Source organism: Bdellovibrio bacteriovorus (assembly GCF_001592755.1).
Classification (GTDB): Bacteria; Bdellovibrionota; Bdellovibrionia; order Bdellovibrionales; family Bdellovibrionaceae; genus Bdellovibrio; species Bdellovibrio bacteriovorus_E.
Genome location: NZ_LUKF01000020.1, coordinates 1 through 57671 on the forward strand (window position 1 = coordinate 1; position 57671 = coordinate 57671).

At 46.2% G+C, this 57671-nt stretch carries 52 protein-coding genes (1 of these 52 running past the window's edge); 36 read left to right on the top strand and 16 right to left on the bottom strand.

Annotation, left to right across the window (positions count from 1 at the left end):
- Positions 1-526: 526 nt before the first annotated feature.
- Positions 527-1447, top strand: coding sequence for an HNH endonuclease signature motif containing protein (locus AZI85_RS16455; protein ID WP_063245079.1), 921 nt, complete (start codon positions 527-529; stop codon positions 1445-1447).
- 204 nt (positions 1448-1651) lie between these two features.
- Here AZI85_RS16455 and mazG read toward each other — a convergent pair whose 3' ends face one another.
- The gene (gene mazG, locus AZI85_RS16460; protein WP_063245080.1) at positions 1652-2476 is read right to left on the bottom strand and encodes a nucleoside triphosphate pyrophosphohydrolase; all 825 of its coding nucleotides are present in this window, start codon (positions 2474-2476) and stop codon (positions 1652-1654) included.
- Positions 2477-2575: 99 nt separating this feature from the next.
- Between mazG and AZI85_RS16465 the strand changes: the two genes are divergently transcribed.
- The 13 genes from AZI85_RS16465 (at position 2576) to AZI85_RS16525 (ending at position 18057) form a co-directional block, all read left to right on the top strand.
- The gene (locus AZI85_RS16465; RefSeq protein ID WP_063245081.1) at positions 2576-4984 is read left to right on the top strand and encodes an HD family phosphohydrolase; all 2409 of its coding nucleotides are present in this window, start codon (positions 2576-2578) and stop codon (positions 4982-4984) included.
- A complete protein-coding gene (gene ybeY, locus AZI85_RS16470) occupies positions 4965-5414 on the top strand; it encodes an rRNA maturation RNase YbeY (RefSeq protein ID WP_063245082.1) in 450 nt (149 codons plus the stop codon). The genes AZI85_RS16465 and ybeY overlap by 20 nt, the downstream gene beginning before the upstream one ends.
- Positions 5415-5719: 305 nt before the next feature.
- Positions 5720-6838: a peptide chain release factor 2 gene (prfB, locus tag AZI85_RS16475; protein ID WP_081111057.1), complete on the top strand. Its 1119-nt coding sequence runs from the start codon at positions 5720-5722 to the stop codon at positions 6836-6838.
- Positions 6835-8070 carry an ABC transporter permease gene (locus AZI85_RS16480; RefSeq protein WP_253721041.1) on the top strand — a complete coding sequence of 412 codons (1236 nt, stop codon included), beginning with the start codon at positions 6835-6837 and terminating at the stop codon, positions 8068-8070. The genes prfB and AZI85_RS16480 overlap by 4 nt, the downstream gene beginning before the upstream one ends.
- Positions 8063-8743, top strand: coding sequence for an ABC transporter ATP-binding protein (locus AZI85_RS16485; protein WP_063245084.1), 681 nt, complete (start codon positions 8063-8065; stop codon positions 8741-8743). Before AZI85_RS16480 ends, AZI85_RS16485 begins: the two co-directional genes overlap by 8 nt.
- Before the next feature lie 253 nt (positions 8744-8996).
- Positions 8997-11390, top strand: a complete 2394-nt coding sequence (gene bamA / locus AZI85_RS16490) for an outer membrane protein assembly factor BamA (protein WP_063245085.1) — start codon at positions 8997-8999, stop codon at positions 11388-11390.
- A 153-nt stretch (positions 11391-11543) separates the two neighbouring features.
- On the top strand, positions 11544-12044 hold the full coding sequence (locus tag AZI85_RS16495) for an OmpH family outer membrane protein (RefSeq protein WP_063208432.1): 501 nt from the start codon (positions 11544-11546) through the stop codon (positions 12042-12044).
- A 59-nt stretch (positions 12045-12103) separates the two neighbouring features.
- A complete protein-coding gene (gene lpxA, locus AZI85_RS16500) occupies positions 12104-12928 on the top strand; it encodes an acyl-ACP--UDP-N-acetylglucosamine O-acyltransferase (protein WP_063208430.1) in 825 nt (274 codons plus the stop codon).
- Positions 12921-13853: a Gfo/Idh/MocA family protein gene (locus AZI85_RS16505; protein ID WP_063245086.1), complete on the top strand. Its 933-nt coding sequence runs from the start codon at positions 12921-12923 to the stop codon at positions 13851-13853. The genes lpxA and AZI85_RS16505 overlap by 8 nt, the downstream gene beginning before the upstream one ends.
- The gene (lpxB, locus tag AZI85_RS16510; RefSeq protein WP_063245087.1) at positions 13853-15004 is read left to right on the top strand and encodes a lipid-A-disaccharide synthase; all 1152 of its coding nucleotides are present in this window, start codon (positions 13853-13855) and stop codon (positions 15002-15004) included. Before AZI85_RS16505 ends, lpxB begins: the two co-directional genes overlap by 1 nt.
- Positions 15001-16020, top strand: a complete 1020-nt coding sequence (lpxK, locus tag AZI85_RS16515; RefSeq protein ID WP_063245088.1) for a tetraacyldisaccharide 4'-kinase — start codon at positions 15001-15003, stop codon at positions 16018-16020. Before lpxB ends, lpxK begins: the two co-directional genes overlap by 4 nt.
- Positions 15992-16873: a lysophospholipid acyltransferase family protein gene (locus AZI85_RS16520; protein WP_063208424.1), complete on the top strand. Its 882-nt coding sequence runs from the start codon at positions 15992-15994 to the stop codon at positions 16871-16873. Before lpxK ends, AZI85_RS16520 begins: the two co-directional genes overlap by 29 nt.
- Positions 16858-18057, top strand: a complete 1200-nt coding sequence (locus tag AZI85_RS16525) for a DUF3108 domain-containing protein (RefSeq protein WP_253721042.1) — start codon at positions 16858-16860, stop codon at positions 18055-18057. The genes AZI85_RS16520 and AZI85_RS16525 overlap by 16 nt, the downstream gene beginning before the upstream one ends.
- Positions 18058-18347: 290 nt before the next feature.
- Here the strand turns inward: AZI85_RS16525 and AZI85_RS17810 are convergent, their stop codons facing one another.
- The 3 genes from AZI85_RS17810 to AZI85_RS16540 form a co-directional block, all read right to left on the bottom strand.
- Positions 18348-18713 carry a glutathione S-transferase C-terminal domain-containing protein gene (locus AZI85_RS17810; protein ID WP_063245090.1) on the bottom strand — a complete coding sequence of 122 codons (366 nt, stop codon included), beginning with the start codon at positions 18711-18713 and terminating at the stop codon, positions 18348-18350.
- Positions 18714-18722: 9 nt separating this feature from the next.
- A complete protein-coding gene (locus AZI85_RS17815; protein ID WP_063245091.1) occupies positions 18723-18971 on the bottom strand; it encodes a glutathione S-transferase N-terminal domain-containing protein in 249 nt (82 codons plus the stop codon).
- 186 nt (positions 18972-19157) lie between these two features.
- Entirely contained in the window at positions 19158-20282 is a 1125-nt protein-coding gene (locus AZI85_RS16540; RefSeq protein WP_063245092.1) for a cyclic nucleotide-binding domain-containing protein, read from the bottom strand.
- Between the two features lie 103 nt (positions 20283-20385).
- Here AZI85_RS16540 and AZI85_RS16545 point away from each other — a divergent pair, with 103 nt between their 5' ends.
- Complete coding sequence (locus tag AZI85_RS16545) at positions 20386-21567, top strand: glycosyltransferase family 9 protein (protein ID WP_253721043.1); 1182 nt, start codon at positions 20386-20388, stop codon at positions 21565-21567.
- On the top strand, positions 21470-22564 hold the full coding sequence (locus AZI85_RS16550) for a glycosyltransferase family 9 protein (protein ID WP_063245094.1): 1095 nt from the start codon (positions 21470-21472) through the stop codon (positions 22562-22564). The genes AZI85_RS16545 and AZI85_RS16550 overlap by 98 nt, the downstream gene beginning before the upstream one ends.
- Here AZI85_RS16550 and AZI85_RS16555 read toward each other — a convergent pair.
- Together AZI85_RS16555 and AZI85_RS16560 are read right to left on the bottom strand one after the other, a co-directional pair.
- Positions 22548-23960 (bottom strand): sigma-54-dependent transcriptional regulator, encoded by a 1413-nt coding sequence (locus tag AZI85_RS16555; protein WP_063245095.1) that lies wholly within the window; start codon positions 23958-23960, stop codon positions 22548-22550. The two genes, AZI85_RS16550 and AZI85_RS16555, sit on opposite strands and share 17 nt — an antisense overlap.
- Complete coding sequence (locus AZI85_RS16560) at positions 23957-25837, bottom strand: ATP-binding protein (RefSeq protein WP_063245096.1); 1881 nt, start codon at positions 25835-25837, stop codon at positions 23957-23959. The genes AZI85_RS16555 and AZI85_RS16560 overlap by 4 nt, the downstream gene beginning before the upstream one ends.
- Positions 25838-25909: 72 nt before the next feature.
- Between AZI85_RS16560 and AZI85_RS16565 the strand changes: the two genes are divergently transcribed.
- From AZI85_RS16565 to AZI85_RS16600, 8 genes are all read left to right on the top strand, one after another.
- Positions 25910-26857 carry a bifunctional riboflavin kinase/FAD synthetase gene (locus AZI85_RS16565; RefSeq protein WP_063245246.1) on the top strand — a complete coding sequence of 316 codons (948 nt, stop codon included), beginning with the start codon at positions 25910-25912 and terminating at the stop codon, positions 26855-26857.
- Complete coding sequence (locus tag AZI85_RS16570) at positions 26835-27668, top strand: hypothetical protein (RefSeq protein ID WP_063245097.1); 834 nt, start codon at positions 26835-26837, stop codon at positions 27666-27668. The genes AZI85_RS16565 and AZI85_RS16570 overlap by 23 nt, the downstream gene beginning before the upstream one ends.
- 50 nt (positions 27669-27718) lie before the next feature.
- Positions 27719-29422: a type IV-A pilus assembly ATPase PilB gene (gene pilB, locus AZI85_RS16575; RefSeq protein WP_063245098.1), complete on the top strand. Its 1704-nt coding sequence runs from the start codon at positions 27719-27721 to the stop codon at positions 29420-29422.
- Positions 29422-30465 (top strand): hypothetical protein, encoded by a 1044-nt coding sequence (locus AZI85_RS16580; protein WP_063245099.1) that lies wholly within the window; start codon positions 29422-29424, stop codon positions 30463-30465. Before pilB ends, AZI85_RS16580 begins: the two co-directional genes overlap by 1 nt.
- A 1-nt stretch (position 30466) precedes the next feature.
- Positions 30467-31687, top strand: a complete 1221-nt coding sequence (locus tag AZI85_RS16585; RefSeq protein ID WP_063245100.1) for a type II secretion system F family protein — start codon at positions 30467-30469, stop codon at positions 31685-31687.
- Positions 31688-33265: a two-component system sensor histidine kinase NtrB gene (locus AZI85_RS16590; protein ID WP_063245101.1), complete on the top strand. Its 1578-nt coding sequence runs from the start codon at positions 31688-31690 to the stop codon at positions 33263-33265.
- A gap of 36 nt (positions 33266-33301) precedes the next feature.
- On the top strand, positions 33302-34708 hold the full coding sequence (locus tag AZI85_RS16595; RefSeq protein WP_063245102.1) for a sigma-54-dependent transcriptional regulator: 1407 nt from the start codon (positions 33302-33304) through the stop codon (positions 34706-34708).
- Positions 34709-34854: 146 nt separating this feature from the next.
- Complete coding sequence (locus AZI85_RS16600; RefSeq protein WP_063208391.1) at positions 34855-35283, top strand: ferritin-like domain-containing protein; 429 nt, start codon at positions 34855-34857, stop codon at positions 35281-35283.
- A gap of 55 nt (positions 35284-35338) precedes the next feature.
- Here AZI85_RS16600 and AZI85_RS16605 read toward each other — a convergent pair whose 3' ends face one another.
- The 5 genes from AZI85_RS16605 to AZI85_RS16625 all read right to left on the bottom strand — a co-directional run bounded on the left by AZI85_RS16605 (position 35339) and on the right by AZI85_RS16625 (position 40147).
- Entirely contained in the window at positions 35339-35731 is a 393-nt protein-coding gene (locus AZI85_RS16605) for a hypothetical protein (protein WP_063245103.1), read from the bottom strand.
- Positions 35732-35896: 165 nt separating this feature from the next.
- Positions 35897-36289, bottom strand: coding sequence for a hypothetical protein (locus AZI85_RS16610; RefSeq protein WP_063245104.1), 393 nt, complete (start codon positions 36287-36289; stop codon positions 35897-35899).
- Positions 36290-36691: 402 nt separating this feature from the next.
- Positions 36692-38755 (bottom strand): M1 family metallopeptidase, encoded by a 2064-nt coding sequence (locus AZI85_RS16615; protein ID WP_063245105.1) that lies wholly within the window; start codon positions 38753-38755, stop codon positions 36692-36694.
- Positions 38756-38824: 69 nt separating this feature from the next.
- The gene (locus AZI85_RS16620) at positions 38825-39526 is read right to left on the bottom strand and encodes a pseudouridine synthase (protein WP_063245106.1); all 702 of its coding nucleotides are present in this window, start codon (positions 39524-39526) and stop codon (positions 38825-38827) included.
- Between the two features lie 9 nt (positions 39527-39535).
- Complete coding sequence (locus AZI85_RS16625) at positions 39536-40147, bottom strand: murein L,D-transpeptidase catalytic domain family protein (protein ID WP_063245107.1); 612 nt, start codon at positions 40145-40147, stop codon at positions 39536-39538.
- Positions 40148-40336: 189 nt separating this feature from the next.
- Between AZI85_RS16625 and AZI85_RS16630 the strand changes: the two genes are divergently transcribed.
- Positions 40337-41068: a type 1 glutamine amidotransferase domain-containing protein gene (locus AZI85_RS16630; protein WP_063245108.1), complete on the top strand. Its 732-nt coding sequence runs from the start codon at positions 40337-40339 to the stop codon at positions 41066-41068.
- On the top strand, positions 41068-42036 hold the full coding sequence (locus AZI85_RS16635) for a sigma-54 interaction domain-containing protein (RefSeq protein ID WP_063245109.1): 969 nt from the start codon (positions 41068-41070) through the stop codon (positions 42034-42036). The genes AZI85_RS16630 and AZI85_RS16635 overlap by 1 nt, the downstream gene beginning before the upstream one ends.
- On the opposite strand, the gene AZI85_RS16640 is transcribed toward AZI85_RS16635, so the two are convergent.
- On the bottom strand, positions 42033-42590 hold the full coding sequence (locus tag AZI85_RS16640) for a hypothetical protein (RefSeq protein WP_063245110.1): 558 nt from the start codon (positions 42588-42590) through the stop codon (positions 42033-42035). The two genes, AZI85_RS16635 and AZI85_RS16640, sit on opposite strands and share 4 nt — an antisense overlap.
- A 67-nt stretch (positions 42591-42657) precedes the next feature.
- Positions 42658-42897 (bottom strand): DUF883 family protein, encoded by a 240-nt coding sequence (locus AZI85_RS16645; protein WP_063208374.1) that lies wholly within the window; start codon positions 42895-42897, stop codon positions 42658-42660.
- Between the two features lie 174 nt (positions 42898-43071).
- Between AZI85_RS16645 and AZI85_RS16650 the strand changes: the two genes are divergently transcribed.
- Genes AZI85_RS16650 through AZI85_RS16660 form a run of 3 tightly spaced genes read left to right on the top strand, consistent with a single transcriptional unit; the run spans position 43072 to position 46433 of the window.
- Positions 43072-43608 (top strand): NAD(P)H-dependent oxidoreductase, encoded by a 537-nt coding sequence (locus AZI85_RS16650; protein ID WP_063245247.1) that lies wholly within the window; start codon positions 43072-43074, stop codon positions 43606-43608.
- Positions 43609-43620: 12 nt separating this feature from the next.
- Positions 43621-45435, top strand: a complete 1815-nt coding sequence (gene kefC / locus AZI85_RS16655; RefSeq protein WP_063245111.1) for a glutathione-regulated potassium-efflux system protein KefC — start codon at positions 43621-43623, stop codon at positions 45433-45435.
- Positions 45432-46433, top strand: a complete 1002-nt coding sequence (locus tag AZI85_RS16660) for a Ppx/GppA phosphatase family protein (RefSeq protein ID WP_063245112.1) — start codon at positions 45432-45434, stop codon at positions 46431-46433. The genes kefC and AZI85_RS16660 overlap by 4 nt, the downstream gene beginning before the upstream one ends.
- Here the strand turns inward: AZI85_RS16660 and AZI85_RS16665 are convergent, their stop codons facing one another.
- A complete protein-coding gene (locus AZI85_RS16665) occupies positions 46434-47555 on the bottom strand; it encodes a baeRF3 domain-containing protein (RefSeq protein ID WP_253721044.1) in 1122 nt (373 codons plus the stop codon). It abuts the gene before it with no gap.
- Between the two features lie 148 nt (positions 47556-47703).
- Here AZI85_RS16665 and AZI85_RS16670 point away from each other — a divergent pair, with 148 nt between their 5' ends.
- From AZI85_RS16670 to AZI85_RS16690, 4 genes are all read left to right on the top strand, one after another.
- Positions 47704-48165 carry a baeRF12 domain-containing protein gene (locus AZI85_RS16670; RefSeq protein ID WP_063245114.1) on the top strand — a complete coding sequence of 154 codons (462 nt, stop codon included), beginning with the start codon at positions 47704-47706 and terminating at the stop codon, positions 48163-48165.
- A 119-nt stretch (positions 48166-48284) separates the two neighbouring features.
- Complete coding sequence (locus AZI85_RS16675; RefSeq protein WP_063245115.1) at positions 48285-49559, top strand: TolC family protein; 1275 nt, start codon at positions 48285-48287, stop codon at positions 49557-49559.
- Between the two features lie 3 nt (positions 49560-49562).
- A complete protein-coding gene (locus AZI85_RS16680) occupies positions 49563-52676 on the top strand; it encodes an efflux RND transporter permease subunit (RefSeq protein WP_063245116.1) in 3114 nt (1037 codons plus the stop codon).
- 448 nt (positions 52677-53124) lie between these two features.
- On the top strand, positions 53125-53664 hold the full coding sequence (locus tag AZI85_RS16690; RefSeq protein ID WP_063245118.1) for a DUF4142 domain-containing protein: 540 nt from the start codon (positions 53125-53127) through the stop codon (positions 53662-53664).
- 47 nt (positions 53665-53711) lie between these two features.
- Here AZI85_RS16690 and AZI85_RS17985 read toward each other — a convergent pair whose 3' ends face one another.
- Both AZI85_RS17985 and AZI85_RS16695 read right to left on the bottom strand, forming a co-directional pair.
- Positions 53712-53846 (bottom strand): hypothetical protein, encoded by a 135-nt coding sequence (locus tag AZI85_RS17985; protein WP_301335696.1) that lies wholly within the window; start codon positions 53844-53846, stop codon positions 53712-53714.
- Positions 53847-53952: 106 nt separating this feature from the next.
- Entirely contained in the window at positions 53953-54591 is a 639-nt protein-coding gene (locus AZI85_RS16695; RefSeq protein WP_063245119.1) for a carbonic anhydrase, read from the bottom strand.
- A 127-nt stretch (positions 54592-54718) separates the two neighbouring features.
- On the opposite strand from AZI85_RS16695, the gene AZI85_RS16700 reads away from it, so the two are divergent.
- The 3 genes in view from AZI85_RS16700 to AZI85_RS16710 are tightly spaced (each overlapping or abutting the next) and all read left to right on the top strand, a layout consistent with a single transcriptional unit that may run on beyond the window.
- Positions 54719-55780, top strand: a complete 1062-nt coding sequence (locus AZI85_RS16700) for an acyltransferase family protein (RefSeq protein WP_063245120.1) — start codon at positions 54719-54721, stop codon at positions 55778-55780.
- On the top strand, positions 55759-56799 hold the full coding sequence (locus AZI85_RS16705) for a serine hydrolase (protein ID WP_063245121.1): 1041 nt from the start codon (positions 55759-55761) through the stop codon (positions 56797-56799). The genes AZI85_RS16700 and AZI85_RS16705 overlap by 22 nt, the downstream gene beginning before the upstream one ends.
- Positions 56796-57671, top strand: partial view of a serine hydrolase gene (locus AZI85_RS16710; RefSeq protein ID WP_063245122.1) — the 5' portion only. The gene runs 153 nt beyond the window's last position; only the first 876 of its 1029 coding nucleotides appear in the window; its start codon is at positions 56796-56798; the stop codon falls past the right edge of the window. Before AZI85_RS16705 ends, AZI85_RS16710 begins: the two co-directional genes overlap by 4 nt.

Below are 57671 nucleotides of genomic sequence, written 5' to 3' on the forward strand. Positions count from 1 at the left end.
AAGATAGAAAGATAGAAAGATAGAAAGATAGAAAGATAGAAAGATAGAAAGATAGAAAGATAGAAAGATAGAAAGATAGAAAGATAGAAAGATAGAAAGATAGATAGATAGAAAGATAGATAGATAGATAGATAGATAGATAGATAGATAGATAGATAGATAGATAGATAGATAGATAGGGCGACAGAACCGCACTTCATTCAGAGTAAAACATTTCGAACAGAATGTTACTGGTCGAAACTCTTAGCGACCGGTTTGATGCAATTGCTCACTGCCACGATGGCAGTAAAACCCTTTATTACAAACCAAAATTTAGTCGAAATAATCTTGACGAGTTTTCCGTGTCCGTAAAACGACCATGCTTAAACGAATCCACTAATTTATTTTAAAAATGAATCTTGAGCCAATATTGCACAGTCTGCGCAATGCGGAAGTGTTTGAAGGGCGGTTCATTTGTTCTCGGGGCATACATCCTGAAAAGCAATTTAAACCCATGATATGTTCTGCGCATGGGTGAGGTGTTGAAATGTCGATTTCAAAAATGACAAACAATGAATTGGATTCAAGAATAAAAACTCTTGCGAGCAATGAGCGCAAGCTTTTGAAATCTATTCTCTTCACAATATCAGAGATTGACAGTCGACGTTCATATTTAGAGCTAGGATATCCCAGTCTTTTTGATTATCTCACGAAAGAAGTCGGTTATAGCGGAGGAAGCGCACAAAGACGAATTGATGCCGCTCGAATTCTTCGTGAGATTCCTGAGACTGCAGAGAAAATAGAATCTGGTGAAATAAAGTTGAACCAAATATCGATGCTACAAAGAGCCGCAAGAGAAATTGCGAAAGAACGCAATGTAGAGGTGAGTGCACACGATAAAAAAGAACTTTTGAATCAAATTGCCAATCGAGGCCACGAAGAGACGCAAAAAGAGATCGCCATTTTTTTTGATCTGCCCGTAATTGAAGCTCCCGTTTCTAAAGTACAAGCCGATGAAAGCGTTCGCTTAGAATTCACATTGACCAAAGAACAATATGAAAAGTTGAAACAGGCACAAGCCCTTCTTGCACACTCATCATCTTCGTCTGATATTCCGAATTTTATTGAACATATTTGCGATAAGATTATCACTCAGAAAACTAAAGTTAGATCTTTGAAGAATGAACGCGCGGATGAGACGCGCATTGATTCTAGTGGCGAAAGTTCCGTTACTGCCACGGTGGCAGTAAGCACGCGCGTCAAGAAAATGCTGCTCGCAAAACAACCTTGCTGTCAGTTTAAAATCCCATCCACCGGAAAAATCTGCGGAAGTACTTGGCTGTTGCAAGTCGATCATATTCGACCGCGCTGGAGCGGAGGTGATAACTCTATAGATAATCTTCAGGTGCTCTGCGCACAACACAATAGGTTGAAGTACCGTATGGAAGCTGGACGGCGATTTAAGTAGATTGGAGAATTTGTTTCTTAATCTCTAGCTTTGGAGTTTATCTTAAGGTGAGCAGGACTGAAAAATAAGACAATATAGACAGAAGACAGAGGGAAGATAAAAGATAGAAGATAGAAGGAAAGACAAAGCTAGCGGATAAAGGCCAGTACCAGTCGCCTCAAGCGAAGTGATTTGCCGGCAGCGCCAAAACCTTTTATCAAACGCCTACTTCCCCCTCAAAATCTCCTTCGCCTTCACCCAATACTTATCCTTATCATCCATACTCAAAGAACCCCAATCAACCCCATCCGCGGCGGCCAGTTCGACCATCTTATTAAACCGTGTCTCAAATTTCACATTTCCGCGGCGAAGAATCTGTTCCGGTTCTAAATCCAAATGGCGACTTAACTGCGCCAAGGAAAACAAAACATCCCCGAGCTCCGCTTGCACCTGTTCGTCGGTGCCTTCATCAATCGCTTCGCGAAGTTCGGCGAACTCCTCTTCCACCTTATTCATCGCGCCTTCCGCATCTTCCCAGTCAAACTGCAGCTTCTCAGTGCGTTTGCCGATTTTGTAAGCGCGTTGCAAAGCGGGAAGGGGAGGCACATTCAAAGCATAAGGCGAAGCAGAAGCTCCACTTCCATCAGCCGCCTTTTCTGCCTTCTTAATCGATTCCCAATTGCGAACAACTTCAGCAGAGTCCGCCACTTTGGTGTCACCAAACACATGCGGATGCCGGCGTAAAAGCTTCTCTGAAATGGACGAAATGACATCTTCTAAAGTGAAAGCTCCACGTTCTGAAGCCAACTGAGCGTGCAAAACCACTTGAAAAAGCACATCGCCCAGCTCTTCCTTCATCTTCTGGTCTTTTAAAGCTCCACTCGGATATTCAAGAACCTCCACCAACTCGTGGGTTTCCTCGATTGCGTACTGAGTCAAAGACTCATGAGTCTGCTCTTTATCCCAAGGGCAGCCATCTGGCCCGCGTAGACGCGCCACGATCTCGACTAAGGACTCAATTTGACGTAAGTTGGATGGAATTGCAGCCATAAGGAGCCTCGACTTTCTGATGGAATCTCTTCATAGCTAGCACAATTACAGAGTGATTTCGACAATTTTCGCAAAACAGGATACGGTAGAAAACTGGATATGCAGCGAGGTAAGCAAACTAAAAAAGGTGAGAGTCCCACGACTCGTGTCAACTATGAGGATCACAGTCTTAAGTTCTTAGACTGGGTGGATTCCATTGGCCTAGAGAAAACCTTCTTTGGTCGCATCGTTCAAGTCATGGAAGAAAAATTCTTCATCCGCCGTGCTGCCTTGATCTTCCTTTACTGCGTCCTTCTTTCTTATACGATTTTCTATCAATTAGACGTTCCTTATAACTTCAACGTCGGCGACGTCGCGAAATTCGATGTGGTTTCTCCGATCGGTTTTGAAATGACCGACGAAGTCACCACCGAAGAAAAGCGCTTCAAGGCCGAATATTCGGTGCCGATCGTTTACGACTACGACACCAGCGTCTTTGAAAGAGTGTCCGTCAACCTGATCCACTCCTTCAGAACCATGCGCGCGTATTACCGCGAAACAAAATGGTCGCCAATACCGTCAGAACATCGCCGTCAGGTGAAGGACTTCTTCCAGCACAAAAAGCAATTCGAAAAAGAATTGGGAGTGGTGGTTTCAGATTTCATGTTCGAATGGCTGATTGATCTGAAGTTCACACCCAGAATTGAAGCCGTGATCATTCGTAACCTAGAAAGCTGGTACGACAAAAAGATCGCAGAAGCCCCAGACCGTTTTATCCCGGCGAATCAAGCAAGTGTCCTAGCCCGCGTCGTGCATAAAAACAACTTGGGTAAAGAGTTCCCCATCCCACGTGAAGAAATCCAAGATTTGCAGGCGCCAGAAAATTTCGAGTTCGATTCAAAAAAAGACCTGAACAGATTCTCTGAAAGTGACCAGGCCAACCTTCTGTATTTCGCTAGATCCTTGCTAGTCCCGAACCTGACCTTGAATAAACAAGAGACAGCGTCAAGAAGGCAGTCCGCTCGCGATGCGGTGATTCCGGTCACAATCACGATTAAAAAGAACCAAGCCATTATTTCTCAAGGCTCCGTGATTCAACCGGGTCAGATGGCCGTCATTAAACAAATCGAAAACATTCGCGCAGACAAGCGAAAAGACATCATGGCGCTTTCAATGGCCCTGATGCTTTCCGTAGCGATTTTAGTCTTCTTCTCGTACCTGAAACGTTTCACGATGAACAAAGTGAAAATCGAGTTTAAAGACGTGACCGTGATGATGCTTATCGCGTTCGGAGCGATTCTTTTCACAAAGATTTACATGTTCATCACCGATGCGGCCTTCGCCTCAAAAATGGGTCATATCATTCCTCCGGCCATCTTCCTGTATGCGGCTCCGGTGGCTGCGGGGCCGATGTTGGTGGGCCTGCTTATTTCCTACGGTGAAATCGTATGGCTCTTCACGGCCTTCCTTTCGGTGTGCTTGGGTATCATGGTCGACTACAATTACAGCTTCATGTTTGTCAGCTTGGTCGGTGGTATCGCGGCGGCTCGCGGGGTCTTTAATTGCAAAACTCGTAACGACATTTACTTTGCCGGGGTCAGAACGGGTGTAGTCAATGCCCTGATGATCGCGTTCATTTTAACAATGACGAAGTTTGATCAAGAGGGCGGACTTAAAGAAATCCTTCTTTCAATCCCCGCGGGTTTCTTAGGCGGTATCTTCAGCGCGCTCGTCACGATGATGTTCATCCCGCTCCTGGAATCCATCTTCAACTACACAACCGACGTTAAACTTCTTGAACTGAGCAACCTGAATCATCCATTGCTAAAAGAGATGATCGTAAAAGCTCCGGGAACATATCATCACTCGATGATGGTGGGTTCGATGGTAGAGGCCGCAGCCGAAGAGATCGGAGCCAATCCGCTCTTAGGTAAAGTTATGTGCTACTACCACGATATCGGTAAGATGGAGCATGCGAACTATTTTATTGAAAATCAAAAACCAGGACACAACCCTCACGATCACATTTCTCCATTCATGAGTAAGACCTTGTTAGTGGCGCACGTGAAAGACGGTATCGAGATGGGGATGGCCTACAAACTAGGTAAGCCGATCTTAGACGGTATCGTTCAGCATCACGGAACGACGTTGATTTCTTATTTCTACAACAAAGCTTTGGATCTAAAAAAAGAAGACGATCCAGAAATCAGCGATCAAGATTTCCGTTACCCAGGTCCTAAACCTCAGTTCCGTGAATCTGCACTTTGCATGCTTGCAGACAGTATCGAAGCGGCGGCGCGCTCACTCGATGAACCAACGCCAGCGCGTCTGCAAAACATCGTTCGAAATATCATCCAAAGAAAATTCTCGGACGCACAGCTGGACGAGTGTAATCTAACTCTGAAAGATATTTCGAAAGTCGAAGCCGCCTTCGTGCGCATTCTTCTGGGTATTTACCATCAACGTATCGACTATCCGCGCAGCGCGGGTGGTGGATTGGGCGACACCAATGCAACTTCTGATCGTTAATGAATCTAAGCACGCCGTGCCTCGCAAATTCATCACGGAATGGATGGACGAAGTGGTCAGTGAGCTTAAAAAACGTCGCATCCTCAAAGCCGCCCACGCGAAAAAAGAACTCACCTTGGTGTTCTTAGATAAAAAGCCCGCGCAGAAAATCAATTTCGAGTTTCGCGGTAAAGACTACGCCACAGATGTCCTTAGTTTTGACTCGATGGACCCGATTTCTTTCGGGGAGCTTGTCATGTGTCCCGAAGTTCTAAAGCGCCAAGCTAAAGAACATAAACTCAGTTTTCAACATGAATTGGGATACATGCTTTTGCATGGGGTTCTTCATTTATTGGGCTATGATCATGAGACCAATGAAAAGGACGCCAAAGAAATGTTCGACCTCCAGGACGCTGTTTTCGAAAAGCTTTTGAAAAAACTCTCTGCCTAAATCGGGCTCAATTCCTCTATATTGCTGCTTAAGATCAAAAAATAAAAGATCCCCTCGGAAGAGACACTTTGCGCACCTTGATTTGATCAAGTTTTAAGCGAAACCGGGGTGGGTCCATCAGTTTCCACTCTGAAACTCCCATATTTCGCAATTCGTCGAACGAACACACCCTGGCATCGAGATTGTAATAGGGAATCTGTGTTCTCCCTTGTCGCCTCCGAGAGCTTTTCCCCTCCCTGCTCGCGGAGGCGTTTTTCTTGACAGACTAGGTCCCCCAGATACACTGGGGCCTATGTCTATCGTTACTGAATCATCGGAAATCAAAAGCAGAATCGGCGCTCTCGAAAGTTTCTCGACGGAACTTCGGGGGTATCTTTGACCTAGATAAAAAGAAAAAGCGTCTTGACGAGCTTGCGATCCAAGCCGAAAACCCCGCGCTGTGGGAAAAGCCTGCAGAAATGCAAAAACTCAATAAAGAAAAGACCCTGCTTGAAAGAGCGGTGGGAGAGTTTGATTCTTTCGCCAACCGACTGAGCGATGCCAAAGTTCTTTTGGAAATGGCAATGGAAGCTCAAGATGAGGGCAGCTTCAGCGAAGTGAAAGCCGAAGTCGATTCCTTAGAAAAATACGGACAAGATTTAGAATTAAAGCGAGTTCTTAATGGCGAACTCGACACGAACAGTGCTTACTTATCGATCAACTCGGGCGCCGGTGGGACGGAGTCCTGTGATTGGGCCGAGATGCTTCTGCGTATGTACACGCGCTATGCCGACAAACACGGCTATAAGGTCAGTGTTGTCGAGATGACCGAAGGCGAAGGAGCGGGGATCAAATCCTGCACTCTTTTAGTCGAAGGACCTTACGCTTATGGCTACTTGAAAGCAGAATCGGGCGTTCATCGCCTCGTGCGTATTTCTCCGTTTGATTCCAATGCTCGTCGACACACTTCTTTTGCGTCTGTGTTTGCGTGGGCCGAGGTCGACGACGACATCAATATTGAAGTTCGTCCTGAAGACACTCGCGTTGAAACTTTCCGTTCTAGTGGGGCGGGTGGACAGCACGTGAATAAAACCGACTCTGCAGTTCGTATGTACCATATTCCAACAGGCATTGTTGTTTCCTGCCAAATGGAGCGTTCGCAAATCCAAAATAGAGAAAAGGCGATGAAGATGTTAAAAGCGCGCCTTTACGAATTGGAAATTGAAAAGCGCAATGCTGAAAAAGACGCGATGAACTCGCAGAAAAAAGCCAACGAATGGGGATCGCAAATTCGTTCTTACGTGATGCACCCTTATCAAATGGTGAAAGACCACCGCACGGACTTTGAAACCAATCAAGTGGACGATGTGATGGACGGGGATTTAGATGGCTTTATCATGGCTTATCTAAAATCCCAAATCACGACAGAGGCGAAACCTCAGTGAATAAGTCCTTAATGTGGATTGCATGGCGACTTTTGATTTCTCGAAAAACTCTTTTCGGGGGATCGGCGCCATTGTCTTTGTTGGGACTTGTTTTAGGTGTGGCGGCGCTGGTCGCATCGATGGCCGTGATGAGTGGCTTTGAATCAACATTGAAGCACGCGATGGCCGATGTTTCGGGGCATGCGCAAGTGGTGAAGCGCTCGCGTTTTCCTGATGACTATAAAGAACTTGAAGAGAGAATTAAAAAAGCCGAGCCCACGTTGGTGGGATCTTCACGCTTCGTCTTTATCGAAGCGGTTCTTGCTCACCAAGGAAAAATCTCTGGCATCCTGATTCAAGGTGTGGACACTCAAGAAGTCGGCAAAGTTTTAAATTTCAAAAGCCGGGTGATGAGCGGCTCTGCGGATTTAAGTTCTTCTTCAGAGTCGGAAGTTCCCTTGGCCTTAATGGGTAAAGGCCTTGCCGCAAAAATGAATTTAAAAGTCGGCGATAGTTTTCGTGTGGTCGTTCCTGTTGCTGACGCCGTTGATCCGTCAAAATTCCAGCGCCGTGTCGGGGAATTCCAACTGCAAGGAATTCTGGATTTAGGAAAATATGATTGGAACGAAAGATTCATTTTAAGCGATCTTGCAGCCACACAAAAACTAGCCGACATCGGAGATCGTTATTCCGGTTTGCTTCTGCGTTTTGAAGACGTGGACTACGCACGTCAGGCCGCTTTCAATTTAAGTCATGTCTTAGGTTCACCATACTGGGTGCGCGATTGGAGAGACTCTAACGAAAATCTTTTCGAAGCCGTCAGCGTAGAACGTCCCGGAATTTTCTTTGTTGTCTTGATTATTACTTTGGTGGCGGCGTTCAACGTCTCTTCGACGTTGCTGGTGAACGTCGTTCGACGCTACAAAGACATCGCGATCCTAAAAACCGTCGGTCTTTCGCGAAAAGACATTATTAAGATCTTCGCCTTCCAGGGGCTTTTCATGGGCGGGATTGGTTTGTTCTTTGGATTTATTCTAGGATTTATTCTTTGCCTGCTCTTTAACTTCGCGCAAAGCCGTTTAGGTCTTGTTGCCGGTGAAGTTTATCGTCTGGATTCGATCGATGTGAACATCCGTTTTGTTGACTCCATCGCCATTGTTATCGCCACACTTTTGATTTGTTTCATCGCCACATTGGCGCCCGCTCGTCGCGGCGGCCGATTGAACCCAGTAGAAGGGCTTCGCAATGAATGACACTAATGTATTTTTAAAAGCCGTTGATATTCACAAATCCTACAGCCAAGGTACGGGAGAGTTAGAAATTCTTCGTGGCATCAGCCTAGAAATCAAAGAAGGCGAAGCTTTAGCGATCTTAGGTTCTTCGGGCGCGGGTAAAAGTACACTTTTGCAAATCATGGGAACTTTGGATCGTCCGAATAAGGGCGAACTCTTTTGTGAAGGCCGCGATCTTTTGGCGATGAGTGATGATGAGCTGTCTCGTTTTCGTAACGCGGAAATGGGATTTGTATTCCAGTTCCATCATCTGTTGGGCGAGTTCACGGCCTTGGAAAACATCATGATCCCATGTCGCGTGGCGGGTGAAGCTCCGAAAGCGGCGCGTGAAAAAGCTTTGCATCTTTTAGAATTCATGGGTCTTGCTGAGCGTCGAGAACATTATCCAAATCAGTTGTCTGGTGGTGAGTTGCAGCGGGTCGCCATCGCGCGTGCCTTGGTGCGACATCCAAAGATTCTTTTCGCCGATGAGCCGACGGGAAATCTGGATTCGCAGACGAGTGGAAAGATCCAAGAGTTGTTCTTCCGTCTGAAAGAAGAGATGAAGCTCGCACTGGTCGTGGTGACGCATGATTTGACCTTTGCGACAAAGTTTCCAAAAGTATACCGAATGAAAGACGGCGTCTGGGTCTAAACACTGGCAGATTCGTTTCTTCCGCGTTGCTGCGTCGGCGCTGTACATTTGTACAGCTTTCTCCTTGCGCCTTGAATAAACGAATCTTCCAGCGTTTAGCCTTCTCAAAAATGCGCTAACTGCGCGCTTTTCCTTGGAAGCGCGGCGCGTCTTCTTTGACAGGACCTTGGTCTTAAGTTACGATTCCCCAATAAATTTGTAAGTACGCAGAAATCTTATAGATTTTCGAAAAACGCCTGGCGGGGAATAGACTTTGAGTAAGCTTCTTTGTGCATTGTTAATCACTTCGTTATCTTCGACGGTTTGGGCAGCTCCAGCTAAGAAGAAAACCGCTAAAAACACCAAAGCTCCCGTGCAAGCGGCAGCTCCAGTTTCTTCAGGTCTTATGATCAAAACTATTGAAGTCACTGGAAATCGTAAAATCGAAAAGGATGCGATTCTTACCAAGATCACTTCCAAAGTGGGCGGAGAGTATTCTGCACTCAGCATCCGCGAAGACGTAGAAGCTCTTTTCAAGCTCGGATTCTTTAATGACATCGAAGTGGATCGCCAAGTTTCCGGTAAAGACGTTACGCTGACGTACAAAGTTTTAGAAAAACCGTCCATCGTCGAAATTACTTACGAAGGAAATAGCGAAGTTAAATCCGAAGATATCGCCGACGCCACAGGAATTAAGCCGTATCAGCTTTTGAATATGGCGAAAGTAAAAGAAGCCGTTGAAAAAATCCAAAAGCTTTACGAAGACAAGGGTTACTTCTTAGCGAAAATTGAAGCCGAAGTTCAAAACATCAACAAAGATGAAACCGTTCGTCTGGTGTTTAAGATTCGTGAAAACGACAAAGTGAAAGTAAAGAAAATCACTTTCCTAGGAAATAAAAACCTTGGTGACAGTCAGTTGAAGTCCAAAATGCTGACTCAAGAGGGCGGATTCTTTTCGGGTCTTTCGGGCTCTGGTCAATACAAGCAAGAAATGTTCGAGCGTGACGTGCAGATCCTTCGCTTCCTTTACTGGAATCAAGGTTACGTTCAAGCTAAAGTCGATCGTCCCCAAGTGACCGTGACTCCAGACAAAAAGAACATCTACATCACCATTCGCATCGAAGAGGGTGAGCAATACGATGTCGGCGAAGTGGATTTTGCCGGCGACATCTTGTTCCCGAAACAAGAACTTTATGAAGCCATCAAAATCGATGACAACGGTGTCTTTGCTTATGACGTTCTTCAAAAAGACATCAGTGAGTTGACGGCGAAGTACGGAGACTTGGGTTATGCCTACGCCAACGTGATTCCTCGTACGGCGTTCAATGCCAAAGAGCGCAAAGTGAATTTGATCTTTGAATTCGACAAGGGTTCGAAAGTTTACTTCGGTAAGATCAATATGATCGGAAACTCGAAGACGCGCGATAAAGTCATCCGTCGTGAATTGAAAATCCACGAAGGGGAGCTTTACAATGAAACCCGCCGTCGTCAGTCTTTGGAAAACATCCAACGCTTGGGTTACTTCGAAGAAGTGAACTTCAAGACTTCGATTGATCCCGAGCGCACGGAAGTGATGAACGTCGACATCGCCGTGAAAGAAAGAAACACCGGACAGATCCAATTGGGAGCTGGTTACGGAACATCTCAAGGTTTCACTTTGCAGGGTTCGATCAATCAGGCGAACTTCTTAGGTAAAGGACAAAACCTAGGTGCGTCTTTGAACCTCAGTAATACAGGAAGTTACTACAGTCTTTCGTTCACTGAGCCTTACTTCAACGACACTCTTTGGTCCGTCGGTGGAGACCTTTATCAAAGTGCCAACTCTGCACGTGCCGACTACGATGAAAAACACACCGGGGGAGCCATCCGTTTCGGTCACCCCTTGGCCGAGTTCACCCGCGGATACTTGCGCTATAAATACGACGACACTCAGCTTGAAGAAAAATTCGATAGCGAAGAGCAATCTTTAACGGACCGCGATTTGTTCCCTCTGGAAACCGCTTCCGGTGTTACAAGTTCGATTACGGCAACGATTGATTACGACACTCGTAACGACCGTCAAATGCCGACGAAAGGGATGTACGCGAGTGCGTCTTATGAATACGCAGGTCTAGGTGGAGACTTGAAATTCACTCGCATGAACACGAATTTCCGCTACTACAAAAACCTGTTCTGGGATGTGGTGTGGCGAAATAACATCAGTTACGCGCGCATTGATTCTTTAGAAGGTCAAGACGTGCCGTTCAGTGAATTATATCTACTTGGTGGTCCATACTCCCTACGTGGTTACCGTTCGTACCGTGTGGGTAAAATGAAACTATCCAACAAGATCAAAGCTAAGATCATCGCGGACAACCCGGGTATTAGTGACGAAGAAGCCACAAAACGTGCGATGCGTTTCTACGGTGGTACTCAACAGGCGATGTACCAGACGGAATTACAGTTCCCTTTAGTTAAAGATGCTGGCATCATGGGTGCTGGATTCTTCGACGTCGGTGCTGCGGATGATATCTTGTCAGAAGATAATTTCTTTGCAGACGTCGGCTTCGGTATCCGCTGGTACTCTCCGATCGGGGTCTTGCGTTTCGAATGGGGCTTCCCACTGAACCGCGATCCACTCTACCACGACGCCACCGTGTTCGAGTTCTCGATCGGGCCTAGTTTCTAGCGCGCACGCGCGCAGAAGCCGCAGCGCCTCGGCGCGGAGACTGGACTCGCTCGGTAGAGCAGAAGGCGCAGCGGGCTTTGCCCGCGTAGCTGAACTAGCTCTCACTAGCAGAGAGTAACAAAGAATATAGTTTTAAACCTTTAAGGAGGATTGATGAAAAAAATGTTGATCGTGCTAAGCATGCTTATGACGGCATCCTTCGCACACGCGGAAGCAAAAGTAGGTTACGTGGATATGCAAAAAGCTATTCAATCTACTTCTGCAGGTAAGAAAGCAAAAACAGAACTTGAAGGCGAGTTCAATAAAAAGAAAAAAGAACTAGAGAAGAAAGAAGCTGATTTGAAAAAAATGGGCGAAGACTTGGAAAAGAAAAAGTCTGTTCTTTCTGAAGATGCTCTAGGTAAAAAACAAGCGGAATTCCAAGAAGAAATGTTGAAGTACCGTGATGTTGTTGGCAAAAGCCAAGTTGAAATCCAAAAGAAAGAGCGTGAACTCACGGCTCCTATCTTGGAAAAAATGAAAAAAGTCATCGCGAAAATCGCGAAAGACAAAGGCTACACGATGGTGATTGAGAACTCTCAGATGGTGCTTTATGCAACACCTGAGGCGGATTTAACACAAGAAGTGATCGCGGCCTTCGAAAAAGAAAAGTAGATCTCGGATAAAAACGAAAGGGCCTGCAAGGGCCCTTTCTAGTTTAAGGTAAAGTACTCATGGCAAATTATAAAGTTCATCCAAGCAGTGTTATCTCTCCCGAAGCTGAAATAGCAGACGATGTTGAAATCGGTCCTTACTGCTTGATTCAAGGTAAAGTTAAAATTGGTAAAGGCACGTTAGTAGAAGGTCATGTGACCTTAGGTTCTCGCCACGGTATTCTGGAAATCGGCGAAAACAATCACTTCTCTCCAGGTGCTGTTATCGGTGGTCCGCCACAAGACGTTTCTTACAAAGGCGAACCGACAAAATTGGTTATTGGAAAAAACAACACCTTCCGCGAATTCACGACAGTGAATATCGGAACTCCTAAAGGTGGCGGCGTTACATCCATTGGCGACAACTGTCTGTTGATGGCTTACACGCACATTGGACATGATTGTCATATTGCGAACAACGTTGTAATCGTGAATGGTTGCCACTTGGGTGGTCACTGTGAAATCGAAGAAAACGTCACTATCGGCGGGGTTTCGGCTCTGAACCAATTCACAAAAGTGGGTCGTGGTGCTTTCATCGCTGGTTCTTCGATTGTGAATAAAGACATTCTTCCGTTCTCGCGCGCACAAGGTAACTACGCGACGATCCGTGCAACAAATAAAATCGGTCTTTCTCGTAAAGGCTTCCCACGTGAAGAAGTTGCGAATGTCCACAAAGCCATTCGTATCATCATTATGGGATCTCACACGGTGGACGAGGGTATCGAGCGTATTAAACAAGAATGCGTTATGAGTCCTAACATTGAATACTTCATCAACTTCATTAAGTCTTCGAAACGCGGTATTGCTGTAGATAGAAGCCCTAAAGGATGGCAGGACGATGACTAGTCAGAAATTGCGTGCCGCGGTGATCGGCGTGGGTTACTTAGGTAACTTCCACGCTCAGAAATATAAAAACAATCCCCACGTCGAACTTGTGGGAGTGTGTGATCACTTCCCCGCACAAGCAGATAAGATTGCGGCAGAGTTGGGAGTAAAAAGCTTCCACCGTCCGCAAGATTTGATCGGCCAAGTGGATCTAATTACCGTAGCGGCAAGCACGTTGAGTCACTACGAAGTGGCAAAAATGTTTTTGCAAAACGGTGTGCACGTGAATGTTGAAAAACCAATCACGGCGACTGTACCTCAAGCTGAAGAGCTTGTGGCTTTAGCAGAAAAAAATAATTTGAAGTTAGCTGTCGGTCATATCGAGCGTTTCAATCCGTCTGTGGTTGAAGTGAAGAAAAATCTTAAAAAACCGCGTTTGATCGAACTGACTCGCATGGCGACTTACAAGGCGCGCGGTGCCGATGTCAGCGTATTGCACGACTTGATGATTCACGATATCGACATGTTGTTCTTCTTAAGCGGCACAAGCGAAATTGAATCCATGATTGGAACAGGCTCTAAGCTTGTATCTAAAGAACTAGATACGGCCTCTGTGACGATCAAAATGAAAAACGGTGTGGTCGGTGTCATCAACGTCAGCCGTGTTTCTTCGACAATGACTAGATCTGTGCGTGTGATCGAAGACGATTTCACTCTGTTCGCAAATACGGGCATCCATGAGCTTGAAAAAGGCGAAAAGGGACCTGGCGGAGACGAGCTAGTGAAGTACACAAAGTGGACTTTAGAAAAAGCTGACGCTCTTCAAAAAGAAACCGACGCCTTTGTCGATGCAGTTATCAATAATAAAAAACCTGTGGTTACAGGAGTCGACGGTCTGGTTGCTTTAAAAGCGATCGAAGACGTGCAAAGAATGATCGAGGGCTAATGGATCAGGTTCTGTTTGTCGCGGCGGAAGCCTCTAGCGTCACCTATGCTCAAAGAATTCTGGAAGCTTGGAAGAAGCAAGGTCGTAATATTCATGCTTTCGGCGTCGGCAGTCAGGACATGGAAAATATCGGCTTTGAGCGCTTAGGAAAATCGGAAGAGATGGCCGTCGTCGGAGCGGCAGAAATCATCGCTCAATACGGTCACCTCAAAGGCGTTTTTGACAGTCTGGTCGCCGAAGCAGAAAAGCGTCGTCCTAAAGTGGCGATCGTCATGGATTACCCTGAGTTCAACTTGATGCTTTCTAAGAAGCTTCATGCCATGGGTATCCCGGTTGTGTACTACATTTCTCCGCAAGTGTGGGCGTGGCGCAAAGGCCGTGTCAAGACGATCAAAAAGTACTGCAAAGAAGTCTTCGTTCTTTTCCCATTTGAAGTTCCGTTCTATGAAGAGCACGGCGTCCCTGTGGAATTCGTTGGCCATCCGTTATTGGATGAACTCGACGACAAGCTTCTGAACGACAAAGATTACTTAAAAACTCACCGCAATCAGTGCGGCATCCGCGATGATGAAATCGTTTTAGGTCTGATGCCGGGAAGCCGTCGTTTAGAACTAAAACAACACTTTCAGATTCAACTGGATACGGCGCGTGTTTTATCCAAAAAATATCCGAACCTTAAAGTCGTTATCTTGACGGCTCCGACGTTCACGAAGGAAAAAATGCAGGAGTACCTTGAAGACTTCCGTCTTCCTTACATACTTCTGAAAGACGAGCCTTTCCGCATGATTCATCTTGTGGACATGATGCTCGTAGCTTCGGGAACAGCGACATTGCAAGTGGGTATTTTGAAAAAACCGATGGTCATCATGTATCGCATGAAATGGCTGACGGGCATTTTCGCGAAACTGGTCGTGCGCGGAACGAAGTATTTCGGTCTGGTGAATTTGATTTTGAACAAAGAAGCCGTGCCGGAAAGATTCCAATCGGAAGTGAATCCAGAACATCTGGCTTCTTTATTAGAAAAATATATCGTGGATCCTGCTTATAAAGCCCAAGTCGTTCATGATTTGGAAGAGCTTAGAAAATACCTAGGCGATCGCGGAGCCACTCAACGTGTTGTTAAAGCATTGGATAAATATTTAACAAAATGAAATATTACTTAAGGCCTTTTTCTTTTCTGTATAACCAAGTTGTCGGAGTTAAAAACTCTCTGTACCGCCGTGGTGTGATCCGTGTTTATAAAGCACCGGTTCCCGTGGTGAGTATCGGAAATCTGACAGTCGGGGGCACAGGAAAAACGCCCATCACGGATTATTGCCTTAAAGCTTTAGTTGCTGATGGAAAAAAGGTCGCCGTCATCAGCCGTTCTTATCGCGCCGATGTAGAAAGTCCGTCTCAAGTCGATGTCGGACATCCGTTTGCGGCTCGCTACTATGGCGATGAACCCGTGTTGCTCGCACAAGCGAATCCTCAAGTTGCGGTCTTTGTCGGTCCAAGCAAGTGGCAAACGGCGAAGTACGCCGTCAGTAAAGATCAGTTCGATTTACTGATCGTGGATGATGGTTTCCAACATCGTAAACTTCATCGCGATCTGAATATCGTGATCTTGGATGCGACAGAAAGCATCGAAAACTACGCGGTCCTTCCAGAAGGCCGGGCCCGTGAATCTTGGGAAGGTGTGGAAAGAGCCGACGTCTTAGTTCTTTCGAAATGCAATCTTGCTCCCGATGCGGACTTGAAGGTGTTAGAAAGTCGTCTTCCCAAAGGTAAAGAAGTTCTTTATCTCGGTTATCAAATCAATCATCTTAAAAATGTCGCGACCAAAGCCGTTATCGCTCGTGAAGAGCTTAAAGGAAAATCTTTATTCCTGGTCTCGGCGATCGCTCGCCCGGACGTTTTTGAGAAAATGATGAGAAATATCGGAGAGGTTTCTAAAAAGAGCCTGCACTATCGAGATCATCATCAATACACCGCTGCGGATGTGGCTCATATCCAAGATGAGTTCCGCAAAGCCAAAGCTGATTATCTTATCACGACTGAAAAGGACGCGGTGAAACTGCGCCAGCTTTTCTCAGACTCCTCGCTGCTATGGAGTGCCTCTTTAGAGGTGGCCGAGCAGGGAAAGAAGGGACGTCTTCATGAACTTATTAGTCAAATTCTTCGTTAGTGTGATGAGCTTTTTTAGCTCGATGTTTCCGCGCACCTGGCTTCGTAAATCGGGCTCCTGGGTGGGGTTTCTTTGGTTTGATGTCTTCGGTTTTAGAAAGCAAATCGTGTTAAATAATTTGCAGATCGCCTTCCCCGAATGGAGTGAAGAGCAAAAACTAAAAGTCGGACGCGAATCGGTTTATAATTTGGGCTATAACTTCGGTGAGTTTTTTTTCATTCCTTCTTTGTCGCAAAAATGGCTGGATAAGAATGCCGTTTTTGAAGGCTGGGAAAATATTGAAAAAGCCCGCGCTGGCGGCAAAGGGATGTTCTTCCTGACTCTGCACTTAGGAAACGGGGACCTGGCGGCAAACACCCTGGTCATGAAAGGTCAGCCCACTTACATCATCACTAAGAAATTTAAAACTCAGTGGTTCAATGACTTGTGGTTTGCCACTCGTGGCGCCAAAGGTGTTCAGTACATCGATGCCCACGGACCAAACAATGCCTTTGAGATTTTAAAAGCGCTGAAGAAAAACGCTGCCGTCGTCTTCGTTCTGGATCAGTACATGGGAAAGCCTTACGGAGTCGCGACGACTTTCTTCGGTAAGCGCACGGGCACCGCCTATGGTCTAGCTCTGTTTGCACAAAAGACGAAGGCACCGGTTCTGCCGATTTATACCTTCGAGGGCCCTGATAAAAAACTGCATGTAGTTATTGAACCAGCTATAGACACATCTCAAAGTGTGTCCGAAGATAAAGATCAGACTATCTTGAACCTGACACAGTCCTTCAACAACAAGTTGGAAGAGATTGTGCGTAAGCACCCTGAACAATGGATGTGGGTGCATCGTCGATGGAAGGATTTTTAGTGAAAGTGCCAAATCTTCTGGGATCAATCGTTGCGGTGATGTTTTTGGCTTCTTGCTCATCTTCAATTTTGAAGTATGAAAAGTCCGAGAATCTGAAAAAGAACGACGAGTTCGAAAACGCCGTCTCGATTGTAAAACCAGAAGCACCGGCTCCGGCACCAGCGGACCCGACTCAGCCCGCGGAAACGGCGGCGGCTCCAGTAACCACGGCTCCAGCTCCAAAGACTCCAGAGAAAACCTCCAGCAAATCTGCGACAACTTCGAGAAAAACCGCCACAGCGAAATCGGCTTCATCGAAGACTTCTTCAACCGGAGTAGGCTCAGCATCAACGACCTCTAGCAAAAAAGAAACAAAGAAAAGTTCAGCGAAATCTGCAAAGTCTGCTAAGGCCGAAACGGCAAAAGCAGAAGTGCCTGCAACTCGTCAACCCGACATCGAAGACTCTGCAGGATTTGAAGGCGCTAGCCGCCGTCCGTTGAAAGACCCCTTCCGCGTGGGCGAGGAAGTCGTGCATGACGTTCACTATTTCAAAGTGTCTGCGGGCGAGCTTCGCTTGAAAGTCGAACCTTTTGCAATGGTGAATAACCGCAAGTCCTATACATTTGCTATCGAAATCAAAACAAGTAAGTTGTTTAATAGTTTTTATAGCGTGGATGACCGCGTAGAAACTTTCGTCGACTTTGAAGACTTGGTTCCTCGTGTGTTTCAACTTCACGTGAAAGAATCTAAACAGCTTCGTGAAGCGAAAATGCTTTTTGATACTGAAAAGAACACAGCGACTTTCTGGGAAAAGAAAGTGACCAAAGAAGACGGGGAAGAAGAAAAGCGCCAACAGTGGGACATCCTTCCTTTTACGCAAAACGTGTATAGCGCCGTCTACTACATGAGAAACTTCCAATGGGAAACCGGAAAGGAATACGCCTTCCGCGTCGCGAACGATAACGAGAATCTAGTTTTTTCCGGTAAAGCCATTCGCCGCGAAGTTCTCGACACTGAACTGGGCCCAATGAAAGCCATCGTGATTCAGCCCAATATCGTCTTAAAAGGGAAATTCAAACCTATCGGCGACAACTTCATCTGGTTGTCTGACGACGACAGAAAATACGTCTTGCGTATCGAATCCAAAATCAAAATCGGAACCTTAGTTTCCGAAGTGGTGTCGATCAATCCGGGTAAGCCATAGCTGACTCAGAGCTGTCTCGATTAACGCTCATGCTTACTGCCATCGTGGCAGTAGATTAAAATACCAACGCAGCTGCTTACTACCACAGTGGCAGTAACTCAGCATCACTGGAATACATGATCCTAAAATCCCGAAACGCCGCTTGAGCCCCAATTCTACTTCCACGGTGGAAGTAGAATGAGCCGGTAACCAACGAATTTGGATTAGCAACAAGCGGTTTGCTTACACCTCGTAAAAAAGACTCTAAAGGTATTTTCTTTGAGCGGGAAGCTCCAGGTAGGTGAAAACGATCAAGTCTCTTTCACTTCCGCCAGCGCTTGACGTTCTAACTCAATCAGCGACGGATGTTTCAACATCATCTGACGATATTCTTCAGCGACACCTGAAAGCGTCACGCCGTAACTTTGAAAACGGAATACCACCGGAGCATAAAAGCAATCTGCAATCGACCATTCGCCAAAAAGATACGGTCCGCTAGCGGCATGAACACTTCGGCATTCGCTCCAGATTTGTTCGATGCGCTGAATGTCGACGGAAATATCCGTCACATCTTTCGTGATTCTTTTTGCGATATTGCCCGGCATCGCTTTACGAAGTTCGGCAAAGCCGGAGTGCATTTCCGCGACCACAGATCGTGCCCAGGCGCGAGACTTCATCTCCTGCGGTCACATTTTCTTTTCAGGATATTTCTCATTCAGATATTCCAAAATCGCCAGCGAATCCCATATCGTCAAATCTCCGTCAATCAAACAAGGAATGCGCCCTGACGGGGAGTGCTTCAAAATTTCTTTCTGTGTCGAAGGCTTATCTAAAAGCACCACAGTCTCGACAAACGGAATGTTGAAAGAGTGAAGCGCCAACCAAGCGCGCCAAGACCAAGTGGATAGATTTTTATCGCCAATAATTAATTTCATAACAGTCCTCGAATTGAAATACCCGGGGGAACGCAGATTCATCCCATACTAAATTAATAAGTTAAGTAGATGTATCAAATTTTTTGGAGATAGATCTTGTTGGCTCTATAAGATTATTTCAGATAACCGCAGAGTAAATGGTCGAAGACAGTTTTTCGATTGTGTGTCCGAGGCGACAAAAGGCCCTTACTTCCTCAACGCATCACTCTGCAAACGCTGATGCGCCAAAGTTTCAATTTCTTTTGCCAAGAATAGATTTTGTGAAAGAACACGGTAAAAATTCTGCTGGCCGATTTCCAAAAAAACAGAATCCTGCTGTGTGGTCACAGTGGCCGTTCTTTGGCCACCGCTCATCAACAAAGAAATCTCTCCAAAGCAGGAACCTTGTCCAAGAACGTTGATGTTTTTTCCGCGCTGGCTGATGACGACATTTCCTTGAACCAAAATATAACAAGCATTTCCCGGTTGCCCTTCTTGGAAAAGGGTCTGATGAGCTGGGGCCTGTTTCAATGTCCCGGAAAAAATCAAACTGTCTAAACTTTCATTCGGCAGGTCTTTAAAGAAAGGCGAGGAGGCTAAAGCTTGCAGAACCCAAAAGCGATGCTGCAGACTTTGTGCCTTGTCGGTTTTAATAAGTTGATCGAACTCAGGCAAGTGACGCACGCGCAGCACTTCGCAATCCATCGTAGTAATCACATCCGCCGTACGCGGTTGATTTAAAAGAAAACTTCTTTCACCAAAAATAGAACGGCTACTTAAAGTGGCCACCAATTGCCGGCGCTTTTCATCCAGCACGCGGTAGATCGAAGCGTGGCCTTTTAAAAGAATATACAAATCACGATCCTGCTGACCGGCTTGGGTGATGCGGGTGTTTGCAGGAACGCGCAGACGCTCGGATTTTTGCAAAAGAAACTGCGCTAATTGCGGCTCGAGGGATCGAAAGAAAGGAAGATCTTCCGCTCGCACAGAAGTGCCAGCGCCGGGAGTGAAAGACGCTGACTGAAAACGAACTTCCTTTGGCGCCAGTCCCGAAAAGTAATTTTTGAAAGAGGCATTCGTTAAAATCCCTTCCTCAATCAAAAACTGCAGTAAAGAATAAAGTTCTCGAAAGCTAACAAGCCAACCTTGCCCCAGAAAGAACTGAATCAGACCTTCAATCGAACCAGAATTTCTTAAAACATCCAGATAAGAATAATGAAGCGAATTCAGGCGAAAACTCTGACGGGTTTCAAGCACGGTCACGGTACCACCATCTCCTGATGGGGAGAGCTGCAAGGGTTTTAACTGGACCAATTCTTTTTCAAGCTTCATGCACATGCCATATCGGATAAAAACAGGTTTTCACTTACCGAACTTAGGTCTTGAAAACGGATCCAGACTCGAGTCGATATGAAATCTCATCATAGAATAAACTATGGCCATAACTGACTGTCGACATTTCTCGGGATACAAGCCTTGCGCTAAAAACTCAGACTGCAATCACAGTTGCCCTCAGAAAGACGTTCCGCAAATATCCTTGTTACTTGTTCACTTGGGAGCATTAGGAGCCGTCGTTCGCAGCACCTCGCTTCTAAAGGCCATCAAACGTAAATACCCAAGCTCAATGATTACGTGGGTAACGGATGCCCCCGCTCATCACTTACTAAAAAATCATCCCGCCATCGACCGTGTTCTAACAACAAGTGAATCCGATCTTTTACAGCTAGAAGCCCTGGAATTCGAAGTCGCTTTCGTGATCGATAAGTCCTTGAAAGCGGCCGGCGTTCTTAAGCGTACTCATGCAGATCAAGTTTTCGGTTTCAAAGTTCAAGGGAAGAACGGCGCTGTCGTCCCCGCGACGGAAGCCGCTAAAGAATTGTGGGAGCTAGGGCTTAACAATCAGAAAAAATTCTTTGAAAATAGAAAGCCTGAAACTCAGTTGATGATTGAAGCCCTTGAGTTAGGAACTTACCAAAGAGACGAATACTGGCTTCCGTTAACTAAGACAGAAGAAAACCTGCGCCAGCAACGCCGATCCGAGTTTTTGGCAAAAAATAAAAAACACTATGTTATCGGTCTAAATACGGGCTGTAGCAACGTGATTTCTTATAAGAAACTCACCGTCGAATATCACCGCGACTTGATCCGTCGTATTCATCAAGACTTTCCAGAAGCGGAAGTCGTTCTTTTGGGGGGACCTGAGGACACTGAAAGAAACCGGCTAATTGCTCAAGATTTAAACGTGATTTCGACTGCGACTGAGTCAGGTCTTCGAGATGGCTTAGTCAGCGTTGCCGCCTGCGATATTGTTATTACCGGAGACAGTCTAGGAATGCATATGGCGATCTCGCAAAAGACGCAAGTGATCGCGTGGTTTGGACCAACCTGTGCTCATGAAATAGACCTTTACGATCGGGGAGTTCACATTCTGACGAAGAGCTCTTGCAGTCCCTGCTGGAAGAGGACTTGTGAAAAAAGCATTATGTGCTACGATCAGGTGTCTTTAGAGGAAATAGTGAATGCCCTTAAATCTAGTCGTGCAAACAGCCTTTCTTGGAGATCTTCTGCTCTCCATTCCGCTGCTGAAGAAGTGCCGGGAGCAGTGGCCCCAGCATAAGCTTGCACTTGTCTGTCGTAAGGGCTTTGGCGACTTCTTTCTTAAAACTCATTTAGTAGATCAAGTTTTTGAAATCGAAAAGGGGAAGGCAGACTCTTACGCCAAGATCGTAGAACATCTTCGCTACGTGGAAGTCGACAATCTCATCTCTCCGCATGAATCTTTAAGAACGGCGTTCTTCAACGCTAAGATCAAAGCCAAACACAAAATCAGCTTTCAGAAATCCTGGAACTTTTTAATCTATTCAAAGCGCACGCAAAAAAACGCACAACTTCCGGACGCAATGAGACAGCTAAGCCTTCTTGCGCCCGAGGATGCAAATCTTGCCAAAGATCTTTCGGATTATACGAAAGAGGCGAAGCCGTTCACGACACAAGAATTCGGTAAATTATCGGCGCCGCCCAAATGGGCTTCGATGAGCTTGCGTCATCAAGTCTTGGAATTGAAGGATGTCTACGCAAATCTCAAAGAGCGCTTCGACCTCAAAGGTTTTGATGAAGGAAAAGCGGTTCTGATTTTTCCAGGCAGTGTGTGGGCGACCAAGCGCTGGACCGAAGAAGGCTTTATCAATACGGGCAAAGCTCTTCAGCAAAAGGGCTTTAAAGTCTATGTTATGGGCGGGCCCGGAGAAGAAGAGTTGGCTGAAAAAGTAGCCGCGGCCATTCCTGGTTCTCAATCGCTTGCTGGAAAAACGAAGATCATTGAATCAGCCCAATTGATTGCCAGAGCCGCGTTGCTTATCGGAAACGACAGTGCTTCGACTCATCTAGCGGCCGTCTGCGAGACACCTTTGATTGCGGTGTTTGGTCCGACGATTTTAGAGTTTGGCTTTCGCCCGTGGTCTGCCGAAAGTTACGTCGTACAGACCGAGGGATTGTCGTGCCGACCTTGCGGTAAGCACGGACATAAAGTCTGTCCTATCGGCACTCATGTCTGTATGAAAAACATTTCGGCCGAAGACGTGCTGCGCACCGCAGGTTTTATTCTTCGCTCGTAAAATCCTTGACGTTGATTCCATACTTACGAATCTTACGCAATAATGTGTTCTTTGGAATGTTCGCCTGAGCCACAGTTTGATTGATGCGACCGTTATTTGCCTTCAAAGCGCTCATGATGAACTCTTTTTCCATCTCTTCTTTGAAAGCATCAAAGTCCAACGGGCCAGAGTAACCTACGCTCGCGGTTTTATCCGTGCTCTCTTTCGGAGCCAGCTTCAAAGACTCCGGCAATGAATCCACGGTGATCTGGTGCGAGTTCTCAACGATGAACGCACGTTCAATCACGTTTTCAAGCTCACGGATGTTTCCCGGCCAACGATAGGCTTTAAGCAAAGTCAAAACTTCATCCGTCACGCCATTGATTGTGCGACCGTGTTGTTTTGAAAACTTCTTAATAAAGTTCTGAGTTAAAGCATCAATATCGTCGATACGTTCGCGCAATGGTGGCAAAAAGATCGGCATGACATTCAGGCGATAGAACAAGTCTTCGCGGAATGTGCCTTCTTCCATCATCTTTTCCAAATTACGGTTTGTTGCGGCGATAATGCGAGTGGTGGTTTTTACTTCACGAGTTCCGCCCACGGGGGTGAATTTACGCTCTTGCAAAACGCGCAAAAGTTTCACCTGCATGTCGGGACGAAGTTCGCCGATTTCATCCAAGAATAAAGTTCCGTTATTGGCCATTTGGAACTTACCAATTTTTCTTTCCACCGCGCCCGTGAAAGCCCCTTTTTCATGACCGAAAAGTTCACTTTCCATCAGGCTTTCTGGGATCGCACCACAATTGATGGCCACAAAACTGCCAGACTTGCGAGGAGAATTGAAATGAATAGCTTTAGCGACAAGCTCTTTACCTGTTCCGTTTTCACCACGCACCAGAACCGTCGTATCGACTTTGCAAAGACGATAGATCAAATTAAAGACTTCTTTCATCTTTGAAGAGCCGCCGACGAATTCGCTTTCGATGTCGTCATCAAAAACCGGATTTGAAAGTGCCAGGCTGGAAACCAAATCCCGCGCTTCCTGAGACTTACGAACAATCTCAGTCAGTTGTTGAGGATTGACGGGCTTTTCAACATAGTCGTAAGCGCCTTCTTTGATCGCTACAACCGCATCGTGAAGATTCGAGTGCGCGGTCATCAAAACTACGAAGGTGCGAGGATCGTGCTCTTTAATAGCCGTTAAAGCCTCAATGCCATTCATTTCGGGCATCTTAACGTCCATCAAGACGAGATCCCATTGTTGTTGTTTTACTTTGTCTAAGGCTTCTTTGCCCGTAGAAGCTTCATCGATCGTAAAATCGATTTCCGGCATCGTAGATTTTAAAATCGAAATGACAGAGCGGCGTAACTCAGCTTCGTCGTCAACAATCAGGGTGTGGAGTTTGTTCATCATGCGATCACCTCGGTTTCATTTTCCATTGCGATTTCAGAGTCGAGCGGCAAAGTGAAAGACACGGTGGTCCCATGTCCCACGGTGCTTTCCATTTTTACTTTTCCGCCGTGCAGTTCAATAAAGTATTTTACTAAGTAAAGACCCAAACCCGTTCCTTTGGTTCTGAGATCCTGATCACTTCCGCGAGTGAACTTACCCCAGACTTTTTCCATGTCTTCGGGTTTAATCCCTTCGCCGGTGTCTTTCACGATCACGTGAACCATGTCATCGGCTTCTAAGGAAACGACTTCAATCTGGCCGTCGCGAGGCGTGTACTTGATCGCGTTTTCAACCAGATTGATAACAACCTCTTTAATCAAGGTCGTATCAAACTCTAAAGAGAACATCGGCTCAAGGGCCGTATGAATTTGAATATTCTTTTCGCGCGCTAAAGGACGAAGAGTTTGCAGGGCCTCTTCGATCACTTCGTTGATATCGCCGACTTCGGTGTGAATTTTGAAATCACGCGACTCTACGCGAAGGACCTTCAAGATCGATTGAATATAGCGGTTCAATTCGTCGCCATAGATACGCAGGGAACGTAAGTCTTGTCCCAATTCGTTGTCTGCATTTTGGGTCAGCAGACGATCGACAATGGCCTGAATTTTCGCAATTGGAGTTTTCAAGTCGTGAGAAATCAAACTGACGAAGTTGTTCTTAAGCTGTTCCAGCTCTTGCAAGTATTGCTGCTCTTGTTGCAGGCGGAAGTTCTTCTTTTCGATCTTCGTCGCCTGATAACCGATGAAGATGATCCAGCACGCGCCTAACAATACAAAAGGAGAAAACGCCGGCGACCAGAAATAAAAACTATCAAACACCCAAGCTGATAGAGCCGCTAGCAAAGTTCCGATCCACAAAATACAGAACAAGGCCACAGATTGCGGATAAGTCGTGATCAGGAACACCGCCATCATCATCAAGACGAAAAAGCCCGCAGCATACCACCAGAAAGAAAGACGCTTGATCCACTTATTGCCTAAAAGAGTGTCCGTCACATGCGCTAAGATCTCCGTGCGTGAGAGCGTTCCCACGGGAGTCATGTACACCGGAGCCGCAGAAGTCTCGGCCCCAATCAAAACGATCTTATCGGAAAAAGCATTCGAAGGAATTTCGTCATACATGATTTCACTCAAAGTGTATTGAGTGAACACACGGCTGGTTCCGGCATAGTTGATCGGAAGTCCCGCCAGTGTGGTCGGAAACTTCTTACCTGTCAGGCGCTCTACCAAGTGAGGCATCTCTGCTCTTTGCGGGAACACACGACGAACAACGCCGTCTTCATCGCGACGAACTTCGTTGTTTCCTAAGTTGTCATGTTCACGGTTGGCAAAGGCGGGAGTCAGAACTCGCTCTAAGCTGTTCGTGGTCGAAGCCCAGACGACACGTTTATCTAAAAACAGTCTTTGCTCTTCGGGATTTAAGCGGACGGTTCCGATATTGTCGCCAAAGTACAAAGTCACACCGACGGAGCGGGGATTTTGGCGCAGGATTTTTAGAAGCAATTCGTTCCAGACCGGTTTGTTCCAGAAAAAGCTATCCGTGATATCCGTGACCTCAGACATGTTGTCCAGGAAGTTGGTCCTGCTGTCATAGATCGTGGCGAAGTCGGACTGACGGATCGTAATTAAAACAATCTGCTTAGAGGCCTGTTGATCTCCGCGCAGTTGAAAACGTTGGTCGTAAGAAGTGATCTCGTCGTTGGAAAGGGCCAGGCATCCGATGCTCCAGCATAGCAGGCAGCGAAGCCAAAATCCGCGGCGTCGGGAGAAGAATCGAAGCAGGACTTCGAGACGGATTCTAAGGTTTTGAAATGAGGCCTTTTGCACGCGTCGCAACATAGCAAATTTATTAAAAAATTCAACTATTAAAAGCACTTACCGCCGAGCCCAGAAAGAGGTATATTGAAAAATATGCATATCCTTCAAGGCGTTAAACAGTTGAACTCTCCACTAGAGGCCTCCGTGGTCACTATAGGGAACTTTGACGGTGTTCATTTGGGACATCAACAGCTCGTGGAAAACGTGGTCCGCGAGGCTCAGTATTTTGGCGTTCCGTCGGTGGTGTACACCTTCCATCCGCACCCTGTAAAAGTTCTGCATCCGGAGCGTGCAACTTATCGTCTTTTCGATCTTAAAGACCAGCAGGAGCAATTTGCTCAGCGAGGGATTGAGTACGTTATCATCGAGGAATTTACGAAGGATTTTTCCAAAGTTTCGCCGCAAGATTTTTTAGAAAAATACATCGTAGAAAAACTGCATCCTAAAACTTTGGTGGTTGGCCATGACTTTTCATTCGGAGCCGATCGCGCCGGAAATATTCCCTTTCTAGAAAAATTCTGTGCAGAAAAAGGCATTCGTCTTATCATCATTCCGCCTTTTCAGTATCAAGGAGCGGTGGTTTCGTCGACGAGCATTCGTGAAAAACTTAAAAACGGTGAAGTCGAAAAAGCCAATGAGCTTTTGGGCCGTACTTACTATGTGCGCGGTCACGTGGAAAAAGGATTTCAACGCGGACGAACCATCGGTGTGCCCACGGCGAATATTCATCCAGACGTGGAGTTCACTCCGCGCCAAGGTGTGTATTGCACTTTGACTAAGATCGGCAGTCACATGCATCCGTCGGTTACTAATATCGGCGTGAATCCCACGTTTCAAGAAAATGGCAAAGGGCCCATTAAAATCGAAACTCATCTTTTTGATTTCGATGCGCATCTTTATGGAATGGAAGTGGAAGTTTATCTTTTGCACTTCATCCGAGATGAAATGAAATTTTCCGGTATTGAAGAATTGAAGGCACAAATCCAAAAAGACATGATTGAAACTCGCAGGTATTTCGATGAGCACCCTGAAGTTCGTTGATATTTGCCCCGAGGGCTTAAGTGTGTTTTCAAAGTATTTGGATTTTTTGTCTCAGCAAAAATCTTTGGGCTGGTCTGTGGAGCATCACGCGACTTTTTCCGCGGAAATCATGGAAGGCGCCCTAGCGGTTAAGATTGCGCCGTCCTTGTCGGATGAAATCCTGCCGCAATTGCGCGTTTTACCGACGCAAGTTCGTACTTCCGAAGTTTTAGATTCTTTTTTTAAAGAAGAAGGCGGATGGTATCCGCGACTTATTTTACACGAAGCCATTCGCAGTGTTCTTGTGCAAGAAGCCCGGGATTTAGATATTCGAGCGCCGGGGTTTGTGGTGGGCGAGAGTAAAGAAGCTCGCGTGGCCGCAGGCGTTCTTGCTGAGATGGGTGTCTCTGAAATTTTTCTCGTGGGCGACCCTGCCGTGTTAGAACCTCAAAAAAATATCTTGTCCCGTCAGCAATTGGGCATTCGTTTTAACATCCTCAATCCAGAAGATCTCACTTTGCAGGCGGTGAGTGCCGGCATAATGATAAACACCATGGATTTGCGTCAGAATAAAAGTTTGCTAACGGATCTTTCCTATTTCAATTTCATGAAGCGCTCAGGTTACGCGCTAGATTTAAATCTTTTTCCTCTAGAGAATCTTTTATTAGAGGAAGCCGAGCGTGCCGACTTGAAAGTTTTGTCGCCCATTTTAGTGGCAGAGACTTTCACGCGTCTTTGGTTTCAACGTCTGAAGTTGGGCAATGATATTTCAAACGAGGAAATTCGCGCGACTTGGAATACTTTTTTGAAAGAAAACTCTTCTTCGGTCTAGTTACAAAAAATGGCACCCTGTATTAAAGTAAGTCTAGTGACAGGAGCCATATGTCTTCACTCAAAATTGGTGAAATCTTAGTTAAGCAGGGTCTGCTGCGCGCAGATCAGTTGTCGCTTGCAATTGAAGAACAGAAAAAAGCCGGAAATAAACTGACGTCTGCCATCATTCAATTGGGTTTCCTTAAAGAAAATCAAATCCTTCGCGCCCTGGAAAAGCATTTTGCGGTTCCGGGTGTTGAGGTGAATACTTTTGAAATTGATCAGTCGGTTATCGCCCTTATTCCTAAAGACGTGTGCGAAAAGAACACGCTGATTCCCTTGCAGAAAGCGGGAACCACACTGGTGGTTGCGTTTGCCGATCCTTCCAATATCATCGTTAAAGAAGACTTACGTTTTATCACTCGCTGCCGTATTCAGGCCGTAGTGGGAACGGAAAGTGCGATTGCTTCGGGTATTGAAAAATACTATGGCGGAAGCATTAGTACAAAGTCCTTAAACGTGATCGGCTCTGACGGCTTCGACGAAGAATTCAGTGTGAACAACCCCACAGCCGAAGTCATTGACCAGGATGGTGTGACTGATGATGCCCCTATCGTTAAGTTCGTGAATTCGATCTTAACTGATGCCATTCGTAAAAGAGTTTCCGATATTCACTTTGAACCCTATGAAAAGAAGTACCGCGTGCGTTTTCGTATCGACGGTAACTTGCAAGAAGCCACCGCACCTCCTGCGGGAACAGGCGCGGCGATTGCCTCCCGTATTAAAATCATGTCCAAGCTCGACATCGCCGAAAAACGCCGTCCTCAAGATGGTCGTTTGAAAGTTCGTACTTCCAAAGGAAAAGAGATGGACTTCCGTGTCAGCGTCTTGCCAACACTTTGGGGTGAAAAAGTAGTTCTGCGTCTTTTGGATAAATCGAATTTGCAGCTCGACATGACGAAGCTGGGATTTGAAGAAGACGATTTGAAACTTTTTAAATCGCAAATCAACCTTCCTCAAGGCATGGTCTTGATCACAGGTCCCACGGGTTCCGGTAAAACCAACACGATCTATTCGGCTCTTTCAGAGTTGAATCAGCCGGATGTGAATATTTCCACTGCCGAAGATCCGGTCGAGTTCAACTTAGAAGGTATCAACCAGGTTCAAATGAACCCCGATATCGAATTGACCTTCGCCAGCGCCTTAAAATCTTTCCTGCGTCAGGACCCGGATATCGTTCTGGTGGGGGAGATTCGTGACTTAGAAACTGCCGAAATCGCATTTAAAGCGGCATCAACGGGTCACTTGGTCGTAAGTACCTTGCATACCAATGATGCTCCTTCGACAGTGATTCGTCTGACAGAAATGGGCGTGGCACCTTATATTATCACTTCCACAGTGAACCTTATCGTGGCTCAGCGTCTCGTGGGTAAAATCTGTGAATCTTGCAAAGCACCCGTGGAAGTTCCGGCCCAAATTCTTTTGAACTTGGGTGTGCCTCAGGCTGAGGTGGGTGATTACAAAGTTTTCCGCGGCAAAGGCTGTGCGAACTGTAGTAACACAGGAATCAAAGGTCGTACGGCGATCTTTGAGCTTATGCACATGACCGAGAAGATGAAAGAGGCGATCCTTAAAGGCGCTTCCACAGGACAGCTTCGTTATCTAGCACGTGAACAGGGAATGAGAACACTACGTCGAAGTGCCTTGTTAAAACTAAAGCGGGGCTTGACGACGATTGAAGAAGTACTCAATGCATCAGTGAAGGACACATAATGAGTTTGACGGAACTTCTTTTGCAGGCAAAAGCGAAAAAGGCTGAAGAGTTTTTATTTGTAGTGGGCAGTGAACCGCGTGTTCGGCTGTCTTCAGGGTGGACGAGTCTTCGCACTTCTCCTGCGCTGGTAACCGAATGGAATCTTCTGCAACAAAGTCTCTTGTCGAATCAGCAGAAGGCTGTTCTGGATACAACCGGCGTGGTTCAAGGCGAAGCCTCTTTTGAAAACGTGCGCATTGGTTTTTCCTTCTTCCAACAAGACACGACGATGAAAGCGGTCTTGGATATGGATTTAGATGGTGGACGTCAGGAAATTTCCCTGCCACCTTCTTTGATGGAAAGCTGCGCGCGCATGAAGGGCCTGGTTCTTCTTTCGGGTCCCGGTGAAGCCGGGCAGGTGTGGGCTTTGCATAAAATTCTGCAAAAGCTCAGTGAAGAAAAAGCCTTCGTGGGCGTTGTTTTTTCTCGCAAAGCCTTTCCACAAGTGAAAGAAGCGAAGGCTTGTTATCTTTATCACAACGGCGATTTTTCGAAACCCGAAGAGCGCGAAAGCCTGATGGCGGGCGTGGATATGGTGGTCTTTGAGGGATTCGCCGATGATGAGTCGTTACTTGAAGCCATGACATTGGCAGAACGTGGTCTTTTCGTTATTTACTCGATGAAAGCACCATCCCTGACGAATGCTCTTCGTCGTTCTTTGTCCGTCCTTGGCGAAAAATTCGGTGAGCATGGCGCGCCACGCTTTTCTGAGATCTTAAGCCTGGCGGCGGGACAATACGCCGTCAGTGGACTTGCCGGGGCCAAAGTTTTTGCTCACGAGGTTTTACTTATGAAACCTCAGGTGCGCAGCCTCATTGAAGCGGAGGACCTGAAGGGCTTAGACTCTTTGATGAATCACGCGCAAGAAAATTCCGGCATTTTGACTTTGAATCAGTCATTGCTTCAGCATCTTATTCGTCGTCGTGTAGACCTTAAAACAGCATTTGAAGTTTCTCGTGATCCCGACAATCTTGATCAGCTCTTGAAGAAGGTAGGTATCTAAGATGGCAAAGTTTCAATACCAAGCAAAAAACGCCTCGGGCCAAGTGGTTCAAGGTGAACTCGAAGCCGCCAATCAACAAGAGGCGATCATTCGTTTAAGAGCGCAGCAGCTATTGCCTGTTCGTGTCGTGCAATTTGGTGGGGCTCGCGCCGCTGCGGGAAAAAACAGCACCGGACTTTTTGCTCCGCGTGTGAATGGTAAAGACCTTCAAGTCTTCACTCGTCAATTTGCAACTTTGATCAACGCCGGTATTCCGGTGGTGGACTCTCTGAAAATCCTCTCGGAAGGTTTGCGTCCGGGTCTTTTAAAAGAGGCTTCTGCTCAAGTAAAAACTTCGATCGAAGGCGGTCGTCGTTTGGCCGATTCGATGGCGCAAGTGCCCAATGTGTTTGATAAACTTTATGTGAATATGATCCAGGCAGGGGAAGAAGCCGGTATCTTGGATAGCATTCTTCAACGTCTTGCTAGCTATATGGAAAAGTCTGAAAAACTAAAAGCGCAAGTTAAAGGCGCCTTGGTTTACCCGATGGTCATCATCGTTGTTGCGATGATTGTTATCGCCGGTATCTTGGTCTTCATTATTCCGAAATTTATGGAGTTCTTTGCTTCTTCAGGAAAAGAACCACCTGCACTGACTCAAATGGTGGTGAACTTAAGTAATTCAATGATTAACAACTGGTACGTGTACTTAGTTGTGCTGATCGTGGGCCCTTTTGTGTTTGCGCAATGGATTCGCACGGACGCAGGTAAAGATGCTTTTGATCGCTTCATCATGAAAGCGCCGGTGTTTGGTGAAGTGGTGCAAAAATCGGCGATCGCTCGTCTAACACGCACACTTTCTACTTTGTTGTCTTCGGGTGTGGGTCTGATTGAGGCCATTGATATTTCTTCTAAAACTGCGGGAAACATCGTTATTGAGCAGTCTTTGCTTCGCTGTAAAGAGTCGGTGACTCAAGGTCGTACATTTGCAGCACCTCTTGGAAAAGAGAAAGCCTTTCCTGAAATGGTTGTGCAAATGATCTCGATCGGTGAACAGTCGGGTACTTTGGATATCATGCTGGGTAAGATTGCCGACTTCTATGAAGATGAAGTTGAAACAGCGGTTAAAGCCATGACGTCACTTCTTGAGCCTCTTTTGATGGTTGTTTTGGGTGGTATTATCGCCGTTCTTGTTGTTGCGATGTATCTTCCGATCTTCAATATGGCGGATGTGGTTCAATAGATGCGCTTAAGTTTTGCTTTGCAGAACAATAAAGAACAAGGACTGATGGTGGAGTTTGGCCGCCTCAGTCTTTTTGTTCTTATACTTGTTATCAGTGTTATTTCCAGCATCGTTCAAGAAGGGTTCGTGAATTGGTCCATCTTAGGGCCGTTCTATTCTATTTTGACCGTGGCACTGGGGCTTCATCTGATTTGGTTTTCATTCTGGGACCAATTGCTGCAACGTCCGCTTCTGTTGTTTTTAGGTTTTGTCGTAGATTCGCTTCTGATTTCGCTTTTGATTTATCATTCGGGAATCAGTCAGTCTTTGTTTTTATTTTTACACTTAGTAAACATCTTATTGGCAGGTATCGCGTGTCGTGGTGTCGGCGCCGTGACCCTGGCTCTTTTTACGAGCATCTTTTTTTCCGGTGCGGCTTTGTTTTCGCCAGAAATGAAGGCCCTTAACTTCTTCTTTCTTTTGGCTTTGAATAACATCGCTTTCTTTTCAGTAGCGGGATTGTCGGGCTATCTAAGCGAACAGCTGCAATTTGTCGGCAGCGAACTTAAGAAAACCGGTCAAAGTCTGCGCTCTGCCCAGGAACTTAATGAGGTCTTGGTTGAAAACATTCCGACGGGAATGGTCTCGTTCACGGAAAGTGGAGAGATCGTTAAGGCAAACTCTTCGGCTTTAGAAATTCTGGGAATGGCGGATGTGTCTTCCACAAATTTCTATCAGCTTTTTCCCGATTTAGATAAGACAGAGGCTTTGGTTAAAAAAGACGTGAAGTACGCTCCTTCCGCAGAGGCTCAAGCTAAAATCCTGGGGCTGACGGTTTCAAAAATCTATAGCCCTGAACTTCAGTCCCATCTTTCGATCGCGCTTTTTGATGACTTAACTAAAATTCGTCAGTTGGAATACAATGCCCGTCAGAATGAAAAACTGGCGGCGGTGGGTGGACTGGCGGCGGGGATTGCCCATGAAATTCGCAATCCATTGGCCGGTATCAGCGGCAGTATTGAAATGCTCACTCAAACCGTGACCAATGAAGATGATCGAAAATTGATGAAGATTGTTCTTCGCGAAATTGATCGTCTTAATAACTTGATCACCGAGTTCTTAGACTATGCTCGTCCTGAAACACCTCCCACAGATCCGGTGGATCTGTCTTCACTTGTGACGGAAGTGTTGGACTCTATGCGCTCTAACAACCAAGTGCGCGCAGATGTAGAACAAGTCAGACAGTACGACGCCGGTTTAAAAATCCTAGGTCGTCGTGATAAATTGAAACAGGCTTTTTTAAATATCATTATCAACTCATACCAAGCGATGAATGAAAGTCCACAGCCGAAAATTTCCGTTCAAGCCGTGACGAAAGGCAATGAAGTGGAAGTGCGCATTCGTGATGCCGGTTGCGGAATGAGCGAAGCGACGAAGAAGAAAATGTTTGAACCTTTCCACACAACGAAGCCGAAGGGCACGGGCCTAGGTCTAGCTGTGACTCATAAGATTTTGGAAGGGCATGGAGCACAAGTCTTTGTCGAGAGCGAAGTCGGCGTAGGTACTGAGTTTATTTTGACTTTTCCCAAAGCAAACTGAGAGAATAAATAGAACACAGGACGTGGGAGCGTATACATGAAGTCGAGAATTCTTGTTGTCGATGACGAAGAATCCATTCGCGAGTTTTTAGAGATCATGCTTAAAAAAGAAGGCTATGAAGTGACTTTGGCTGAGGATGGCCAAAAAGCGAAAGACCTTCTTACGAAAAAAACTTTCGATATGATCATTTCGGATCTACAGATGCCGCATGTGACGGGCATCGAGCTTCTTAAACACGTCAAAGAATCTTACCCTGACACTGTCTTCATGTTGATCACAGCTTTCGGTACAACGGAAACTGCGGTTGAAGCCATGAAAATGGGCGCCTACGATTATTTGACGAAGCCGTTTAAGATTGATGAAGTTCGTTTGAACATTCAAAACGCTTTGCGCTCTCGAAACTTAGAAGTCGAAAATAGATCTCTTAAAAAAGAACTTGTTAAAGAATACTCTTTCCAAAACATGGTCGGAAATTCTCCGGCAATGCACGCGATTTACGATATGGTGAAGCGCGTATCTCAAACGCCCACAAACGTTTTGATCACCGGGGAGTCAGGAACAGGTAAAGAGGTCGTTGCTAAAGCGATTCACTATAACGGTCCACTGAAAGACCGTCCGTTCGTGACTGTGAACTGCGGTGCCATTCCTGAAAACTTGATGGAATCCGAAATGTTCGGTCATAAAAAAGGCTCTTTCACGGGCGCAGTTTCCGATAAAGCCGGTCTTTTTGAAGTGGCTGATACCGGAACTTTGTTCCTGGATGAAGTCGGTGAGTTGCCGTTGACGATTCAAGTAAAACTTCTTCGTGCGATTCAAGAGCGTGTGATCCGCCGCGTGGGCGCGACGGAAGATATGAAAGTCGAAGTGCGTATCATCGCTGCGACAAATAGAAATCTTGAAGAGATGGTTCAAAAAGGAACTTTCCGTCAAGATTTGTTCTATCGTTTGAATGTCATCAATATCAAAACTCCGGGCCTTCGCGAGCGTCGTGAAGACGTGCCTTTGCTCGCAAATCACTTCCTTAAAAAGTACAATGAGCGCTTAGGTAAGAACATCGGCGCGATCAGTGCTGAAGCGATGGAGATCTTAAAGAAGTACGACTATCCAGGTAACGTGCGTGAGCTTGAAAACTTGATCGAGCGCACCGTGGCTTTAGAGGGTGGCGCAACCATCCTTCCTGAGTCTTTACCGCCAATGGTGAACACAGCTTCAGGTCGTAAGATGGCTTCATCCAACGAAATCGAAATCGGGGATGATGGTGTTGATCTTGATAAGGTGATGGGCCAAATCGAAAAAGAACTTCTGGTGAAAGCTATTCACGCTGCCGGCGGAGTGAAAAAGAGAGCTGCCAAGCTTCTTCATATTTCATTCCGATCTATGCGATATCGCATAGAAAAATACAACCTTGGTGTTGTCGGTGATGATGAATTGGATGATGAATAAAAAAATAAATTGAAACTAAAAAAAGGGAGCCGAAAAGCTCCCTTTTTATTTCTGTAGACGCTGTCCGACAAAGGACTGGTTTCAATACGTTTTCACTTGAGACTCCGTGCGGGCAATGTTCTTCTTAGAGCTGTTTGGAGGCCTGTATGTCTAATGAAAATCAAAAAGTTGTCGCTTTACTGAATGAAATTATCGAGATGGAAATTTCCGGCGTAGTACGCTATCTGCACTATGCATTGATGATCAAAGGACCTAACCGTATTCCAATTGTAAAGTGGTTCCATGACCAAGCTAACGAAGGCTACCAACACGCTTCTATGGTTGGCGAAAAGATCACGGCCTTGGGTGGTCATCCTTCTTTGAAGGTGTCCCCAGTTCCAGAAACTAAAACTCACAAGGTTTTGGATATCTTGAAAGAAAGCTTGGATTTCGAACAAAGCGCTTTGGCGAAATATAAAGAAGTCCTAAAACACTGCGCCGACGACGTGGCCCTAGAAGAGATGATTCGCGGCATGATCCGTCTTGAAACCGAGCACATCGAAGAAGTGGTGAAGATGCTCGATGTAAATACTTAATCTAAAGATTTAAATACATAATAAAAAAGGCGGATGAATCATCCGCCTTTTTTATTTATTTGCACTTTAAAGCGACGATAAACTCGTCAGCGTAAGAATAAAGAATGTCTTCTTCACCGATATACTCAGGTCGGCCCATCATCATTCCGACAAGAAGTTCTCGCGGTAAATAACGAAGCTTCACGAAGTCCGTCAGGTCTTTGCCTTCGATAAGAATGGTGGTTTTTTGTTTGCCAAAGATTTTAAGCTTCCCTTCTTTCGGGTTGCTAAGATCTGAATAGCGCTGCAACTTCTTATCTTCCAAAGTTGCTTGGATATCTTTACCCACTTGTTCGAACTTAAAAAGATGGGTGTTGGTGATAGCCTCGCAGCTTTTAACTGGAAGTGTGTCCGCTAGGGTCGACAGGGATGTCAGAACAATCGCGCAGATGGCGAAGATGTATTTCATAGAACCTCCGATATGCGAAAGTTCTAACAGAGAAATAGAACGGCTTTTAAATTAACAAACGGTCATGAAGGCCTAGTAACAGACGAAATTCCATTTTGCCTGACCTCAGAATAGAAAAAGGCGCTGGTAAGACAGCGCCTTTTTTTTATGTGAATTTTATCGTGACTAAAGAGTCGTGAAGACCGCGCCGAAGTCAGTGAAGACGGCGATAGTGCCATCTTCATAAGTCACCGTAGCGCTGCTGCTATAAGGGCGGTTTTTCTGACCACGAACAACGGCACTGATACGGCCTTCTTCATTTTCTAAAGTCAGTTGTTCTGCCGTGTAAAGTGGGTTGATGCCACCATTGATTTTTGCACGCTGAACGATTTCGTAAACTTCAGTTCCGTGTGCCGAAGAAAGAGAGGCGTAAGCTGTTGTAAAACCCACGCGGCGACCGAAGCAGAAAGTTTGAATTTCATTGTAACCGCAAACAGAAGGAACGAATGTTCCCACAGGTTTTAGTTCTGCCATTGCAGTTGATCCGAACAAAGCGACAAAAAGAACCAATGCTTTCATGTAAACATCTCCTAAGAATGATTTTTTATTTTAATGTTGATGTGTCTGTGCCAAAACCATGCCTGCTCATAAATAGCTTATGAGTCTTGAGCCTCATCCACAGGAAAAATCTATCTTAGGCAGTTCCAAAACGGATTCAATGTCTTCCTATTGCATTGCAAGAGTTTAACGACTATGTGCAACCACGAATGAGGAATAACACAATCAAAACGGGAACGGGAATGCCGATAGCCCAAAGAAGAATCCAACCAATTTTGCCTGACTGATTCTTGAGATCCATAATTGCCCCTCTTGTTAAGTCAGTAAGTGGCAAGAGTCCTCAAAAGCTTGAAGACTTTGCCTATTCTTTTATAAGGAGCAAAAACAAAGCCACAGAATATGGCTTTGCATCAAACTGATGAATTACAGATTTCTTTGCAGAGGAGAATGCAGAACGGGCCAGGTGCTTTTTAAAACGGCAGGACGCCCTTTAAATACCAAGATACCAAAAGTCCCGTAGTGTGTGAGGCGGGACGCCCACTCAACAGGATTATTATCCTTGCTCCAGCGCGCCCACACCACAGTTTGCTGCGGATTTGATTTCAATCTTGTCACGAAGACCGTGCTGGTTTCCGCAAGTTGGAATGTCTGCGATTCAATGCGAATGGATGTGTCAGTCAATTCAAAGTTCTGATCTTCTAGTTGAGTCTTCATGAATTGAGCAAACAGCTCTTTGTCGCCGACAAAGACCAAGGCTCCTTGGGCAGGAAGGTTCAATGAATCGGTGACCGCGTGGAAGCTGTCTTTTCCTTCAGTAGCGGCGGCCCAAGCTTGCGCAAACTTCTCTGTTGCTGGGTGAGCAGGGTCAAAAAAGAAGTGCACTTCAGGGCTGCCAAAAGCAGAAGAAAGAGTCGCGGGTCGCTCTTCAATAAAGAGCTTTCTAAAGACGTGATAATCAGGATCCACCGCGACCTTCACGGGACGTGAATGGCTGACAAGAGAAAAGACCTGAGACTTATCAAAAAGACGAGCGATCTGACGAATCACTTGTCCGTTTTCTAAAGTCCAAACCACCGGAATGTGCAGTTCGTACGTCGCTGCATTTTGCGTCTGCGCAAGCACATAAGTCGTGCTGTAAGAGCCATCCAACCAGCGCATGACTTTCACGTCAGGGATTTCAATCTGAGGTGCGCCTTCGCGATCCAGCCATTGCGTGAAGAAATTATTTAAGTTCTGATTCGTGACTTTTTCAAAACTCTTTTGAATCTCGTTAAAGGAAACGCGTTGATACAGATTTTCGGAGTAAAAATCCTGCAGGGCTTTTTTGAAAAGATCTTTGCCGAAGCGGAATTCCAGCATATGGAAAATCATCATGGTTTTGCCATAACCAACGGCTTGCGAGCTGGAGTTGTGACGTCCCCGGAACTGGCGAACCGGGAAATCATTTTTAGGATTTGCGGCAACAAAATCGGAATAGTTAATAAGCGTATTTAAGCGATACCCAGGATCATTCCCGGCAAGTTCTTGCTGCCAGTGATCGGCCATGTAAGTCGTAAGACCTTCGCTCCAATTGCCTTTATCATAATCGACGTAAACGCTATTACCCCACCAGTTATGCAAAACTTCGTGAGGCAAGGAGGAGTTTAAAATAAATGGCAGGCGAATAACGGTGGGACCTAAAAGCGTAAAGCTGGGCATGCCGTAGCCGGTCTCCCAAAAGTTTTCAACGACGGTAAATGATGAATACGGGTAGGGAGCGATGCTGGAAGCATAGTGTTCCATAAATCCCGGGATCAAAGACATAAAACTTTGCGCTAACGAGGGATCGTCTTTGCGCAAAAGAACTTGCACCTTTTTCCCATCTTTCATTTCTTTTTCGTAGAATGAGAAGGGCCCCGCGACTAGATAGATTTCTTCCTGAGGATAGATTTCTACAAAGCGAGTGGTGCGCGAACTGACGTCCACTTCCATACTTGTGATTTGGCCTTGGATTAAAGATCTCCAAGCCAAAGGCGTTTTCACGGTGATGTCGAAACTTTTTTGGGTATCTAGGAAAGACGGATACCAATAAGTGCTGCCAAAAAGAGTGGCGCCTTCAGCGGCAATCAACCCGTTGGAGTTGTCATTGACGACGGCATCGTAAATCACACCTTGATAGTACAAGGACACTTTGTTGTCTTGGCTTCCAAGCTGCAATCCGTATTCAGCATAAGGTTCTTCTTTGGTTGCCGCATGCAAAAGAACAAGGCTGTCATCCGCGCTTGTTACGGAAACTTGCAAATCTTTATGCAAAACGAAGCTGAGCTTGCGAGGAGAGTCTTTTGCAAAAGTCAGAGTATCTTGGGCTTTCAACATTTTCAGCCCGGGAAGAAGTTCCACCTGCATTTTGTGATGCACGGGGGTCGCGTGGGACTGCATAGTCACAAGAAGAATTAGAAGAAGAGCCACCACAACCATCAGTTTGTGAAGAGCTTGCGCCTTAGACATTTTTTACCTCTGAAACGGCGGTCTTTTTACGCCGGTCCCAGAGGGAGGTCAAAGGGATTTCAGAGAGGCTTATTCGCCCTGGGCCGGGGCAAACAAATTTTGAATTTTATTCCATTTTTCACAAGCCGGAGCCTCGATTGTGACTCTTTCGCCACTCCAGGGATGGATGAATTCCAGGCGCAGGGCCTTAAGGCACAGGCCCTCAATTCCCACTTCATTGCGGAAAAAGCGGTTGTGGTGCGAATCGCCATGAACGGCATCCCCTAAAAGAGGGTGGGAAATGCGATTAAAGTGGCGGCGGATCTGGTGATAACGGCCGGTATGGGGAGTGACTTCCACCCAAGAATACCGAGCGGTGGGAAATTTTTTACCCACGGCCACCGGAAATTCTTTTGTGCCTAAGCGTTTGAAAGATGTCTTAGCGTCGACGAGGTCTCCGGTGGAATCCAATTCCAAAGGAAGATCAATGAGGCCTTCTTCTTTGACATAACCACGAACCACCGCCTGATAGGTTTTCTGGGTGGCGCGGTCGGTGAAGAGTTTGCAGATTTCTCGTGCGGATTCAGAAGACAGGGCAAAAAGCAGGACGCCACTGGTTGCGGCATCCAAACGATGCACCGGATAGACGTGTTGTTTCATCATGCGGCGAGCGTGATAAAGACAGATTTTATCTCGAGAAACCCGATGCTGTACATTTTCATGTGGATGAACGTGAAATCCCGACGGTTTATTGACGGCGATAAAGTAGTCATCCTTGTACAGCAGTTCCACTAAAAATTCCTAAGGTTGTCCCGCCCAAATATAATAAACACTTCCGCCTTTAAGCTGACTGACGACGGTGTTGATATACTTTTGTTCCACCGCAGGACAGCCTTCACTGCGACCCAAGGGCTTGTATTGAGGGTCGACATACCAGGCACCATGCACCACAATCGCGCGACTCATCGCCTGATCATTGGTTTTTTCTAAACCCACTAAGCGCATGGAGCGGCCATGTTTACCACTGTATTCTGCCCCGGTCACGTACATACCGATAGAAGACATCTTAGAGCCTTCAATATTGGAAAATTTCTTCGCCATGCCCGTGTGGCTAGGGTCAGAACCGCGGCCATGGGATACCAGATAGCGAGTGACTAAACCCGTTTTCATATCAATCAGGTACATGCGTTTTTGATGAGAGGCTTGAGTGAAGTCAATCACCGTCACGTAATTCTTATTGGCAATCTTATTATAGTAAACATCGTAGTAAGTAAGCGCTTTTGTCAGAGCGACTGTCGGCACTTCTTTCTTTGGATCGACATAGTCATATTTTGAGAGGTCGACCTCGGGGGTCTGTGCGAAGGCCGAAGAGAGAAAGAAAAAACAAAGAAGAGATAAAATACGTAACGTCATAGTTGCTCCCGATAATTCCAGAAATGATGTGTTGATGATCAATCGGAGTTCGACGTCGAGACTTGACGCTTTCAACCGGCAAATTGGACCAAAGACGAGTCGCAGTTTTTTCACACAAGGCGGGGCAAGAAATTGAGTTCTCTCTAGTGATCCCTCATCCTGACTTAAAAGGCGCAAGGAGGACTTTTTATGACGAGTAAGAAGGTACTTTTTGTTTTAACCAGCACAGATCGTTTGGGGAACTCGGGACACCATACCGGTGCGTATCTGTCAGAAATCACCCATCCGTACGACGAAGTCATCCGCGCTGGATATAGCGTCGATATGGTGAGCCCCCAAGGGGGAAAAGTCCCCTTGGATGGCGTCAAGATGGACGACCCCATCAATGCGACGTGGATGAATGACGAAGATTTTCTAGAAAAAATCGAAGCTTCATTAAAACCTTCAGAAGTAAATATCGATGATTATGTCGCTGTTCTGTATGTCGGTGGGCATGGAGCGATGTTTGATTTGCCCGACAATAAAGAGCTGCAAAAAATTGCCGCCCGCATTTTTGAAAACGACGGCGTCGTGGCTTCTGTCTGTCATGGGGCTGCGGGACTTGTGAATGTGCGTCTTTCTAGTGGTCAGTACTTGGTGCAGGGCCATGAGCTTTCTGCGTTCACGAATGACGAGGAAGAAACCGTAGGCATGGAAAAAGTCGTGCCGTTTCTTTTAGAAAGTAAATTGAAAGAGCGAGGCGCCCTGTTTTCTTCAGCACCGAAGTTTACTTCTCACGTAGTTAAAAGCGGGCGCTTAGTCACCGGTCAGAATCCCGCTTCTGCAGCCGAAGTGGGGCAGGCCTTAGTTGAAGTCTTAGATTTTATTTCCGAGGGACGATCCGTACCTGAAAAGAATTGGTGTGAATGGGGGCATCCGTAATGTCGACGACAATGGAATCACAAGTCATCGCGCACAGTCCGCGCTTTTTAAAAATTATTGAGATTGCCAAGAAAGTTTCTGCCAGCTCTGCCAACGTGTTGATCACGGGTGAAAGCGGGACCGGGAAAGAGATCATTGCGCGCATGATTCATGACCTCAGTCCTCGCCGCAAAGAACCCTTTGTGCCGATCAACTGTTCAGCCATCCCTGAGCAACTTCTAGAAAGCGAACTTTTCGGTTATGCCAAAGGTGCGTTCACCGGGGCGTCTAATCAAAAGCCCGGTCTTTTTGAAGAGGCCAATGGGGGAACTCTTTTTCTGGATGAAATCGGTGATCTGGATTTGCACCTGCAAGCCAAGCTTTTACGAGTGCTGCAGGAAAAAAAGGTCAAAAGAGTTGGCGAAAATCACTATCGCCCCTTGAATATCCGTATTCTTGCGGCCACTCATAACGACCTCAGCGAAGATGTGCAGCAAAAGAAATTTCGCGAAGACTTGTACTTCCGTTTGAATGTCGTTCCCATTGAAGTGCCGCCTTTGCGCGAACGCATGGAGGACATTCTGCCGCTAGCACAATATTTTTTAAAAAAGTTTTCATTGCGCCATCACTCTGTTGAAAAGCATTTTGCTTCCGATGTCGGAAGCTACCTGCTTTCGCACTCCTGGTGGGGAAATGTGCGCGAACTTGAAAATACCATTGAGCGCGCGGTGGTTTTAAGTGCCGGAAATGAAATCACCGTGAATGATTTAGATGGGAATCAAAGACGATCCATCAGCATGGAGTCGGTCTTTGAACGTCTTTGTCAAAAAGAGGGTCGTTTGCTTTCGCTGGAAGAAATGGCTCGTCAGTATATCGAGTACGCCCTTCAGGTTAATAAGGGCGCACGAGAAAAAACAGCGAAAGATTTGGGTATTGACCGAAAAACACTGTATCGCAAAACTCACCAGCCGCATCAGCAACGTGCTTAATGCACGTGCGAGCGAGGTGTTTCGCGGTTCGGTGCTGTGGTGCTGGCCATGTCTTCGCCTGCATACGCAGATGTTTCCGGTCCACGAGCGGCACGGCGAATCTCACGCTCCTTCACATAGTCCATCACTAAAGCCGACAGAGCGTGTTCCAGCGAGGACGGGCGCTTGTGCTGTTCCATTTCCTCTTCTTCGCGTTCATGTTTAAGTTTGCGTTTGATTTCTTGTTTTGCTTTCGTGGCTCCCGGCCAAGCGCGCAGAAAGACGACGGCAAAAGCGACCGAAGCCAACACAATCAAACCCACTCCCGTGCTGAGTGTCGCGGACCAAACGATAGAACCGGTCCGATCCCACTGCATGGATAAATCTAAAAGTGAAATAAACAGGCCACCGGTAAAAAAGATGACAGAGGCAACGCCGACAAGAATAAGTGTCACCATGCGGCGACTGCGGAATGAAACTTCATCAAAAATTTCAATGGCGGCATCTTTAAAGCCGCGGGGTCTCATGTTTAGGCGACCAAAAACGAACGACAATACTAAAGCTAACCACTTCATTGGGACTCCCTGCGATGATGAGGAGGTCTCGAGGACGGGACCTCCTTATTTATTTAATTGATTTGAATTATCTACGACGGATTAGCAGACCGGCCACCAGACCCACTGCAGCTGCGCCAAGGACTGTGTAAAAGGGATGAGCCTTAACAAATTCCTCGGAAGCGTCCATGGCTTCACGGGCTCTGTCTTGGGCCATATTGTAAGTGTCAGTCCAGCCACTTTTATCAAGTTCTTGCTTCACGCCTTGTTTCACATTTTCTTTGATGTTGCCAAGGTTGCTTCTGAAATCGTTTGGGGTCGTTTCCATGAATCCACTCCTTTTTGTGTTGTTGGTAACCACTAATCAGTGCAAAGCAGGAAGGATGCCAACGCGAAATCCGGTAGATGCGATATTGAGTTGCAGACAGAGGTAATTATCCCTTTTTCCTCTGGGATTCTTGCCCCATTTGACTTTTGTCGTTCGTCGGATGACGATGTCGTGATGAAAAAAGCCCTTGTTCTTTTCGCACATCCTTTTTCGAAACAGTCCCGAGTCAATCGCGCCATCATGGATCAGCTACGCGAACTAAAACATGTTCATGTGCATGACCTTTACGAAGAGTATCCGTACTTTCATATCCAAGTTCAAAAAGAGCAGGAACTTTTATTAGAGCATGATCTTGTGGTTTGGCAGCATCCGTTCTATTGGTTTTCGATGCCACCCTTGATGAAGCTCTGGTGTGATGAAGTTTTACGTCGTGGATTTGCGTACGGGCCGGGCGGAAATAAACTTCAAGGCAAAGACTTTTTCTTATCGATCACGACTGGGGGTTGGGGCGATCCTTCCTCGCCGGGATCGGTCGAAGATTTTTTTCCACCGTATCGGCAGACGATCGAGCAGTGTGGAATGAAGTGGCATAAACCTGTCGTCATGACAGGAACGGGAAAAGCAACCGAAGAGCAAATTCTGTTACATGCCGAGGCCGTTCGCCGCAGAATGATTGATTATTGTGCAACTGGCGTTTGTAAAGATATGTAGGAACGAAGAACGATGGAATCAGGTGGTTTGTTTTATATTTTAGTGTTTTTAGTTTCTGCATTGATCTGCGTTCCTATTTGTAAGCGCTTAGGATTGGGATCTGTGCTTGGCTACTTGCTTGCCGGAATGATTATCGGCCCGTATGGTCTTAAGGTCATCGCCGGCGTGGAAGACATCATGCACATTTCCGAATTCGGTGTCGTGCTTTTGATGTTCCTGATTGGGCTTGAGCTGGAACCGAAAAAGTTATGGGACATGCGGGTCTCTATATTCGGGCTGGGTGGTTTGCAGGTTCTTTCGGTCAGCGTCGTTATTGGTCTTATCGTAAAGCTCTTTTTTGCTCAAAGCACGGCTGTATCGATCCTGGTGGGAATGGCATTTGCTCTTTCTTCGACGGCTATCGGTCTGCAGATTTTATCCGAGAAAAAACTTTTAGCCACGACTTCAGGTTCCTCGGCCTTTTCTATTTTGTTATTTCAAGATATTGCCGTCATTCCGATGATTGCAATTCTGCCGCTATTAACCGTGAATGCCGCCGCATCTGCCTCTACCGGGAATCCCTGGGCCAGCGTTTTAGAAGTGGTGATGGTTCTAGCAACCGTGATTGTTCTGGGGCGCTTGCTGCTTCGTCATTTCTTGCGTTGGATTGGCGCTTTGCACTTGCGCGAGATCTTTACGGCCTTCGCTTTATTCTTGGTCATCGGAATGTCCTTTTTGATGCAAAGACTGGGAATCTCGATGGCATTGGGCGCTTTTATGGCCGGTGTGCTTTTGGCGGATAGCGAATATCGTCATGCTTTGGAAACAGATATCGAGCCGTTTAAGGGTTTGTTGATGGGGCTTTTCTTTATCTCTGTCGGCATGAGCGTCAACCTGATCCAAATTCTTGAGAATCCGGCGCAGTTCGTTCTTTTGGTGCTTTTGGTATTCATTGTAAAAACGGCAGTGCATGCCGGACTGGCTTTTTTATTCAAAACACCTCGAGCGCAGATTCCATTCTTTGCTATCATTCTTTCACAAATTGGTGAGTTTGCATTTGTTCTTTTAGGGGCCGCTCAAGGTCTGAAGGTTTTAGATACAAATACCGTTGGAACTTTGACGGCCGTGGTGGCTCTTTCCATGTTATTCACGCCGTTAACGATCCTACTTTACGACAAAGTGTATCTTCGTTATGTCGCAGGCGCTTCGACGATGGAAGAAGATAAGATTGAAGACGAGCACAGCCCGGTCATCATCGCGGGCTTCGGTCGTTTCGGTCAGATTATCGGTCGTTTGCTGTACGCCAATCGTGTGAAGGCCACGGTCTTAGATCATGAGCCCAGTCAAATTGAAATGCTTCGTCGTTTCGGATTCAAAGTTCACTATGGTGATGCCACCCGTATGGATCTTTTAGAGGCCGCCGGTGCTCAACATGCAAAAATCCTTGTGGTCGCTATTGATGACATGGATGATTGCCTGAAGCTGATTGATTCCGCACGCGAAGCCTTTCCGCATCTTAAAATCTTTGCTCGGGCTCGCAATGTCGATCACGTGTACCGATTGATGGACCGAGACGTATTTAACTTCGAACGGGAGCTCTATGAGTCTTCGTTGCGCATGGGTTCTTCGGTCTTGCGAGCTTTGGGTTGGCCGGCTTATCAAAGTGTGATTGCCGCAAATATTTTCCGGGATCATAATAACCAGATGCTGGAAGAGCTGCATCGCCGTCGTGATAATCCGGATGAGATGGTGTCCCGATCTAAGCAGGCGCGCGACGATTTAGAGAAAATGTTCCAGCAAGAAAATCATTACTTAGAGCGAACAGAAGCATGGAGCAACGAGCAATGAAGCTACTTATTCTGATTTTAAGTCTTCTTATCTTTTCATCCAGCACTTTTGCGAATGACTGCGAAGAAAGAAGGGGAGCTCTTGATTTTGGTTCTGGAACTACGAAAGCCTTTGCCGCGGTTGTGGATACTTGCGCCAAGAAGATCATCTCTGTCCTGTATGAAGACCGGTTGCCGTTGGCCCTTAACGAAGCTTTAGAAAAATCTCCCAAAAAAGAAATTCCCGCGACCACGGTGCAAGAGGCTTTTCCAAAAATAAAAAACTTCGTGACGAAGATGAAAGAGCTGCAAGTCACACGCATTCAAGGCGTCGCTACTTCGGTTTTTCGCGTTGCTAAAAATGGCAAGGCCACAGCGCAAATGATCTCGGAAGAAGTGGGTGTTCCTGTGCAGATTATTTCGCAGGAACGAGAAGCGGAGCTGGGATATTGGTCAGCCTTGGCGCAAAAAAAAGTGGAACCTTCAGAATTGATGGTGGTTTGGGATATTGGCGGGGGCTCCATGCAAATGTATGCCCGCACTAAGGACAAAGTTCATATCTATCAAGGTGATTTAGCTTCGGTGACTTTTAAAAATAAAATTTTGCAGGTCTTGCAGTTTAAAAATCCGGCGGAAGTTTCTTCGCCGAATCCTTTGGGACGCCAGAAAGAGGCGGCTTTGCAACTGGCGAAAAATCATGCCTATTTGAATGTGCCTAAGTTTTTCAAAGACAACGCCACTCAAGCTCGTTGGATCGGAGTTGGAGGTGTGTTGTCGGCATCAGTGCAAAGGCAAGCACATCCTTCAGGGCACGACTTTACTGAAAATCAGCTGAGTGAGGCCTTGAAAAGACGGGCTCCGCTGAGTGACAGTCAGCTTGAAGGTGATTATAAAATTTCCGATGTTTCTAATCTAGCTTTGGTTTTAGGTTATATGCAGGCCTTGAAAATTTCAAAAGTCGAGACCGTGCAAGCGTCTTTAGGGCAAGGTCTTATTTACCAAGGTCTTCATGCCAAATAGCTATTGAAGGTTGAGGATCGCGGCAGCGGGGGAGGACGTCGGCATGTCTTTATCATTAAGGACAATAACTTCTCCGCCCTGACGGATCACTTCACAGGCGATGTCGTCCAAAATATCGTCATCCTTTGCATCCTGTTGCTTTTCATGAAAAGTGATCTCGGCACTTCCGCGGTGCAGTTGTCCCCAGATTTCGCTGTTATCACGAATAAATAAAGTTTTTACTTTTCCACCCAAAGCCGCTCGAGAGATTTTTACCAGATCATCGATGACACGTTTTTGACGGGTCATTTCGTCAATCTCTAAGGTAGAGACGTTGCGCTGTTGAGACTGGTTCTTTTGAATGTGTAAATTCGCTTGGTGCGTGATTGCTTCAATGCGGGGGATTCCTTTTGTGGGATCAATCTTGCATAAAATAGGTTCCCCATGCGCCGACACTTCTTTATATGCGTGAAAGATAATGTCGCTAGTGAAGACGAACAAAGGCAAAGTTTTATAACCGGTTTCTTTCGATATCTTTGATTCAATCCATTTTAAAAAAAGTTTTCCGCTGGATTTTTTCTTTAAATGATTGTCTTGAGTTCCGCGACCACGTGAGTGTGATTTCAAGTGAGGAATCTGAAAAGTTTCGGTCTCATCCTGATATTTCCAGTGCATACTGTTGCTATGTTGACCGTGGTGATAAAGGAAGGTGTGAACCTCGCTGCCACGACTGCCATCACAGCTAAAAAGAACTGCTTCAGACGGTGTTAGCACCAGAGCATGGTAGGTGTTGTGCCCTTGCAGGTCTTCGATCAAAGGCTTTAGATGGAACGATTCGGCGACGACGACTTTTGAAGGCAGCTCGTGGCCCGCAACGTAATAACCAGTCCAATGCTTATTGACAAAAATCGCCAAACCTTCTTTTTCCGATTCTAAAAATTCAGCCGGATTAAAGTTATAGAGGGCGTCGAGAAGTTCCTGGTGTCGTTCTTTCCTTTGGTCGTAAGAAAGCAGATGCACGGCACGACGGACCAGCGCCTCGTATTCCATTTGTAAAGTCTTCGACGGCATCGCCGGGACATAAATGGAGATACAGGGACCATCCTGGACGGATGTAAGACGTAAAAGATCATCGTGTGTCATCTTTTCTATCATGTGTCCATTATCCGCTCAACCGACAAGGAACACAAAAAGTCATTTGACAGTCCAGTGTGAGGAGTCATGTGGGGAAAACATCTTCACTTCACTACAATGAAAGAAGGCCCTCAAACATACAGCAGAGAGGATGAACATGAAAACTTGGATTTGTGTCGTCAACCGTTCTGAAGCTAAGATTTTTGAACATGGAAACAACCGCTCCGCAGATGTGCAATTCGTCACAAAGCTGTCGAATCCTCGAGGCCGATTGAAAGCGCAGGATATCAACGCCGATAAACCTGGAAGCTTTGTATCTGGCTTTACCACTCATGGAATGGGGCGCGAGAAAATTGATTCTCCGACAGAGCACGTCGCTCAAGAGTTTGCCAAACAAGTCTCTCAATTTCTGTACGATTCTTGTCAGCAGCACTTGTTCGAAGAACTCGTACTCATCGCAGAGCCACAGTGTCTTGGGCGCTTACGCGGACTTTTAAGTAAAGAAGTACGTCAATGTATCGTCCAAGAGATTCCTAAAGATCTTGTGACCGCTGCGACCACGACGGATCTGAAAGAGCGTCTGAGGCCGATGTCTGATTTACGCTCTGCAACTATCTAATTAGCTGACTAAGCGGCCGGTGATTTTCGTCGTCGACCGCTTTTCCGCTCTGCGTGCCGCAGTGAGGCCATAAAAAATCTTTGTTTTGAAAAATTCCTGCTCTAAGTAAGAATGTGTCCATGTCAAAACATGCACTTCTATCGTTGATCATCCCTTTTTTAACAACAAGCCCTGCCTTTTCAGCCACACTTCAAGAAGCTTATCAGTCCGCTTTACAGAAGAATGAAACTGTCGGTTTGCAAAACGCCAAAGTCACTCAAGCCAAAGAACGGGTTTCGCAATTGCGCGGCGGTTTGTACCCACAAATTTCAGCTAAGGCGACGTACTTCATGCAACCGGAAGCGAAAGATCCCTTAGCTCAAGAGATCTTTCCGGACCGTCAGACGACGGTGGCGCTTTCTGCGAATCAGGTTTTATTCCGAGGCCTGCGAGAGTTTGCCGGCATCCGCCAACAGAAAGATCTTTTAGAATCTCAAGAAGAAGCGCGCAATCAGGCGCTTTTGCAGCTTTATCAAGATGTCGCTAATTCCTATTTGAATATTCTGACACTCGAGCAGGATTTGAAAAACCTGGAAGTGCAAATCAAGCTTTATGATGAGCGCGTTTCTGAATTGAGTGGACGTGTTCGTCGCGGAGAATCTAATTCCACCGAGGTTTTGACGGCGCAGTCCAGTCAAGCCGGCTTGAAAGCCGAATCACAAATCGTCAGCGGAAATCTGAAAATGGCCCGCGAGCTTTTTGCCTTTATCACGGGCCTGCCAGCGAATGAGTCTTTAACGGACCCGGCACTCACGAAAAATAAAAGCATCAACTCTTTGGATTATTATCTGAAGCGCATTGAAGAACGTTACGACGTGAAGTCAGCGCGCGAACTTTATAATGCCGCAGAGGAAGATGTGAAGATCGCAAAAGGGGCGCATTGGCCTTCGTTAGATGTGGCGGGCAATTATTATTTGAAGCGTCCTGAAGGATTCAGTGAAGACTTAAAGTGGGACGTGCAGTTCACTTTGACTTTACCGATCTTTGAAGGCGGCACCACGCAGGCGAAAGTGCGCGAAGCGGCCTCAAGAAAAATTGAAGCCGATCTGACTTTAGCGCGTTTGCGTCGCCAAGCGGATCAAGAAATTCGGGCCTATTATGAAAATTATCAATCTCGTTTAAACCAAGTGGCAGCCTTGGAAAAGGCCACCAGCTTGTCCGAGAAAAACTATCAAGTGCTTCAGCGTGATTACCGTCGGGGCCTGTCCCGCAACGTCGATGTACAAATCGCGTTAACGGATTTTCGTGTGGCCTCACGCGCTTTAGACCAAGCGCGCTTTGCGGCTCAATCTGAACTTGTTCGTTTGCAAATTGCGGCGGCCGAAATGATCGCGCCGGCAGTGAAGGAAGACTAGACAATGACTTTATCTGATTTATCAATCCGTAAGCCCGTATTTGCCTGGATGTTGATGTTTGGCTTGATCGTATTCGGGGCGATCAGCTTTATGCGCATGGGGGTCAGTGAGCTTCCCGACGTGGACTTCCCAGTCATCTCTCTTTCAGTTCGATACGAAGGAGCGGCACCAGAAGTGATGGAAGCCGACGTCATCGATCCGATCGAAGATGCCTTGATTAGTATTCAAGGGGTGAAAAATATCACCTCCATTGCGCGCAATAGTACGGCGGATGTGACGATCGAGTTTGATCTTGAGGTCAATATCGATGTGGCCTTCCAAGACGTTCAGGCGAAGATGGCGCAAATTCAAGGCGCCCTGCCTCAGGATATGGATCCTCCGACAGTGATGAAAATCAATCCGGAAGATTTCCCGATCATGTGGTTGTCGGTTTCAAGTAACCAAATGCCTTTGCAGGATATGATGGTGTACGTGAACGACCAGATTCGTGATCGCTTAACCACGGTTCCTGGCGTAGGGAATCTTTGGATGCCCGGTTACTTAGAACCTAATCTGCGTGTGTGGGTGCGTAACGAAGATCTGCATAAATATGCTCTTTCTGTCTCGGACGTCGTTACGACTTTACGTAACGAACATGCGGAACCACCAGCAGGTCGAGCAGAATATAATAAGACGGAATACAGTCTGCGCACCTTAGGCGAAGCGAAAAAGCTAGATCAGTTCCACAATATCCTCGTGAATTCTCGCGGCGGGGGCCCCAACTACAGTCCGATTCCGTTAGAGCGCGTTGCTGACTTTAAAGAAGGCACCGTCGACGTTGTCCAGTTCGCGCGGGCCAATGGAAAGTTTGCCGTCGGTCTGGGCGTAGTTAAACAGCGTGGATCGAATGCGGTGTCCGTCGCACATGCGGTGAAGGATCGTATCGTCGAGATCCAAAAGACGTTGCCTGAGGGCATGCAAATAGTCGTGAACTATGATGGAACGAAGTTCGTTGAAGAATCCGTTCATGAATTGGTTCTGACTTTGATTTTGGCGGCGATTTTAACTTCCTTGGTGTGTTGGCTGTTCTTAGGATCTTGGTCTTCGACGTTCAACGTCTTGTTGGCGATTCCGACTTCGGTTTTAGGAAGCTTTATTATTCTATACTTCGCGGGCTTTACGCTGAATATCTTCACGTTGATGGGCTTGAGTTTGGCGATCGGTATCGTCGTCGATGACGCGATCATGGTCTTAGAAAACATCATCCGTCACTTAGAGATGGGAAAAAAGAAGAAGGAAGCGGCCTTGGTCGGTGCCAGAGAGATCACGTTTGCAGCGATGGCCGCCTCCGTGTCTTTGGTGGCGATCTTCTTGCCTATTGCCTTTATGGAAGGTTTGATCGGTCGCTTCTTATTCCAATTCGGTGTGACGATGAGTGCGGCGGTGATGATTTCACTTCTCGAAGCTTTGACGTTGACTCCGATGCGTGCGTCGCAGTTTGTTGAATCAGGTGAACGAACAACTCGTATTGGAAGAACCTTTGAAGCCGGGTACGAGCGTCTGCATGATCTTTATACAAGATCATTGAAGGTGTCGCTAAATCACCGCTGGAAAGTTATTTTCGCCTCTTTGATTTTCTTCGTTCTGAGCTTCGGTTCTGTGGCTTTCTTAAAAGGAGAGTTTCAACCAGCACAGGATCAGAGCTCGTTGATGATTCAAATCAGCAACCCGCCGAAGTCGGCCATTTCTTTTACGGACGAAAAAGTAAAAGTGATTGAAGACTTCCTTCATAAACGCAACGAAGTGAAATCAACCTTCGTGGCCGCCGGTGGTTTCACAGGTGGTGAGGCGAATAACGCCATCATCTTTGTGGATTTAAAACCCAAAGGCGAGCGTGGGAAAGATCCTGAAAAAGGAAAAGAACTTTCTCAGCAACAGTTTATCGAAGTGGTGCGTGAATACCTTAATAAAACCATTCCAGATGCGAAGCCTCAGGTGCAAGATCCATCAACGCAAGGATTCGGTGGGGGCGGTGGTAAGGGCTTCCCCGTGGAATTCAGTATTCAAGGACCGAACTGGAACGAGTTGGGTAAGTACTCTGAAACCATCGTTGAAGAACTTAAGAATAAGAAAATCATGACGGATGTAAGTTCGGACTATCAAGCCGGTGCTCCAGAAATCCAAGTGATTCCGAATCGCAAAAAGGCTTCTGACCGTGGTGTGAGTGTGATTGCTATCGGTGAAGTCTTAAATGCGATGATGGGTGGGGTGGTTGTGGGTAGCTATGAAAAAGGCGGCCACCGCTATGATATTCGCGTGAAGATGGCAGAAAACGGACAAGCACCTCACGAACGTATCCGTCAGTTGAAGGTTCGTAACAACCGTGGTGAGCTTGTGCCTATTGCGGATGTCGTCGATATCAAAGAAGCTTCCGTGGCTTCGACGATTTCTCGTAAGAACCGTCAACGTTCGATCATCATTTACGGAAACATGGGACCGGGATTGAGTCAGCAGCAAGCTTCGGATCAAGCGATGGCCGCGGCTCGAAAAATTCTGCCGCAAGAATACAAAGTCATTATCAGCGGATCGGCCGAAGAGTTCCAGCAAAGCTTTATCAGCTTGATCTTTGCTTTGATCATGGGATTTGTTGTTGCCTACATGGTACTGGCGTCGCAGTTCAATAGTTTTATTGATCCGATCACGGTCTTTATGGCGTTGCCGTTTAGTTTCTCGGGTGCTTTCTTGGCACTCTTGATCGGCGGTCAGTCACTGAATATCTTCAGTATGATTGGTTTGATCTTGCTCATGGGTATCGTGAAAAAGAACTCGATCTTGCTTGTGGACTTTACGAATCAACGTCGCGACACCGAACATGTTTCGGTTCATCAGGCCTTGATCGAAGCCTGTCCGACACGTCTGCGTCCTATCTTGATGACATCGTTTGCGACTATCGCCGGTGCGGTGCCAGCAGCGCTCAGTCTTGGACCGGGAGCGGAAGCGCGTCAACCCATGGCCATCGCGGTGATCGGGGGCGTTTTTGTTTCGACGTTCTTGACTCTTTATGTGGTGCCTTGTGTGTACAGTCTTTTTGCACGCTGGGACCGTCGTGAAAGACATCGCGACGAAGTCGAAGCCTAAGCCTTAGTAAATGCAAAAAGTCAGAAGGGCTCTTGAGAAATCAAGAGCCTTTTTTATTTTGCCCCAAGTCGAGTGGACATTTCGCCCCGTCAAATCACCGACACATCAGTGGTATTCGTCAGGATTTTTTGGAGTTTTACTCCAGGCGGGAGGATCACTGGCAGGAAATGACTCCATCGAACTTTCGTTGACCTCGTCATATTCGTCCTCATCGCGAAATGCTTCTCTTCGTTTGCTGAGAGTCTCTTTTTTTGCCATCGTTCTGGTGGCTACGGCGCCCAGACAAACACCCAATGATAATAAGAATAGTCCTTTTAGTGTGCTCATGCTTTGAATCGATGCAAGATTCGGCCCACCGTTAATTAACACGTTACTTTTTTGTCAATTGAGCTTCTTTAACGAAACCTTGAGCATAGGACCACTAACAAAAAACCAACAAGGAGAACTCATGAATACAAAACAATGTGTATCCGCTTTATTGCTCGCAACTTCATTCACTTTCGCAACGGCCCACGCCGCGACTTATACAGACGGTGAGATCATGGAGATCATGAAAGTGGCCAATGAAGCGGAAATTGATGCGGGCGACATGGCTGAAGATAAAGCGAAGAATTCTGAAGTGAAAGACTTTGCTAAGCACATGATGGAAGAGCACAAGAAAAATAAAAAGGAAGGGAAGTCTGTTTCAAAAGACGCTAAAATTAAAATGAAATCCAGCGCGAAAAGTAAAGAGCTGGAAAAAGATGCGAAGAACAAGTTGAGCGGTCTTAAAAAAATGAAGGATGAAAACTTCGATAAGACTTACATCACTCAACAAATCGAAATGCACCAAGCTCTTTTGACGGAATTGGATTCAAGCCTGATTCCTTCAGCTCAAGATCCAAAATTGAAAACGTTCTTGGAAGAGACAAAAACACACGTGCAAGAACACTTGACGAAAGCTCAAGAGATTCAGCAAAAAATGGGTCCTGCAAATCAGACAATGTAATAAGATATGAGGGAATCCGTCTCTGCAACGGGGACGGATTCTTCGATTTAGCTTTTAAAGAAGCTGTAATAAGCGGCCACCGCTAGAATAATCCCGATAATAAATAACCAGACAGAGTGAGCCAGAAAAAACTTAAAGGGTGTGGGAACATCTTTTTGGTTCTTGTCTTTTTCTTCAGGCATGCGTCCTCCGATACCGCCAGTATCTCGTGATGCAAAGACCTTGTAAATTTGTAGCTTCGCAAATGAAAAAGGCTCTTGTGCCGAGCCTTTGTTATTTTCCAGATTTTTAGTAAGGAATCGGAGTGAATGATTCCGTCTTCTCGTTGAACTCCAAGAGCTCACCCTTTTCGATATCGAAATAAACCCCTAATAGTGTCAAACCACGTTTTTCGATGGCTTCGGCAACAAAGGGGAAAGATTTCAGATTCTCTAGTGAGGTGCGAATACTTTCGTGTTCACACAGTCTCCACAAAGGAACAGAGTCATCCGAAGAGGCCAAGGCAATCGCACGGGTTTTTGCAGGCTCAGCGATTTTCACCCATTGTTGAAGGAAACCTCCAGCAATCGTGTTTTCAGGATTTAAAAGAGCGCGGATACCGCCGCACTGACTGTGACCTAGAATGATCACCGTTTCGACTTGCAAATTGACGACCGCAAATTCGATCGCGGCACTCACCCCGTGACGACCTCCATCAGGATCACATGGCGGAACCAGATTTGCGACGTTACGAACTACAAAAAGCTCACCCGGTCCTGCAGACGAAAGAATCGCAGGATCCACGCGTGAGTCCGAACATCCGATGATCAAAGTCTTAGGATTTTGGACATTTTGTAGCTTGCTGTATACAGAGTCTTCCCCTGCATAGAATTTTTCTTTGAATTGTCGAAAACCAGTAAGAAGGCGGGCAATTTCTTTTTTCAACATGTTGGTTTTATACGATAGATAGAATCTCGCCTCAAGCTCCACCCGCGGTCCATTGCGTCACGGCTTAAGTGTTTGTTTCTGCTGGAAAACATCTTCGCCTGAGGACAAGGAGCAGAGAAAATATCCCGTGGAAAGAATCCGAGCCATTGATTTAGCACGAGGAATTGCGGTCGTTCTTATGATTTTAAGTCATGGGATCAAGGGGCTTGTTCCATTTGAAGAGTTTCCATCTTGGGGGCTTGTGCCTCTTCATCTTTTAACCAAAGGCGCTTCAACCTGTTTCTTTCTGGTCTTCGGAATGACGTTGGCGGTGGCCTTTGTTCCGGCGATAGATCGCGACGACTGGCCCAAGAAAAGAAAGAGGCTGTTCTTTCGCGGATTGAAAATTCTTTTTTGGTACAAGGTTCTGTGCATCGTGGAAATGTTTTCTTTGTACGAACGGCAAGAAATCATCGATGTTCTTTTGTACCGAGCTTTCGCAGTTTATTCAGAAATTCTGGGCTTCTACGGCATCGCCCTTTTGTGGATTCCGTTTTTTCTGCCACTGTGGAAGAAGCTTCGATGGTGGGGGCAACTGCTCAGCATAGCTGTCACGACTTACATCGCGATTTTTCTTTTTAACAATTTCGATTTCGGCAGCGTGGGTTTACAAGCGCTGCTTGTTGAGCATGAAGATTTTTATACCTGGGGACAGCTCACACGTTTACCCATTGTGATGATTGGTATGATGTTAGGCGAAGCCGTGCGCCGCAGTTACGACAGCATCAGAAAAAGAATGATTCTTTCAGCCTCCCTCTTTACGGGCGGAATTCTTTTGGCCGTGGCGTTTGTTTTACACTCTCCGGAAAACCTGCAAGAAACTTTGATGGCGTTGGCGATGAACGAGGGAAAGCATCCTCCGGATGCGTCTTTTATGTTATTTAGCATCTCGCTCACTCTGTTTATAGTATCGCTCAGTTTAGCCGGAGGAAATCTTCTGGCTTTAGTCTTGAAACCCGTGACTATCATCGGGTCAGATGCGCTAGGAGCCTTCATCTTTCACATCTGTGTGATCTTTGTTTTCTATAGGTATTTATTCGATTATTGGCATAAAATAACTTATCAGCACGCTTTGCATCTTACCTTGTTATTGATTTTATTAACGGCCATTTGGATAAGGGTAAAAAATTGGGTTTCACAAGAATCTTAAAAGCCGTGATGTTTGCTTTGACCGTGACCTGGGTGAAAGCGCCAGCATGGGCGAGCTCAAAAAATTTTGAAGAAAGCTTGAAAGAGCTTGAATCAAAACAGCCGATTCAATTAGGCGTCTTCGTCAAAAATCTCAGCACCGGAGAGGTTCTCTCTTACCGAGGTGAAGACCTGTGGTATGTCGCTTCCGGCGTAAAGCTACCTATTGTTCTAGAGAATCTTCGTCAGGTAGATCAGAAAAAATACACTTTGAATTCGCAGATTGAACTTCGAAAAGAAGACTTCGTGGATGGCGCGGGCTACACGAATTATAAAAAAGCCGGAAGTAAACTGTCAGTGAAGTTTCTGGTGGAGCAGGCGTTGATATATAGTGATAACACGGCGAGCGACCTTCTGATTCGGCAAGCAGGTTTGGATTCCGTCAATAGCTGTATCCAGGATCTGGTGCCGGGAGGCTTTACCGCGATCACGACATTGGCGGATGTTCGTCGTCGACTTTATTCTGAAGTGCATCCTTCGTCTGAAAAACTTCAAGGTCAGGATTTTATTTTGCTTAAAAGATCTCGCGGGGATGAAGTGAAATTTCGTCGGCTGTCGCAGATGTTGGGCGTGGATACAAAAGAATTCAAATGTAAAACTTTGGACGAAGCTTACGACAACTATTACTCAAAGAAATTGAATTCAGCCACATTAAAAGCCTATGCGGAACTTTTAGAAAAAGTGGCGGAAGGAAAAATACTCGGTGATTCAACTCAGAAGTTTCTGATTGAAACTATGACCAAGGTGCAAACCGGTCCGCATCGGATCAAGGCGGGGCTGCCAAAGAAGTATTCTTTCGCCCATAAGACGGGAACTCAGCATTCCCGGATCTGTGACTTTGGCATTGCCTGGGATAAAAAGTCAGAAATCAAAACGGGCGTTGTGATCGCGGCCTGTGTAAAAGACTTCAAATCTTTGGATGTGGCAGAGTCGGCGCTTAAAAGTGTCGGCGTCGCTTTACAAAAAGCGGGAGTTCTATGAAATTCGCCGTCTTTTTTCTGACAGGACTGTTGGTTTTTCCCGCGGTGGCTCAGAAAAATTGGACGGCGTCTTGTTTAACCAATATGTCTCAACTGGATGACTCCTTTCCGGGGGACGTCGGAATTTTTGTTAAATCTTTAAGTGACGGTGAAATCTGCGAGTTTCAAGCGGATAAGAGATGGTATTTAGCCTCCACTATCAAAATACCTGTCGCGATTGCACTCTTGCGAGAAGTCGAGAAAGGTCAAATAGACCTGCAAAAAAAACTCACCTTGAAGCGCAGCGATTATGTCGATGGCTCTGGAGATTTGTTGTGGCAGGATCCCGGAAAAAGTTTTACCGTTCAGCATCTTCTTAAAAATATGCTGGAGCAGAGTGACAGTACTGCGACAGACATGTTGATTGGTCTGATGGGTGTTGGAACTTTAAATAAAACCATCCACGAACTCGCTCGGGACTTTGCTCCGTTAACTACGATCTTACAAGTGCGCTACGATGCTTATGGTGAACTCCATCCCAAAGCCAAAACACTGACCAACATGGATTTTATCGAACTTAAAAAGTTTCCGGTAGCGAAGCGCTATGAAGCGTTCGCGAAACTGATTCAAGTGCCCGTCAGCGAACTCAAAACGGCCAGTATTGAAGAGGCCTTTGAAAAGTATTATGCCCGAGGATTGAACTCGACGACTTTGCGAAGTTTCGGATCTCTTCTAGAGAAGCTGGCACGGGGGCAGGTCTTAAATAAAGCCCACACAGCCCTTGTTTTAAAATATATGCAAGAAATGAAAACAGGCGAAAATAGATTGAAAGCCGGTCTGCCAAAAGATGTGGTTTTTGCGCAAAAAACGGGAACTCAAGTCGCTCGCATGTGC

Excerpts from the sequence above, each read along its gene's own strand:
- AZI85_RS16695 (WP_063245119.1), bottom strand. The coding sequence starts at position 54,591 with ATGTTGAAAAAAGAAATTGCCCGCCTTCTTACTGGTTTTCGACAATTC.
- AZI85_RS16650 (WP_063245247.1), top strand. The coding sequence starts at position 43,072 with ATGAAAAAAGCCCTTGTTCTTTTCGCACATCCTTTTTCGAAACAGTCC.
- AZI85_RS17815 (WP_063245091.1), bottom strand. The coding sequence starts at position 18,971 with ATGAAATTAATTATTGGCGATAAAAATCTATCCACTTGGTCTTGGCGC.
- AZI85_RS16595 (WP_063245102.1), top strand. The coding sequence starts at position 33,302 with ATGAAGTCGAGAATTCTTGTTGTCGATGACGAAGAATCCATTCGCGAG.
- AZI85_RS16690 (WP_063245118.1), top strand. The coding sequence starts at position 53,125 with ATGAATACAAAACAATGTGTATCCGCTTTATTGCTCGCAACTTCATTC.
- lpxA (WP_063208430.1), top strand. The coding sequence starts at position 12,104 with ATGGCAAATTATAAAGTTCATCCAAGCAGTGTTATCTCTCCCGAAGCT.
- AZI85_RS16580 (WP_063245099.1), top strand. The coding sequence starts at position 29,422 with ATGAGTTTGACGGAACTTCTTTTGCAGGCAAAAGCGAAAAAGGCTGAA.
- AZI85_RS16550 (WP_063245094.1), top strand. The coding sequence starts at position 21,470 with ATGCCCTTAAATCTAGTCGTGCAAACAGCCTTTCTTGGAGATCTTCTG.
- pilB (WP_063245098.1), top strand. The coding sequence starts at position 27,719 with ATGTCTTCACTCAAAATTGGTGAAATCTTAGTTAAGCAGGGTCTGCTG.
- AZI85_RS16585 (WP_063245100.1), top strand. The coding sequence starts at position 30,467 with ATGGCAAAGTTTCAATACCAAGCAAAAAACGCCTCGGGCCAAGTGGTT.
- AZI85_RS16590 (WP_063245101.1), top strand. The coding sequence starts at position 31,688 with ATGCGCTTAAGTTTTGCTTTGCAGAACAATAAAGAACAAGGACTGATG.
- AZI85_RS16485 (WP_063245084.1), top strand. The coding sequence starts at position 8,063 with ATGAATGACACTAATGTATTTTTAAAAGCCGTTGATATTCACAAATCC.
- AZI85_RS16610 (WP_063245104.1), bottom strand. The coding sequence starts at position 36,289 with ATGAAAGCATTGGTTCTTTTTGTCGCTTTGTTCGGATCAACTGCAATG.
- AZI85_RS16640 (WP_063245110.1), bottom strand. The coding sequence starts at position 42,590 with ATGAAGTGGTTAGCTTTAGTATTGTCGTTCGTTTTTGGTCGCCTAAAC.
- AZI85_RS16525 (WP_253721042.1), top strand. The coding sequence starts at position 16,858 with ATGGAAGGATTTTTAGTGAAAGTGCCAAATCTTCTGGGATCAATCGTT.
- lpxK (WP_063245088.1), top strand. The coding sequence starts at position 15,001 with ATGAAATATTACTTAAGGCCTTTTTCTTTTCTGTATAACCAAGTTGTC.
- mazG (WP_063245080.1), bottom strand. The coding sequence starts at position 2,476 with ATGGCTGCAATTCCATCCAACTTACGTCAAATTGAGTCCTTAGTCGAG.
- AZI85_RS17810 (WP_063245090.1), bottom strand. The coding sequence starts at position 18,713 with ATGAAGTCTCGCGCCTGGGCACGATCTGTGGTCGCGGAAATGCACTCC.
- AZI85_RS16660 (WP_063245112.1), top strand. The coding sequence starts at position 45,432 with ATGAAGCTACTTATTCTGATTTTAAGTCTTCTTATCTTTTCATCCAGC.
- AZI85_RS16520 (WP_063208424.1), top strand. The coding sequence starts at position 15,992 with ATGAACTTATTAGTCAAATTCTTCGTTAGTGTGATGAGCTTTTTTAGC.
- AZI85_RS16560 (WP_063245096.1), bottom strand. The coding sequence starts at position 25,837 with ATGTTGCGACGCGTGCAAAAGGCCTCATTTCAAAACCTTAGAATCCGT.
- AZI85_RS16675 (WP_063245115.1), top strand. The coding sequence starts at position 48,285 with ATGTCAAAACATGCACTTCTATCGTTGATCATCCCTTTTTTAACAACA.
- AZI85_RS16635 (WP_063245109.1), top strand. The coding sequence starts at position 41,068 with ATGTCGACGACAATGGAATCACAAGTCATCGCGCACAGTCCGCGCTTT.
- AZI85_RS16545 (WP_253721043.1), top strand. The coding sequence starts at position 20,386 with ATGGCCATAACTGACTGTCGACATTTCTCGGGATACAAGCCTTGCGCT.
- AZI85_RS16495 (WP_063208432.1), top strand. The coding sequence starts at position 11,544 with ATGAAAAAAATGTTGATCGTGCTAAGCATGCTTATGACGGCATCCTTC.
- AZI85_RS16645 (WP_063208374.1), bottom strand. The coding sequence starts at position 42,897 with ATGGAAACGACCCCAAACGATTTCAGAAGCAACCTTGGCAACATCAAA.
- AZI85_RS16615 (WP_063245105.1), bottom strand. The coding sequence starts at position 38,755 with ATGTCTAAGGCGCAAGCTCTTCACAAACTGATGGTTGTGGTGGCTCTT.
- AZI85_RS16565 (WP_063245246.1), top strand. The coding sequence starts at position 25,910 with ATGCATATCCTTCAAGGCGTTAAACAGTTGAACTCTCCACTAGAGGCC.
- AZI85_RS16670 (WP_063245114.1), top strand. The coding sequence starts at position 47,704 with ATGAAAACTTGGATTTGTGTCGTCAACCGTTCTGAAGCTAAGATTTTT.
- lpxB (WP_063245087.1), top strand. The coding sequence starts at position 13,853 with ATGGATCAGGTTCTGTTTGTCGCGGCGGAAGCCTCTAGCGTCACCTAT.
- AZI85_RS16455 (WP_063245079.1), top strand. The coding sequence starts at position 527 with ATGTCGATTTCAAAAATGACAAACAATGAATTGGATTCAAGAATAAAA.
- AZI85_RS16540 (WP_063245092.1), bottom strand. The coding sequence starts at position 20,282 with ATGAAGCTTGAAAAAGAATTGGTCCAGTTAAAACCCTTGCAGCTCTCC.
- AZI85_RS16555 (WP_063245095.1), bottom strand. The coding sequence starts at position 23,960 with ATGATGAACAAACTCCACACCCTGATTGTTGACGACGAAGCTGAGTTA.
- AZI85_RS16605 (WP_063245103.1), bottom strand. The coding sequence starts at position 35,731 with ATGAAATACATCTTCGCCATCTGCGCGATTGTTCTGACATCCCTGTCG.
- AZI85_RS16570 (WP_063245097.1), top strand. The coding sequence starts at position 26,835 with ATGAGCACCCTGAAGTTCGTTGATATTTGCCCCGAGGGCTTAAGTGTG.
- AZI85_RS16625 (WP_063245107.1), bottom strand. The coding sequence starts at position 40,147 with ATGACGTTACGTATTTTATCTCTTCTTTGTTTTTTCTTTCTCTCTTCG.
- AZI85_RS16505 (WP_063245086.1), top strand. The coding sequence starts at position 12,921 with ATGACTAGTCAGAAATTGCGTGCCGCGGTGATCGGCGTGGGTTACTTA.
- AZI85_RS16680 (WP_063245116.1), top strand. The coding sequence starts at position 49,563 with ATGACTTTATCTGATTTATCAATCCGTAAGCCCGTATTTGCCTGGATG.
- kefC (WP_063245111.1), top strand. The coding sequence starts at position 43,621 with ATGGAATCAGGTGGTTTGTTTTATATTTTAGTGTTTTTAGTTTCTGCA.
- AZI85_RS17985 (WP_301335696.1), bottom strand. The coding sequence starts at position 53,846 with ATGCCTGAAGAAAAAGACAAGAACCAAAAAGATGTTCCCACACCCTTT.
- AZI85_RS16600 (WP_063208391.1), top strand. The coding sequence starts at position 34,855 with ATGTCTAATGAAAATCAAAAAGTTGTCGCTTTACTGAATGAAATTATC.
- AZI85_RS16630 (WP_063245108.1), top strand. The coding sequence starts at position 40,337 with ATGACGAGTAAGAAGGTACTTTTTGTTTTAACCAGCACAGATCGTTTG.
- AZI85_RS16465 (WP_063245081.1), top strand. The coding sequence starts at position 2,576 with ATGCAGCGAGGTAAGCAAACTAAAAAAGGTGAGAGTCCCACGACTCGT.
- AZI85_RS16665 (WP_253721044.1), bottom strand. The coding sequence starts at position 47,555 with ATGACACACGATGATCTTTTACGTCTTACATCCGTCCAGGATGGTCCC.
- ybeY (WP_063245082.1), top strand. The coding sequence starts at position 4,965 with ATGCAACTTCTGATCGTTAATGAATCTAAGCACGCCGTGCCTCGCAAA.